Origin of the sequence: Paenibacillus aceris, from assembly GCF_017874035.1 — a bacterium.
Lineage (GTDB): Bacteria > Bacillota > Bacilli > Paenibacillales > NBRC-103111 > Paenibacillus_E > Paenibacillus_E aceris.
In genome coordinates this window covers 167,998-225,289 of record NZ_JAGGKV010000010.1, presented here as the reverse complement: position 1 = coordinate 225,289, position 57,292 = coordinate 167,998, and the positions used below count along the sequence as shown (strand labels likewise).

The 57,292-nt window shown below is 48.6% G+C and carries 56 protein-coding genes, 1 other RNA gene, 1 pseudogene and 1 riboswitch (2 of these 59 running past the window's edge); of the genes and pseudogenes, 34 read left to right on the top strand and 24 right to left on the bottom strand.

The annotated features are described in order from the left end of the window. The 8 genes from rnr to J2Z65_RS36145 all read left to right on the top strand — a co-directional run. Positions 1-2,444 carry the 3' portion of a ribonuclease R gene (rnr, locus tag J2Z65_RS19700; protein WP_167053094.1) on the top strand. 472 nt of this gene lie to the left of the window's left edge, so only the last 2,444 of its 2,916 coding nucleotides appear in the window; the start codon falls outside the window, past its left edge; the stop codon is at positions 2,442-2,444. Between the two features lie 100 nt (positions 2,445-2,544). Then, the gene (gene smpB, locus J2Z65_RS19695) at positions 2,545-3,027 is read left to right on the top strand and encodes an SsrA-binding protein SmpB (protein ID WP_167053092.1); all 483 of its coding nucleotides are present in this window, start codon (positions 2,545-2,547) and stop codon (positions 3,025-3,027) included. 175 nt (positions 3,028-3,202) lie between these two features. Beyond that, positions 3,203-3,567: a transfer-messenger RNA gene (gene ssrA, locus J2Z65_RS19690) on the top strand. A 367-nt stretch (positions 3,568-3,934) separates the two neighbouring features. Beyond that, a complete protein-coding gene (locus tag J2Z65_RS35715) occupies positions 3,935-4,069 on the top strand; it encodes a hypothetical protein (RefSeq protein WP_275690995.1) in 135 nt (44 codons plus the stop codon). A gap of 121 nt (positions 4,070-4,190) precedes the next feature. Next, positions 4,191-5,276 carry a GerAB/ArcD/ProY family transporter gene (locus J2Z65_RS19685; protein WP_167053090.1) on the top strand — a complete coding sequence of 362 codons (1,086 nt, stop codon included), beginning with the start codon at positions 4,191-4,193 and terminating at the stop codon, positions 5,274-5,276. A gap of 5 nt (positions 5,277-5,281) precedes the next feature. Then, positions 5,282-6,766, top strand: coding sequence for a spore germination protein (locus J2Z65_RS19680; protein ID WP_167053088.1), 1,485 nt, complete (start codon positions 5,282-5,284; stop codon positions 6,764-6,766). Beyond that, on the top strand, positions 6,763-7,914 hold the full coding sequence (locus tag J2Z65_RS19675) for a Ger(x)C family spore germination protein (protein ID WP_167053086.1): 1,152 nt from the start codon (positions 6,763-6,765) through the stop codon (positions 7,912-7,914). Before J2Z65_RS19680 ends, J2Z65_RS19675 begins: the two co-directional genes overlap by 4 nt. A gap of 533 nt (positions 7,915-8,447) precedes the next feature. Beyond that, positions 8,448-8,591, top strand: coding sequence for an HD-GYP domain-containing protein (locus tag J2Z65_RS36145; protein WP_193580768.1), 144 nt, complete (start codon positions 8,448-8,450; stop codon positions 8,589-8,591). A 348-nt stretch (positions 8,592-8,939) separates the two neighbouring features. On the opposite strand, the gene J2Z65_RS19665 is transcribed toward J2Z65_RS36145, so the two are convergent. Beyond that, positions 8,940-10,208, bottom strand: coding sequence for an MDR family MFS transporter (locus J2Z65_RS19665; protein WP_167053084.1), 1,269 nt, complete (start codon positions 10,206-10,208; stop codon positions 8,940-8,942). Between the two features lie 229 nt (positions 10,209-10,437). Between J2Z65_RS19665 and J2Z65_RS19660 the strand changes: the two genes are divergently transcribed. Beyond that, entirely contained in the window at positions 10,438-10,929 is a 492-nt protein-coding gene (locus J2Z65_RS19660; protein ID WP_167053082.1) for a CcdC protein domain-containing protein, read from the top strand. 24 nt (positions 10,930-10,953) lie between these two features. Further along, positions 10,954-11,445, top strand: coding sequence for a CocE/NonD family hydrolase (locus tag J2Z65_RS19655; protein WP_167053192.1), 492 nt, complete (start codon positions 10,954-10,956; stop codon positions 11,443-11,445). Between the two features lie 299 nt (positions 11,446-11,744). Here J2Z65_RS19655 and J2Z65_RS19650 read toward each other — a convergent pair whose 3' ends face one another. Continuing rightward, the gene (locus tag J2Z65_RS19650; protein WP_167053080.1) at positions 11,745-12,554 is read right to left on the bottom strand and encodes an MBL fold metallo-hydrolase; all 810 of its coding nucleotides are present in this window, start codon (positions 12,552-12,554) and stop codon (positions 11,745-11,747) included. A 214-nt stretch (positions 12,555-12,768) separates the two neighbouring features. On the opposite strand from J2Z65_RS19650, the gene J2Z65_RS19645 reads away from it, so the two are divergent. Beyond that, on the top strand, positions 12,769-14,067 hold the full coding sequence (locus J2Z65_RS19645; RefSeq protein ID WP_167053078.1) for an NCS2 family permease: 1,299 nt from the start codon (positions 12,769-12,771) through the stop codon (positions 14,065-14,067). Between the two features lie 194 nt (positions 14,068-14,261). Here J2Z65_RS19645 and J2Z65_RS19640 read toward each other — a convergent pair whose 3' ends face one another. Beyond that, the gene (locus J2Z65_RS19640) at positions 14,262-15,056 is read right to left on the bottom strand and encodes a hypothetical protein (RefSeq protein ID WP_167053076.1); all 795 of its coding nucleotides are present in this window, start codon (positions 15,054-15,056) and stop codon (positions 14,262-14,264) included. Positions 15,057-15,285: 229 nt separating this feature from the next. Between J2Z65_RS19640 and J2Z65_RS19635 the strand changes: the two genes are divergently transcribed. From J2Z65_RS19635 to J2Z65_RS19620, 4 genes are all read left to right on the top strand, one after another. Next, positions 15,286-16,050, top strand: coding sequence for a GTP pyrophosphokinase (locus tag J2Z65_RS19635; RefSeq protein WP_420850762.1), 765 nt, complete (start codon positions 15,286-15,288; stop codon positions 16,048-16,050). 84 nt (positions 16,051-16,134) lie between these two features. Further along, positions 16,135-16,362 (top strand): DNA-binding protein, encoded by a 228-nt coding sequence (locus tag J2Z65_RS19630; RefSeq protein ID WP_167053074.1) that lies wholly within the window; start codon positions 16,135-16,137, stop codon positions 16,360-16,362. Next, on the top strand, positions 16,359-16,799 hold the full coding sequence (locus J2Z65_RS19625) for a DUF6526 family protein (RefSeq protein ID WP_167053072.1): 441 nt from the start codon (positions 16,359-16,361) through the stop codon (positions 16,797-16,799). The genes J2Z65_RS19630 and J2Z65_RS19625 overlap by 4 nt, the downstream gene beginning before the upstream one ends. Positions 16,800-16,842: 43 nt before the next feature. Further along, positions 16,843-17,295, top strand: a complete 453-nt coding sequence (locus J2Z65_RS19620) for a Crp/Fnr family transcriptional regulator (protein WP_167053070.1) — start codon at positions 16,843-16,845, stop codon at positions 17,293-17,295. 309 nt (positions 17,296-17,604) lie between these two features. On the opposite strand, the gene J2Z65_RS19615 is transcribed toward J2Z65_RS19620, so the two are convergent. The 6 genes from J2Z65_RS19615 to J2Z65_RS19590 all read right to left on the bottom strand — a co-directional run bounded on the left by J2Z65_RS19615 (position 17,605) and on the right by J2Z65_RS19590 (position 23,037). Next, positions 17,605-18,543 (bottom strand): FecCD family ABC transporter permease, encoded by a 939-nt coding sequence (locus J2Z65_RS19615; RefSeq protein WP_167053188.1) that lies wholly within the window; start codon positions 18,541-18,543, stop codon positions 17,605-17,607. A gap of 50 nt (positions 18,544-18,593) precedes the next feature. Then, on the bottom strand, positions 18,594-19,607 hold the full coding sequence (locus J2Z65_RS19610) for a FecCD family ABC transporter permease (RefSeq protein WP_167053068.1): 1,014 nt from the start codon (positions 19,605-19,607) through the stop codon (positions 18,594-18,596). A gap of 4 nt (positions 19,608-19,611) precedes the next feature. Continuing rightward, the gene (locus J2Z65_RS19605; RefSeq protein WP_167053066.1) at positions 19,612-20,586 is read right to left on the bottom strand and encodes an ABC transporter substrate-binding protein; all 975 of its coding nucleotides are present in this window, start codon (positions 20,584-20,586) and stop codon (positions 19,612-19,614) included. A gap of 109 nt (positions 20,587-20,695) precedes the next feature. Then, positions 20,696-21,493, bottom strand: coding sequence for an AraC family transcriptional regulator (locus tag J2Z65_RS19600; RefSeq protein ID WP_167053064.1), 798 nt, complete (start codon positions 21,491-21,493; stop codon positions 20,696-20,698). A 144-nt stretch (positions 21,494-21,637) separates the two neighbouring features. Continuing rightward, entirely contained in the window at positions 21,638-21,919 is a 282-nt protein-coding gene (locus J2Z65_RS19595) for a hypothetical protein (protein WP_167053062.1), read from the bottom strand. Positions 21,920-22,395: 476 nt separating this feature from the next. Next, positions 22,396-23,037 carry a response regulator gene (locus tag J2Z65_RS19590; protein ID WP_167053060.1) on the bottom strand — a complete coding sequence of 214 codons (642 nt, stop codon included), beginning with the start codon at positions 23,035-23,037 and terminating at the stop codon, positions 22,396-22,398. Between the two features lie 158 nt (positions 23,038-23,195). On the opposite strand from J2Z65_RS19590, the gene J2Z65_RS19585 reads away from it, so the two are divergent. From J2Z65_RS19585 to pdaA, 4 genes are all read left to right on the top strand, one after another. Next, positions 23,196-24,065: a hypothetical protein gene (locus J2Z65_RS19585; RefSeq protein WP_167053058.1), complete on the top strand. Its 870-nt coding sequence runs from the start codon at positions 23,196-23,198 to the stop codon at positions 24,063-24,065. Then, positions 23,993-24,748 carry a sensor histidine kinase gene (locus tag J2Z65_RS19580; RefSeq protein WP_167053056.1) on the top strand — a complete coding sequence of 252 codons (756 nt, stop codon included), beginning with the start codon at positions 23,993-23,995 and terminating at the stop codon, positions 24,746-24,748. The genes J2Z65_RS19585 and J2Z65_RS19580 overlap by 73 nt, the downstream gene beginning before the upstream one ends. A gap of 169 nt (positions 24,749-24,917) precedes the next feature. After that, entirely contained in the window at positions 24,918-25,490 is a 573-nt protein-coding gene (locus J2Z65_RS19575; protein WP_167053054.1) for an HD-GYP domain-containing protein, read from the top strand. Between the two features lie 46 nt (positions 25,491-25,536). After that, complete coding sequence (gene pdaA / locus J2Z65_RS19570) at positions 25,537-26,271, top strand: delta-lactam-biosynthetic de-N-acetylase (protein WP_167053185.1); 735 nt, start codon at positions 25,537-25,539, stop codon at positions 26,269-26,271. Positions 26,272-26,589: 318 nt separating this feature from the next. On the opposite strand, the gene J2Z65_RS19565 is transcribed toward pdaA, so the two are convergent. Further along, the gene (locus tag J2Z65_RS19565) at positions 26,590-27,504 is read right to left on the bottom strand and encodes a peptidyl-prolyl cis-trans isomerase (RefSeq protein ID WP_167053052.1); all 915 of its coding nucleotides are present in this window, start codon (positions 27,502-27,504) and stop codon (positions 26,590-26,592) included. A gap of 287 nt (positions 27,505-27,791) precedes the next feature. On the opposite strand from J2Z65_RS19565, the gene trxB reads away from it, so the two are divergent. The 3 genes from trxB to tpx all read left to right on the top strand — a co-directional run bounded on the left by trxB (position 27,792) and on the right by tpx (position 29,677). After that, positions 27,792-28,721 carry a thioredoxin-disulfide reductase gene (gene trxB / locus J2Z65_RS19560; protein ID WP_167053050.1) on the top strand — a complete coding sequence of 310 codons (930 nt, stop codon included), beginning with the start codon at positions 27,792-27,794 and terminating at the stop codon, positions 28,719-28,721. 41 nt (positions 28,722-28,762) lie between these two features. Further along, on the top strand, positions 28,763-29,074 hold the full coding sequence (gene trxA / locus J2Z65_RS19555; protein WP_167053048.1) for a thioredoxin: 312 nt from the start codon (positions 28,763-28,765) through the stop codon (positions 29,072-29,074). A 78-nt stretch (positions 29,075-29,152) separates the two neighbouring features. Further along, entirely contained in the window at positions 29,153-29,677 is a 525-nt protein-coding gene (gene tpx, locus J2Z65_RS19550) for a thiol peroxidase (RefSeq protein WP_167053046.1), read from the top strand. Between the two features lie 36 nt (positions 29,678-29,713). On the opposite strand, the gene J2Z65_RS19545 is transcribed toward tpx, so the two are convergent. After that, positions 29,714-30,616 (bottom strand): manganese catalase family protein, encoded by a 903-nt coding sequence (locus tag J2Z65_RS19545; RefSeq protein WP_167053044.1) that lies wholly within the window; start codon positions 30,614-30,616, stop codon positions 29,714-29,716. A gap of 74 nt (positions 30,617-30,690) precedes the next feature. Then, entirely contained in the window at positions 30,691-33,003 is a 2,313-nt protein-coding gene (locus J2Z65_RS19540) for a UvrD-helicase domain-containing protein (RefSeq protein ID WP_167053042.1), read from the bottom strand. Positions 33,004-33,111: 108 nt separating this feature from the next. On the opposite strand from J2Z65_RS19540, the gene J2Z65_RS19535 reads away from it, so the two are divergent. Further along, positions 33,112-33,969 carry a YihY/virulence factor BrkB family protein gene (locus tag J2Z65_RS19535; protein ID WP_167053040.1) on the top strand — a complete coding sequence of 286 codons (858 nt, stop codon included), beginning with the start codon at positions 33,112-33,114 and terminating at the stop codon, positions 33,967-33,969. A 347-nt stretch (positions 33,970-34,316) separates the two neighbouring features. On the opposite strand, the gene uvsE is transcribed toward J2Z65_RS19535, so the two are convergent. Both uvsE and pyk read right to left on the bottom strand, forming a co-directional pair. Then, the gene (uvsE, locus tag J2Z65_RS19530; RefSeq protein ID WP_167053038.1) at positions 34,317-35,273 is read right to left on the bottom strand and encodes a UV DNA damage repair endonuclease UvsE; all 957 of its coding nucleotides are present in this window, start codon (positions 35,271-35,273) and stop codon (positions 34,317-34,319) included. Between the two features lie 217 nt (positions 35,274-35,490). After that, a complete protein-coding gene (gene pyk, locus J2Z65_RS19525; protein ID WP_167053036.1) occupies positions 35,491-36,903 on the bottom strand; it encodes a pyruvate kinase in 1,413 nt (470 codons plus the stop codon). Positions 36,904-37,022: 119 nt separating this feature from the next. On the opposite strand from pyk, the gene J2Z65_RS19520 reads away from it, so the two are divergent. Beyond that, positions 37,023-37,805 (top strand): AraC family transcriptional regulator, encoded by a 783-nt coding sequence (locus tag J2Z65_RS19520; protein ID WP_167053034.1) that lies wholly within the window; start codon positions 37,023-37,025, stop codon positions 37,803-37,805. Between the two features lie 31 nt (positions 37,806-37,836). Here J2Z65_RS19520 and J2Z65_RS19515 read toward each other — a convergent pair whose 3' ends face one another. Further along, positions 37,837-38,568, bottom strand: coding sequence for a DUF3105 domain-containing protein (locus J2Z65_RS19515; protein WP_167053032.1), 732 nt, complete (start codon positions 38,566-38,568; stop codon positions 37,837-37,839). 146 nt (positions 38,569-38,714) lie between these two features. After that, a riboswitch (TPP riboswitch) is annotated at positions 38,715-38,825 on the top strand. Positions 38,826-38,923: 98 nt separating this feature from the next. Between J2Z65_RS19515 and J2Z65_RS19510 the strand changes: the two genes are divergently transcribed. From J2Z65_RS19510 to J2Z65_RS19500, 3 genes are read left to right on the top strand one after another with little or no spacing between them, the layout of a single operon-like run. After that, positions 38,924-39,520, top strand: a complete 597-nt coding sequence (locus J2Z65_RS19510; protein ID WP_167053030.1) for an ECF transporter S component — start codon at positions 38,924-38,926, stop codon at positions 39,518-39,520. Between the two features lie 5 nt (positions 39,521-39,525). Further along, complete coding sequence (locus J2Z65_RS19505; RefSeq protein ID WP_167053028.1) at positions 39,526-41,004, top strand: ABC transporter ATP-binding protein; 1,479 nt, start codon at positions 39,526-39,528, stop codon at positions 41,002-41,004. A gap of 6 nt (positions 41,005-41,010) precedes the next feature. After that, positions 41,011-41,805 carry an energy-coupling factor transporter transmembrane component T family protein gene (locus tag J2Z65_RS19500; RefSeq protein WP_167053026.1) on the top strand — a complete coding sequence of 265 codons (795 nt, stop codon included), beginning with the start codon at positions 41,011-41,013 and terminating at the stop codon, positions 41,803-41,805. A gap of 29 nt (positions 41,806-41,834) precedes the next feature. On the opposite strand, the gene J2Z65_RS19495 is transcribed toward J2Z65_RS19500, so the two are convergent. Together J2Z65_RS19495 and J2Z65_RS19490 are read right to left on the bottom strand one after the other, a co-directional pair. After that, complete coding sequence (locus tag J2Z65_RS19495) at positions 41,835-42,278, bottom strand: YuzC family spore coat inner layer protein (RefSeq protein ID WP_167053024.1); 444 nt, start codon at positions 42,276-42,278, stop codon at positions 41,835-41,837. A gap of 175 nt (positions 42,279-42,453) precedes the next feature. Further along, positions 42,454-44,055: an S-layer homology domain-containing protein gene (locus J2Z65_RS19490; protein ID WP_167053022.1), complete on the bottom strand. Its 1,602-nt coding sequence runs from the start codon at positions 44,053-44,055 to the stop codon at positions 42,454-42,456. Between the two features lie 698 nt (positions 44,056-44,753). Between J2Z65_RS19490 and J2Z65_RS19485 the strand changes: the two genes are divergently transcribed. Next, positions 44,754-45,329 (top strand): nitroreductase family protein, encoded by a 576-nt coding sequence (locus tag J2Z65_RS19485; RefSeq protein ID WP_167053183.1) that lies wholly within the window; start codon positions 44,754-44,756, stop codon positions 45,327-45,329. Between the two features lie 162 nt (positions 45,330-45,491). On the opposite strand, the gene J2Z65_RS19480 is transcribed toward J2Z65_RS19485, so the two are convergent. From J2Z65_RS19480 to J2Z65_RS19455, 6 genes are all read right to left on the bottom strand, one after another. After that, positions 45,492-46,403: a pseudouridine-5'-phosphate glycosidase gene (locus J2Z65_RS19480; RefSeq protein WP_167053020.1), complete on the bottom strand. Its 912-nt coding sequence runs from the start codon at positions 46,401-46,403 to the stop codon at positions 45,492-45,494. Continuing rightward, positions 46,400-47,512 carry a carbohydrate kinase gene (locus J2Z65_RS19475; protein WP_167053017.1) on the bottom strand — a complete coding sequence of 371 codons (1,113 nt, stop codon included), beginning with the start codon at positions 47,510-47,512 and terminating at the stop codon, positions 46,400-46,402. The genes J2Z65_RS19480 and J2Z65_RS19475 overlap by 4 nt, the downstream gene beginning before the upstream one ends. A 145-nt stretch (positions 47,513-47,657) precedes the next feature. After that, a complete protein-coding gene (locus J2Z65_RS19470; RefSeq protein ID WP_167053015.1) occupies positions 47,658-48,047 on the bottom strand; it encodes a hypothetical protein in 390 nt (129 codons plus the stop codon). 100 nt (positions 48,048-48,147) lie between these two features. Continuing rightward, complete coding sequence (locus J2Z65_RS19465; protein WP_167053013.1) at positions 48,148-48,765, bottom strand: PH domain-containing protein; 618 nt, start codon at positions 48,763-48,765, stop codon at positions 48,148-48,150. 131 nt (positions 48,766-48,896) lie between these two features. Further along, on the bottom strand, positions 48,897-51,488 hold the full coding sequence (locus J2Z65_RS19460) for an Ig-like domain-containing protein (protein ID WP_167053011.1): 2,592 nt from the start codon (positions 51,486-51,488) through the stop codon (positions 48,897-48,899). 533 nt (positions 51,489-52,021) lie between these two features. After that, positions 52,022-53,311 (bottom strand): glycoside hydrolase family 18 protein, encoded by a 1,290-nt coding sequence (locus J2Z65_RS19455; protein WP_167053008.1) that lies wholly within the window; start codon positions 53,309-53,311, stop codon positions 52,022-52,024. A 193-nt stretch (positions 53,312-53,504) separates the two neighbouring features. Here J2Z65_RS19455 and J2Z65_RS19450 point away from each other — a divergent pair, with 193 nt between their 5' ends. The 6 genes and pseudogenes from J2Z65_RS19450 to J2Z65_RS19430 all read left to right on the top strand — a co-directional run bounded on the left by J2Z65_RS19450 (position 53,505) and on the right by J2Z65_RS19430 (position 56,436). Then, positions 53,505-54,278 carry a hypothetical protein gene (locus tag J2Z65_RS19450; protein WP_240159491.1) on the top strand — a complete coding sequence of 258 codons (774 nt, stop codon included), beginning with the start codon at positions 53,505-53,507 and terminating at the stop codon, positions 54,276-54,278. Between the two features lie 10 nt (positions 54,279-54,288). Then, positions 54,289-54,744, top strand: coding sequence for a hypothetical protein (locus J2Z65_RS19445; protein WP_205300887.1), 456 nt, complete (start codon positions 54,289-54,291; stop codon positions 54,742-54,744). 168 nt (positions 54,745-54,912) lie between these two features. Then, positions 54,913-55,119 (top strand): annotated as a pseudogene (locus J2Z65_RS35710) (YiaA/YiaB family inner membrane protein); the annotation flags it as partial. Between the two features lie 42 nt (positions 55,120-55,161). Further along, entirely contained in the window at positions 55,162-55,365 is a 204-nt protein-coding gene (locus tag J2Z65_RS35350; protein WP_275690997.1) for a YiaA/YiaB family inner membrane protein, read from the top strand. Positions 55,366-55,457: 92 nt separating this feature from the next. Beyond that, entirely contained in the window at positions 55,458-55,937 is a 480-nt protein-coding gene (locus J2Z65_RS19435; RefSeq protein ID WP_167053004.1) for a CBO0543 family protein, read from the top strand. A 10-nt stretch (positions 55,938-55,947) separates the two neighbouring features. Beyond that, positions 55,948-56,436, top strand: a complete 489-nt coding sequence (locus J2Z65_RS19430) for a CBO0543 family protein (protein WP_167053002.1) — start codon at positions 55,948-55,950, stop codon at positions 56,434-56,436. A 149-nt stretch (positions 56,437-56,585) separates the two neighbouring features. On the opposite strand, the gene xylA is transcribed toward J2Z65_RS19430, so the two are convergent. Beyond that, a protein-coding gene (gene xylA / locus J2Z65_RS19425; RefSeq protein ID WP_167053000.1) for a xylose isomerase crosses the window boundary here: on the bottom strand, positions 56,586-57,292 show its 3' portion. The gene runs 613 nt beyond the window's last position; only the last 707 of its 1,320 coding nucleotides appear in the window; its start codon lies off the right edge, out of view; its stop codon occupies positions 56,586-56,588.

Sequence of the window (57,292 nt, the reverse complement as noted above, 5' to 3'; positions counted from 1 at the left end):
TGACACGGGATATTTTCATTCCTCAGCATGCCTTCAATGGAGCTGTCACAGGGCAGAAGGTCGTCGTTAAGATTGTTAACTACCCAGAGGGGCGTTCTGCGGCTGAAGGGGAAGTTATTGAGATTCTTGGGCACAAGGATGATCCGGGCGTTGATATTCTGGCAATAGTACGCAAATTTCAGCTGCCGGAAGCTTTCCAAGAGGGAGTGCTGGAAGAAGCGGATGCCGCACCGGATTCGATTACGGAAGATGAGATTGTCAGCCAGGGGCGCCGTGATCTTCGTTCCAAGCGGATTGTTACGATTGACGGTGAAGACGCTAAGGATTTGGATGATGCCGTTAACGTGGAGCTCTTGGAAAACGGTAATTATAAATTAGGCGTCCACATCGCCGATGTAAGTTATTATGTACGGGAAGGCACAGCGCTGGATATTGAGGCATATAACCGCGGTTGCTCCGTTTATTTAACCGATCGTGTGATTCCGATGCTGCCGCACCGGCTATCGAATGGAATTTGTTCGCTTAACCCGCAAGTAGACCGTTTGACGATGTCTTGTGAAATGGAGTTCGACGAGAACCTAAAAGTCGTGAATCACGAGATTTTCACAAGTGTAATTAAGACTAGCGAGCGTATGACCTATACGAATGTGCGTAAGCTGCTGATGGGTGAGGCAGAGCCAGAGCTTGTGGAGCGATACGCGTATTTGATGGAAGATTTTAAAAGGATGGAAGAGCTGGCTGCTAGACTGCGTTCCAGACGGATGAAGCGTGGGGCAATTGATTTTGACTTTGAAGAGTCCAAAATTATTGTGGATCCTGACGGCAAACCGATCGATATCGTGAAGAGAGAGCGTTCTGTCGCAGAAATGATGATTGAAGAGTTCATGCTGGCTGCGAATGAAACAGTGGCTGAGCATTTTTCGTGGATGAAAGTGCCTTTCTTATACCGTATCCACGAGGATCCGGATGCCGAAAAGCTGATGAATTTCATGGAGTTCGTAACGAACTTCGGGTATTCAGTCAAAGGAAAAGGCAATTCCGTACATCCGCGTGCTTTGCAGACGTTATTGGAAGACATTAAGGGAACGCCAGAGGAGACGGTCGTTAGTAAAGTGATGCTCCGCTCGATGAAGCAGGCGCGTTATGATGCACAAAGCTTGGGGCATTTCGGTTTGGCGGCAGAATTTTATTCGCACTTTACCTCTCCGATTCGCCGTTACCCCGATCTTATCATTCACAGAGTGATTCGTGAGGTTCTGGAAAGCGGGACTTTATCCGATACCCGTCATGAATACCTCGCATCGCGAATGAGCGATATTGCTCAGCAATCTTCGGAACGTGAGCGTGTGGCTGTAGATGCAGAGCGTGAAACAGAGGCACTGAAGAAAGCTCAGTACATGCTGGATAAAGTCGGAGAGGAATTCGAAGGCATTATTTCTAGTGTGACTGGCTTCGGGATGTTCGTGGAATTGGATAATACGGTAGAGGGATTGATCCGGTTAAGTGATCTGACCGACGATTACTACAACTTCCATGAGAGACAATTTGCTCTCGTTGGGGAGCGTACATCCAAGATCTATCGGATTGGGGATGAAATTAAAGTCCGTGTAGCTCGCGTGAATATGGAGGAGCATACGATTGATTTTGAATTGCTGGACATGAAGCCTCGCAAAGAGGGCGGTTTTAGCCGCGGCGGTGGAGGTGGCGGCAAGCCGTTCAAAGGAGCAGCCGGATTCAAGGGCTTCCGCGGGGGCAAAGGCCAGCCGGAGAAAGGCAAGGGTGGCTATACCAAAGGGAAAGGCGGCTTTGCGAAGTCTCAAGGCGGCGGAGAAGGAACAAGGGCAGGTCAAGGTCGTGGCGAAGGCGGGGCAGAAGGTGCTGTACGTGCCGGGCGCAGACGTGGTGAAGGAGCTGGCCAGCCTAACCTTGTGAGCGGAACTGACGCGCGGCAAGGTCAAGGACGTGGCCAAGGCGGAGCAGAAGGCACTGGGCGTACAAGAGCAGGGCGTCGAGCGGAAGGTCAAGAAGGAAGAGGACCTCGTGGAGACCGTGCGGGCGGTACGGAAGGAGCAGGCCAAGGGCGCGGCGAAGGAGCAGGCCAAGGCAAATCGCGCCGAGGTAAGGGCGGAAGCACGCCGTGGAGCGAGAACCGCGGGAAGGCCGGCGGCGGTCGCGGGAAGGCGCGCGGTCCTAAGCTGAGCGAAGGCGGCAGCTTGAGCGCAAGGCTTGAATCTGTCGGCGCAGGGCGGACAGATAGCGGCGCTGCCCGCGGCGAAGGCAAGCGCGGGCGCGGTGGTATTGCGCTTGGGGGCGAAGCCCAAGCGGGCGGTGGTTCGCCTGCCGTGGAGCGCAGCGGCGGCAGTGATTGGGCGAGCGGCGTGAACGCGCTCGCCAAGGGTGGCCGTCGCCGGAGTGACGGCGATGGTAGCAAGAAGCGGCGGTGATAACGCCGCTTCTTGCATTTCGGGCTTGATCTTGCTACAATAGGATGCACATTGTAGCATTATTTACCTGCGGCATCAGTGTGCGGGAGGAGGATCTCACGTGGCAACGAAAAAGGCAGATGGCAAGGTGCTTGCCCAGAATAAAAAAGCTTCGCACGATTATTTTATAGAAGAAACGTATGAAGCCGGTCTTGTTCTAACCGGCACGGAGATCAAATCCCTACGGGCGGGTAAAGCAAACATTGGCGATAGCTTTTCGACCATTCGCAATGGGGAAGCTTTTGTTCACAACATGCACATTAGTCCTTTTGAGCAAGGTAACCGAAGCAATCCGGAAGATCCAACCCGGACTCGGAAGCTGCTCCTGAAAAAGGTACAGATCGCTAAGATGCTGGGACAGGCGAAGCAGGAAGGTTATACACTTGTTCCGTTGAAGGTGTATATTCGGAATGGATACGCTAAGCTTCTGGTCGGGATCGGTAAAGGGAAGAAGCAATACGACAAACGTGAATCGGCAGCGAAAAAGGATGCACAACGCGACATTCAGCGTGCGCTGCGCGAGAAACAGAAGATTGCTAGATAGGACCGTTGGGGATATTGGAAACCAGCACCTTGGCTTCCACAAACCTGAGCGTTCATTTTTACACAGCATGTGTTATACTAGGTTTACAGCAAGTGATTGAAGCTTTTGAAGCAATTTCGCTCCAACAGCTCGTCTTTTACCTTCTCCGCTCTATCAGCGGAAATGAAGGCAATCCGGGGGTGTTCTTGGATTCGACGGGGATAGTTCGAGCGCGGGTTGCGGGTAGTGGGGACGCGTCCGCTTTAACAACGCTAAAGCCTATTAAATGGCAAACAAAACAACAACTTAGCTTTCGCAGCTTAATAACCTGTGAGCTAGCTCCTCCCTCGCATCGCCCATGTGCTAGGATAGGGGCCCAACCTTAGTGGGATACGACGTTTGGTCTCCGCCTGGGGTCGAGCGTAGGAAGACAATCAGGCTGACCCAACGCAGAGCGGGTTACGGCGCGCTGCTCGGGTGACATCAAAACTGTGACTACACCCGTAGATGCCTGTGTGGCGATATTTTCGGACAGGGGTTCGACTCCCCTCACCTCCATACAGAAACAAAAGACACCCGAGAGGGTGTCTTTTGTTTTGTATTTGGAGGTATGGGGGGAGAACCCCTAAGGTTCGCCCGCCCGGATTGAAGCATCAGCGTAAGGAGCACGGCATTGAAATGTACCGCTAGGGTAGTCATCGTTGAGTGTGCTTCGGAGCAAGTTAGATGGACATTTCAATACTCCCCTCACCACCATACAGAAAGAAGAAGCACCCATTGAGGGTGCTTTTATAAAATCAGGCATAATTTCACCGCTTAGGCAAGCATATGCATGCACTATTCAATCAATGTGATAGGTTCAAAAGCCTTACATCATGCCACCATGATTCAACGCTGAGTACGTAACCTAAACTATGAGGAATGGCAGGTGATTACCGTCATTCGGGAATTTCTTGATCGGAATCTCGGCCAATTCCGGCTGTATTTATCTAAAGCGATTGATCTGGCCGAGCCTAGGGATCCGATTTATATGTTAACGGAATCAGGCCGGAGGAAACTATGAAAGTAGGCCGTAAACCTAGTGGATCAGAAAGGCCGCGAATAAAAAATGCCCCAATAGGATAAAATTACAAAATGTTCTTCGTAATAACTGGCTATTCATGGCTGTAAGTGAGGAAAACGATATGGAAGGAACACAAGGGAAAATCGGTATTGTTTCCATCATTATGGTCATGATGCTGTTCAATGGTTTGACTAGTCATGTTATTGTAAATCCGCTGGTTTTGGATACATCGGGTAGAGATGCTTGGATATCTGTTCTAATGACGGCTATTCTCTACCTACCTTGGTGCGCTCTTCTTGTTTATATTATGAGAAAATCAGGTCAACAGGAGCTGCGGGCATGGTTGTCGAAGCAAACAAGCCCTTTTATTGCTTGGATCATTATAGCCCCGATTTGTGTCGAATTATTTTTGATCGGTAGCATGACGGTTATCCAGACGGAGATATGGACCGTCACCAACTATTTGCCAGCAACGCCTCAATATATATTGATAATTGCGTTAGTTTCGGTTTGTTATTACTCGGCCTATAATGGCATTCGCACGATCGCGATAGTAGCGGGTATCCTGCTTCCTACTGTCGTTTGCCTCGGATACTTCGTTTCCATTGCGAATATGCCGGAGAAAGATTACGCGCTTCTCAAGCCTTTTCTTGAACATGGTTGGCAGCCAGCTTTGAACGGTATGGTTTATACGGGAGGAGCATTAGTAGAGATCATGCTGCTGCTATTGTTCCAGCACCGTCTTAAATCGAAAATGCGGGTTTGGCAGATGCTGCTGCTCGGCGCGATTCTGGTATATATTACATTAGGTCCTTTGGTAGGAGCGATCACGGAATTCGGTCCTCAAGAAGCTGCCAAGCAGATGGTATCACCGTATGAGCAATGGCGCCTTGTCAAAATCGGTTCGTATATCGAACATGTCGATTTCTTGTCTGTGTATCAATGGTTGGCTGGAGCAACTATACGAATTAGTCTCTCTCTTTTTTTATTAGCGGAAATAATCCCATATAAAAAGGCAGAAATGCGGCGTTGGTTCATTCTGTTTTTAACGCTTTGCATCATTATATTTTCAATGATTGTAACGCACCAAAATTCGTTCTATTTATGGATGTACAAAATTTATTTTCCTGTAACTCTGATTTTCACTCTAGTCATAACAATTGTTTTAGCCGTCATTGCATGGATGGCCAAACCCACCAAGGAGTGAGCAACATGAGCGTTAGCAATACTCAATCTGGCGATGTAACGAAAGAGCAGATGCTTCGGCAATTATTCGCAAACTGTTCTGACGTGCAAATACAGACTTACTTATTTGGTGAGGATGACCCGTCATCCACGATTATGATGATCTATGCAGAGGGTTTATGTGATGCCGTTCAACTAGGGAGAAGTGTTCTGCCGGAGTTGAATAACGTTTATAAAGAAAATGGCTTTGAATATTTGCAAAACGGATATGTGCTTGGCTCTTTACCGCTCATTTCCTTTGAGGGAGAAGCTACTGAGCAAGAAATAACAGATTGCGTCTTTCAAGGGGATCTTCTTCTCGTCCTCTTAGCATCGGATGCGATGTATAAGCTTAACATTTGCAACCGTCCTCAGCGCACACCTGATGAATCGAGTGTCGAGATTTCTATCAAAGGGCCGAAAGATGGATTTGTGGAAGAGTTTTCGACGAATATTGCCCTGATTCGCAAACGGATTCGAAGCAATTCCTTATGCTGTGAAACGTTCATTCTCGGAAGAAGAACGAGAACGAAGATCGGACTTATGTATATTAAGGACATTTTGGCTCCCAATATTTTAGAGGAAGCTCGTTCTCGCTTAAATAAAGTCGATGTCGATGGCATTTATAGTATCAGTCAGGTGGAAGAAGCACTTACCGATAAGAAATTTGCGCTATTTCCTATAACGGACTTCACGGGGAGGCCCGATTATGCAGTCAACTGCTTGTTGGCCGGACGATTTATTATTATTGTGGACGGCAACCCTTTGATCTTAATTGCACCAGGGACCTTTTCATTGATAATGAAATCCCCGGAGGATATTCATTTCAGTTTTCAATACGTGACTTTTGCTCGCTTGATCCGTTTTTTAAGTTTCTGGATTTCGATTCTCTTGCCTGGTTTCTGGGTGGCCCTTACTGCATTTCACCAAGATCAAATTCCATTTCGGCTCATGGCGACAATATCGGTAGCAAGAAGCGGTTTACCTCTATCAGCACAAATGGAAATGTTTACTCTGCTGTTTCTCCTGGAGGTTTTTCGAGAGGCCGGAGTTCGATTGCCCAGTTCCATTGGACAAACACTAACGGTCATCGGTGGGTTAGTCATTGGTGATGCCTCCATACGCGCAGGTTTGGTCTCACCTTCGGTGGTGGTGGTTGGGGCGATTACTGCAATCATGGGAGCTACGCTTGTTAATCAGACCCTGGGCACAGTCGTAAGTGTGATCAGGTTGATTATTTTTCTAGCATCAGCAGTCATTGGGATGTACGGACTCATTTTGGGCTTAATTTTGTTGGTGATTCACATGTCTAGAATCAAATCATTCGGGATTCCCTTCTTAGCCCCGTTGTCACCACCCAATTACAAAGACATATTTAAGAGCTTTCTAAGGTTCCCATGGGGTAAAATGCGATTTCGTCCGCAAGAGCTGCACACAATTGATTCAGACCATAAAGGGAAAGATATCGAATGAAGAAACTCTGTCTCTTTCTTATGGTCCTTACGTTTCTATTTCTACAAACGGGTTGTTGGAATTCCAAAGATATTCAAACCATGGCCTATGTAACAGCGATCGGAATGGATTACGAAGATGGAAAATATATCACCTATGTACAGGTACTCAATTTTGCCAATGTGTCTAAAACCGAGTCAACACAGCTAGGGAAAAATATCCCCGTATGGATTGGAAGAGGAGAAGGGGCAACGGTTACTGAAACGTTTAATGCGATTTATGCGACTTCCCAACTGAGAGTGTATTGGGGGCATGTGAAATCAATTGTGTGCACGGACAGGTTTTTAAAGAACGGTAAAAGAGTTAAAGAGGCTTACGATATGGTAAACCGCTATCGGGAAATCCGTTATAACGTTCTGTTGTATGGAACAAAAGAGTTGTTAAGCGATATATTTCAGCAGAAGTCGATTCTGAATCTATCCCCGACAGATTCCTTACTGGACAATCCGTCACAAATCTATTCTCAGCGCTCGTATATTACGCCGCATTACGGTTTCAAGATTATTTCAGAGATAAATGAACCAGGGCAATCGGCCATGCTTCCTTCGATCGCTCTTGACAAGGGAGAATGGACCGAAGATAAACAGCCCAAATCGATGTTTAGAATCGATGGGGCATTTTATTTAAAAGGAAGCCAGTCCCTAGGATGGATGTCCGAAAAAGAGTTAGAAGGATTTCGATGGCTTCAAGAAAAACTGTCGCGCTCCCCGATTAACATTCCGGATACAAAGAAGCCTGTCGCGGCAATTGTTATGATTGAGCCAAAATCGAAGATTCTGCCTACTATTCGAAATGGTAAGGTGTACTATACGATTAAATTAAAAATGGACGCCTATGTAGATGAAATGGTTGAGGATCTTTCTACACAAGACATGCAGAAACTCGCGGAGCAAGTGATTGAGGATCAGCTCAGAAAAACCTATGAGATAGGGCTTAGCAAAAAAATAGACGTGCTGCAATTGGGCGAGCGGCTTTACAGGAATTACCCCAAAAAATGGCATGAACTTAACCAGGACAACGACTTCAATTTGGATGCCACTTCCCTCGATAAAGTAGAGGTCAAGGTTAAATTGCAACACACAGGCAAGTATAAAGCAAGATCAAATTAACGTTAAACCTTTTCTGTTGATACAGAAGAGGTTTTTTTCTGTAGGTTCAGGAGAAGACCCCTGCACAAATTCCTGCATTTTGGTGTCGAAAATTAGCGATAGGCTTTACATTTTGGAAAAACTTATCTGTACAAATTGTTGTAGCAGGCGTTTTGATATGAATCAGCGATCATTATGCCCCATACGGACATCCGCTTAGCTCACATGTGATTGTATCTCAGTGGTTGACCTACACATTAGCCATATTGTCTGTATCCACTTCGATAAGGCTGTATATTCGGGAGAAAAAGAATACATTGAATCTAACCTTTGCACTAGCGAAATCGTTGGATTCCAGAGATCCGCATACCGCCTTTCATTCGGAGAATGTAGCAAAGTACGCTTTTTTAATAGCCACAGAAATGAAGCTATCCAATCGGCAATGCGATATGATTTACCTCTAACAGAGGAAGTATATGATGCTATTAAACAGCATGCTACCATTGGTTATAACAAGGTTAAGCATTTCCCCTCGTTCGAAATAAAGCGTTATTTTGGATATCATTCTATATCATCATGAAAGGTATGACGGGACCGGATATCCCGAAAGGTTAAAAGGGGAGCAAATTCCCCGATTAGCCCGTAACTTGTCTATAGCGGATTCTTTTGATCCGAAAAAATCGAGGGACTCAATTTGACCCGAAATTACCGGCGTGTTCCTAAAGATGACTGGAGAAAAAAGGACAGGACATTTTCTTGCATATAGAAGGCATCAGAAATGTCCCGTATTAGGAATCTTATACACAGAATTGTCCACAATACACACAGGCAATAAAGCCTTGATGTGTATAACTCCCAGTTGAGATATAAACATATCCACAGATTGAGATATGCACAAGAAAGCTATGCACATTCCAACCATTTCTTTCTGCATGACGCGGTACGCAGCGGGTGCAAGCCTTAAGGGAGAGAGAAAGGTCTGATGTGAGGAAATGTAAAAAGAAGTACCCCAGCGGGTACTTCTTTTTGCATTCCTATATTATTTATTAAGCCGCCGTTTGACGCTCATACCGATTGAACATCATATTGTACAAGACGGCAGACACTACGGCGACTCCCGCAAGCAGGATGAACGTCCACGAGAAACCGATCCACGAGGAGATCGGGATTGACAGCGGCGCTAAGGTACGCCCAAGGGTATACCGCAAGCTGCCTGCGGCAAAATATTGGCCGCGCATATGTTCAGGAGCCAGCCGGGAGACGAAGGCTTGCTGCGGGCCTGCCGACATGAGCTCAGCCAACGTGAAAACGGCAATGGCGAGCGTGAAGCCCCAGAATGTGGACATGTGGCCGAACATAGCGATGCCCAGCGCATAGAATAACGCGCCGCCGATGAATACATAGCGATCTCTGTAAGCAAGCATCCATTTGGTAACTACGACAGTAAAGAGAGCTACGAACAGGCCGTTCTCGGATACGATCAGTCCGAACAGCTGCTTGCCCGACAGTTGCAGATTCCAGTCTCCGTAGGAGAAGATCGTCGTTAATTTCACAGTTTCCTCCATAAAGACGGGAAACAGCAGATCTAACTGCATGAAAGTCTGAGACAACAGCACGCCTGCTAGAATAAACAGCAGGAAGACACGGTCGGCTGCAATGACCTTATAATCGCGCAGCTGGGCAGCCAAGAAGCGGTACCAAGGCTCGCCAGCCGTGGAGCGGTGGCGATCGGCGAGTTGCTCAGGCAGCGTTTCGTGCAAGGTGCGGCTCATCGTCATAGAGAGGAAGAGGCAGAACACGGATGCTGCGGTAAGTACGATGTACGGATTATCCTTGTACGTGATGGATCCGAGCAGCGGACCGACAACGACAGACATGTTCGCGGCCGTATAGAAGATGGCAAAGACGCTGGAGCGGTGCTCTTCCTTCACTACGTCGGCGACCATTGCCTGACTCGCTGGCCAGTATAAGGAGCCGGCCATGCTGGCGAAGCTGAATCCGACGAAGCCGAGAATGGGCATCGCCAGGAGCGGCGAAGCGGCAAGGGCGAAGATGCCGTAGCCGATGCTTTGCCCGAAGGCCGCAATAACCATCATCCGTTTGCGTCCAAACCGGTCTGCGCAGTAGCCACCCATCAAATTGGCGAAAACAGACAGCGTCTGCGATAAGATCAGCAGAATGCCTGTCCAGCTTTTGCCGAAGGAATTCGCAAAATAGATCGACAGAAATGGAAAAAACGTCCAAAAAATGACGTTAAAAGCGGTCTCTCCGCCGAGGCGGATTTTTAAATTGATATCCCAATCTTTCATTCTCATCTGCTATTACCTCTAGTTGAAAGTCTTTATGTATCATACTACCACTGTTCCTAGAGAAACAAAACGAAGGAAGAACATACGGATAATCGGAATATTGGCGTATAAGGCAGACCTGTCTTGCCAGCGTATCGGTCTAGAGACGGAGCTAGAATGTGACCCGCGTCTGAATGAATACCTTCATGAGTCGTGTATACTTATATAAAATGCATCAACAGGAGGAAAAACTATCATGAATGCTCAAACGTTGATCGGGTATGGCGTTGGTGCTCTGATCATCATACTGGTGTTATGGTTCAGAACCCGGGGCAAAAAACGTCCGATCAGAAACAAAGGCATAGGAATGTTAATTCCCGTTATTTTGCTTCCTGTCGTTTTTGGATTTTCCATTTATTCGTTGACCAAGATTCCTGATCATCCTTTTCATTTACCCGTGATTTGGGAGATGTTGTGCGCCGTCCTGCTGGGAATTGGGCTTGGCAGCATTATGCTGTATCATACCGGCTATGAGAAGCGGGAAGACGGGTATGTCTACTCGAAGCCGAACAAAAACTTCAAGTATGTCATCATCGCCGTGCTGGCCATTCGCATCGCGCTTTCGCAATATTTTAAAGGACTGGATTATACAGAATTTACAGTTCTTACGATGTTGATGGCTTATTTATACATTTGTGTATGGCGCGTCGGAAGCTTCGTGAAGTACCGCAAAGCCAGTGTTAACTGAATAGTGGAGTAGAGCACCAATGGCATTGATCAGGAGCCTAGAGCGACGTATTACGTTGTTGGGAGTAACGAGTGGCGGACGTCGGAAGATTGGACACCTGCCGAGGCGAAGGTTAGCAATTTGTATTTGGGCAGCAATGGGCGGGCCAATTCTAGCCATGGAGACGGGGTGCTGAAGTTAGAGACTCCTCCTCGTCGTAGTCCTGCGGATACGTATATCTATAACCCGGAGGACCCGGTTGCCGACAGCGGTGAAAGAGAGCCGGAGAACATGCGAAAGCATGAGCTTCGCTGCGATATTCTCGTATATACGAGCGATGTGCTGGAGAGCGATTTGACTGTGGCGGGCGAGCTGTCGTGTGAGCTGTTTGCGGCTAGCACCGGGGTTGATACGGACTGGGTGGTTACTTTGAGCGATGTCGATGATCTAGGCAATTCCATTAAGCTTTCCAATTACATCGTACGGGCGAAGTACCGCAATGGATTGGATTCGCCAGAGCTGCCGATTCTTTCGTGAGGATATGAGAATTGAGAAGGCACCCTTTGGGGGTGTCTTTTTGATTTTGAATGGTTTTTCAATGGCTGCGGGGAGAGGCGCGAGCGGTTGAAAAAGGCCCTCTCAGGAGGAGAGGGGGCGTGAAGTGGCAGTGAGACGGCCGATAGGGCCGACTCGACAACCAGAGCCAGAGCCTCTTACTCCCACCCCAAAATCCTGCCGTAACGCTGTTTCCAAAGTTAACGGATGCCAAACGCTCATGCTGTCCAAGTTAACGCTGTAGAACAAGCTAAACTCTAATGCTCGGGCCAGCCACGAGCTTATAGCTCCACAATCAACCCATCATACGCAACCACAATCCCATGCGGCTGAAAAATTTCAATCAAATCCTCATGCAACAACCCTGCATTATGGGAAAAATGCGTAACGAAAACTTGCGCGCCCGGCTTTAAGACACCGACCTCGTCCATCCACGTTTTTGTTTCGAGTACAGCATCCACGTTCATATGATTGTTTCTGTGTCCGACTCGGCCCGTAGTGCATTCGAGAATGACCATGTCGAATTGTTTATCCTTCAGCCAAGCCCAGGTTTCGTCCGGAAACCAACCGCTGTCGTTGCCGTACAAAATGGTTTTGCCGTCTTTTTCGATGGAATAAAGCAGGCATGTTTCGAGCGGGTCATGATCCGCCAGCAGCGGAACGATTGTGGCCGTCTGCGTTTGGACAGGCTGAAACGGAATTACCCGGTGAAACTTATAGTTGTGTTTCAGCCCATTAAGCGCTTGAAAGCATAGACGGAAAGGAATGTCATGTCCATAGACATGCATGGTTTCGTCGCCTGATTGGGCATAGCCTTCGGCGCGAATGGCCATATCCTCGGCATACAGATGGTCAGAATGCGAATGGGTGATAAGCAAGTCTTTCACGCTGTTCATGTCCACCCCGTATTGGAGCGAATGCATGAAGGTATCGGGCGGGAAATCTACCTTCAGGTCGTGATCAATCATCACCGAGGTGCGGGTGCGAATATTGTGCCCTCCGCGTTCACGGGCTTGTTTGCAGGTGAGACAGTGGCAGAATAGCGATGGAATTCCCTCAAAAGCCGCTGTACCCAGGAAATGGACCTTCATAAATACACCCTCCTTGACGTCGTAGAGCATCATGAAAATCAAACAAAGAATGTTGTTTCATGAATATTTAGTGTTGTTTATTGTTGTGATCTTGTTGTTTATTGCCAATTGTATCGTCGCCTGGCAGCGCTGTCAATGCAGAAAAATGATTACTAAGGTTCCAAACAAAGGGAAGAATAGAAAAACAAATCCCGTTTATTGGAGGTAATCAGCAATGAACACGCTTTTTAAGTTGAAAGAACGAGGCACGACCGTTCCAACGGAGCTCATGGCGGGGGTTACGACGTTTTTGACTATGGTTTATATTGTGATCGTGAATCCGGGGGTTCTGAGTAAAGCGGGCATGGATTTCCACGGAGTGTTTATTGCAACGGTACTGGCGAGTATTGTGGCCACGCTGATAATGGGGCTTTTTGCGAACTACCCGATTGTGATTGCGCCGGGCATGGGGCTGAATGCTTATTTCGCCTTTAGCGTTGTGGGAGGAAGCGGTGTGAGTTGGCAGGTTGCCTTAGGCGCAGTTTTTGTCGCAGGGGCTTTGTTCATTGTGTTATCGCTGACAACTTTCCGATATATGCTGCTGGATGCTATTCCTGCGAGCTTGAAGCACGCCATAACAGCGGGTATCGGCTTATTCATCACATTTATCGGCCTGCAAAATGCCAAAATCATTGTAGCATCTCCGGCGACGCTGCTAACGCTGGGCAATCTCAGAGAACCCATGACATCGCTCACGATCATTGGTCTGATAGCTTCACTCATTCTGATGGCTTATCAGGTGCAGGGCTTTTTGTTCTTCGGCATGCTGATTACCGCTATACTGGCATGGATAACAGGTCTGCTGACGATGCCGGAGACATTCGTTTCAGCGCCTTCCGGACTCTCCGCCACAGCATTTCAGCTGGATATCAACGGCGTGTTTTCCGGGGGAATGTATGCCGTCATTTTTACGTTTTTGTTGATAACACTTTTTGATACAACAGGGACGATGCTCGGGGTTGCCGAGCAAGCGGGACTTCTCAAAGACAATAAATTTCCGCGTTCACGGGGCGCGCTGCTGGCCGATGCGATCGGAACCTCGACAGGGGCCCTGCTTGGTACGAGTCCCACCTCGGCTTATATTGAGTCCAGTTCCGGTGTCGCAGTTGGAGGGAGGACAGGGCTCACGGCGGTTACGGTGTGCGTTTTGCTCGCATTGACATTATTTTTCTCACCGATCATCGCGGTGCTTGCCAGCATCCCGGCTATTACAGCTCCTGCGCTAATCATCGTTGGTTTCCTAATGATGAACGTGCTGCGCAAAATCGAGTGGCAGGATCTGGAGGAAGCCTTTCCGGCCTTTCTGATCGTGGTGCTGATGCCTTTAACCTATAGTATCGCCACTGGGATCGGTATCGGGTTTATCGTCTATCCGGTGTTAAAGCTGCTCCGCGGGAAACGCAACGATGTTCATCCGATTTTTTATCTGTTTGCGGTGCTGTTTTTTATTCAGATTGTGTTCTTCACCCATTGAAGCTGAAATATCTTTAACGGGCAGCAGCCTCATAGATTAGGCTCAAAGGCGGCAGTGGCGCAGCAAGTGTCAGCGAAGCTGGCATCCGCACAAGAAGTGACTTCTTCCTCGCAAAAGTTAGCAAGCATTGCTCAGGATTTACAGGACATTATCAAGACTTACAAAATGAATTAAAGGAACCGGAAGACACCTGATCAGGTGTCTTTTTTAATGGCAGCAAGCTTATCACGGACGTTGGTCTCGAGCTTGAAGATTCGCTGCTTCTCCTCGTTGATTTGGCGCAGAAGGGAAACCATGGAGCTGAGGGTGCTTTGGACCCCAATCGCATCCCCTTGTTTGGCGCTTTTTTTAAAGCCGCTCCATAACGGGGATAAGCTTTTCCGGGATGACTTCACGGCACTTTGCTTAGCTTTAATTTGCGCGTTCACCGGATCCAGATCGTCGAGGAGACTTCGGACTTTTTTCGCAGCTTTGGAGGATTGCTCCTTGGCTGCTTGCCGGACTTTCTCTTTTGCCTGTATGTCTGCACGAGCCAGCTGCACAGGAATTTTCAAGGCAGCGGCTTGAAGCCGGAGCAGGGTATTTAAGCTTTTGTTTTTGAGCGGGCGCACGGTTTCAATCTGTTTATTTAATGCCGTGTAACGGGATAATAATGGTTTGTACCGTTCTCTCGTTTGCAGGACATCCTCCTCCAGCTTGGCTAATTGGGGTTTATCGATCTCTTTGGCTTGTTGGCTTAGCGCTGCTTGGGCTTCTTTATTTTGATTATGCTGCAAAGCAATCGTAGTGTCCCAATCTTGTTCTTGTTTCTGAAGGGTGAGCAGCTCGTCCTGCAAGGAATGGATGCGATTGGCCTGAGTCTGGGTAGCGGAGGCCATGGTTTTCTCGAGGAGTGCGGCTGTGATTTCAATAGGTGCTGCTGCAGCCGCCTCCACCGAAATGACTGAGAGTAGAACGAAAGCGGCGAGAAGTGAAATGAAATTCTTCAAATAGAAGCCTCCTTTAATTTCGGGAAATACAAAAAAGCACCTGCAAGAAAGGCAAAAGCCTTATCCTACGGGTGCTTCCAACGTAAGTATTTACTCGAAATATGATAGATGTACTATACCAAGCGACCCTGCAAAGTGTCAATACGAACGCCAAATTTGCTCCGAGCGCATTCGTACTTTACACTAGATAAGACTGGTAAAATAACCACGAACAAAGGATGGAACTGCTATGATGAATCAACTTTCTATGAATGATTTGAAACGGTTTAAGCACGATATAACCAGATTTATGATGACTTACAAATTCGCTTTGGACGCCATGGAGACCCGCGTAGAAATACTAGTGCAGGAATTCGAGTTGCTGCATGAATATAATCCGATCGAGCATACCAAGTCCCGCTTGAAATCGCCGGAAAGCATTTTTCATAAGCTAAGTAGAAAAGGCGGAGAAATGTCTTTTGACGGGATAAAAGCATGCATTAAAGATATTGCAGGCATGCGGATTACGTGCTCATTCGTGTCCGATATTTATGTCATCTCCAATATGCTCAAGAACCAAAGCGACTTAAAGGTGCTGGGAGAGAAGGATTACATCAAGCATCCGAAGCCGAATGGCTATCAAAGTCTTCATTTGTTAATCGAGGTTCCGGTACATTTGACGGATCGTCAAGAAAGTGTGTGCATCGAAATTCAAATCCGTACGATCGCTATGGACTTTTGGGCTAGCTTGGAACATAAAATATTTTATAAGTTCAATGAAGGCAATCAAACAGTGCCGGTGCGTTTGCTGGAGGAGCTCAAACAAGCGGCCGTCGCGGCGTCTGCACTCGATCTGCAAATGGAACGCCTGCATGCCGAAATTGAAGAGATTAAAGAAGAGCAGACTTCCGAGGTTGTGGCAAGCGATAAGCTGAATAAGATCGTCATTAACAATCAGCAATTTGCGCTGCCGCAGGCTCTGCTGGGACTTTTAAATGAGGAGGAGGCCAAGTAAGTACATATCCTAGAAATGGATGATGTCTCTTTTCACTTCTGTGGTATAATGGAAGGATTGGAACAGAAGGGTGTTGCTTCGGACATGCAGACATTTGAGGATTGGAATCAAAAGGTGAAAACAACGTTTAATGCTACAAGTAACGAAGTGGTATTAACGGTGATGGAAGCTGGAAAATCATTAGGTTTAACGAAGGATCAGATGAAGCAGTATGTTGACAAACACAATTTAACCAAGGTGCCTATTATGAGAAGTGTTCACCGTTACTTGCTATTGAAAAGCGAGATCGATGAGATTGTGGGGAAATCATGAGTAATGGCAATCAAACCTATGCGAATCACCGTAGAATGCATCCGTTGTTTCACTTTGTATTCTCTTTGCTGGCATTAGTTTTACTTATTTTGTCGATCATCGAACTGGTTAGATCCTTGCAATCGGGGAATGGAGTGCTTCCCTCGTTTCTATTTCTGATCATTTCTATTATCGTGATCGTCGTCTTCTTGCTGATTCGTACCTATCCTATGAAAGCACAGGATCGCGCGATACGTGCAGAAGAGAATCTTAGGCACTATGTTTTGACCCAGAAGCTGCTGGATTCAAGGCTAGCAATTGGCCAAATTGCTGCTTTGCGCTTTGCTTCCGACGCGGAATTCCCGGCTCTATCCGAGAAGGCGGCTGCTGAGCAGTTGTCACCTGATGCGATTAAGAAGTCTATTAAGAGCTGGAGAGGCGACGATTACCGCATATAGTATTTAAAAGAAAGAGACATGTCCCAGGAGGATGTGTCTTTTTTTGTTGAAAAATGTTCGTTTAATCGAGGTGGCGTTGCTCAGTCAGGGACCGCGGACCGCAACGATTATTCGGGCAGAGGAGGATGTCCTTCTGTGGCGGCTGGATTCAACAGTTTTCTACGATATGATCTTCGACCAAACGAGCATTGCAGTGGAAATGATGAAGCAGCTTTCCCGCAGTCTGCGATCCGAACTAGCGAAAGGGCCAGCAGCTGCAGAGGATTCAGCGGAATCCGGGCTTATGTCCACGCTCGGCAGATTGCACGGCGCAGGAAACTGCCCTGTTGCTGCAGCTTCATCGGGATCAGGTGATGACCTTCTACTTCCAGAACATCGACGTTCTGCGCAGTATGATGCATGTGATCGCGGAGCGGCTGTGAGGCATGAACTAAAAGTAAAGGGCTTCTTTGAAAGGTCTTGTCTGACCTTCAAGGAAGCCCTTTTTATTTCGTAATGTGGCGTGGCCATTGGCAAATTGGTATGGAAGTCCAAGGGCTTTTAGGGAAGTATAGGGCGCTATTTGCCCCAAATAGCCCTTTGGGCGGGGGAAAGGGAACCAGCGGTCCGCTATTTCGCTGTACTGGACACATATTTGGATGATTGAGGTGAGATAAGACCCTGCAGTTCCCCACGAACCCCCGTCATACTTCATTTCGCATAAATAGGGGAATGAAGTTCCCTAAATAAAAGCGAATTTACAAGCCGAGCTTCCCCCAAGCCTACTTGCCAGTTGCAGGTACGGGGGGCGGGATCCTAACCATGTTTATCGGCGCAGACGTTCCTTGCGCAGCAAATAAATAAAATACGGCGCGCCAATGACGGCGGTCATAATCCCTACCGGCACCTCGCGCGGGAGGATAATGATGCGGCCGAGCAAGTCGCCGAGCAGCATCAGATCCGCGCCGATGACAGCGGCCAGCGGGATCAGCCATTGATGCCGGCTGCCGACGATGCTGCGCGCGATGTGCGGTGCGATGAGGCCGATGAAGCCGATCGCGCCCACGGCCGACACGGAGATGCCGGCCAAAGCAACGGCGAGCAGCAGCAGCAGGAAGCGCTGCCTCACGATGTTAAGCCCAAGCGAGGCGGTAATGTCATCGCCAAGCAGAAAAATGTTCAGCTTCGCAAAGTTCGCCCACACGATGGGCAAGAGCACTGCGATCCACGGCAGCAGTGTATAAACATCGTGCCAATTGCGGCTCCACAAGCTGCCGGATAGCCAGAGCAGCGCCATGTTGATGTCGCTGGGGTGTCGAATGATCAAGTACTGTGTGCCGGCTTGGAACACAGTACCAATGGCGACGCCTACCAAGGCTAGCGAGGCGGGCGTGAGTGTTAAGCGCCGGCTGAGCAGCAGCAGGAGCAAGAAGGCTAGGAAGGCGCCGACGAAGGCGGCAATCGGCAAGACGTAGCTTGGCGACTTGGGGAATAGAAAGAGCACTGCGGCCGCCATGAAGCCGGCTCCTTTCGTAATCCCCACCACGTCCGGGCTGGCCAGAGGATTCCTTACCAAGCCTTGCAGAATAACACCGCCGACGGCTAAGCCGAAGCCCGCTAATATCGCAACGAAGACGCGCGGTAAGCGGACTTGATGCACGATGAAGTAAGTTGAGCTTTTCGCATCCGTTAAGCCGGCCCATACCTCTTTAAGTGGAATCCGCACGGCACCCACATGAACATATAGGGTGGCTAGGACGAGCATGACCGCAAGGGCGACTATCAAAGAGAGGGAAGATGTATGTGTAAATCTTCTCACTTCGCACCTCCTTGCTTGCGAGCCAAGTAAATGAAATAAGGCGCGCCGATGACAGCGGTCACGATGCCAACCGGTGATTCGAACGGAAAAGCGATGAAACGGCTGAGAAAGTCGGCATATACGAGCAATATTCCTCCAAGCAGAGCCGTCATCGGACCCAGAATGTTTAAGTTAGGTCCGATCATCGCACGGGCGATATGCGGAACAAGCAAGCAGATGAAACCGATCGGACCGCATAAGGCTACGGCAGAGCCGGCGAGCACGATGACAAGCACGATGCTGATACCGCGTACGATATTCACGCGTTGGCCCAGGCCAGAGGCGATGTCGTCATCGAGCAGCAGCAGTTTGAACGCCGGGAGCATAAGGCTGAATAAGACCATTCCGCCAATGAAAAAAGGCAAAATGATCCGTACATCCGACCATCCTGCTTGGTTCAGGGAGCCAACCAGCCAGAAAATCATACTATCCGTCGCGTGCTGATTCATGATAATGAGGCCTTCCGTCAATGAAGACATGAGGAAGTGGATCGTGATTCCCGCAAGGGCTAGACGCACATACTGCCCGCGTCCCGCGCCCGCAAGCGACCAGATTAGCAGCGCGCTTAAGGCGGCCCCGACGAAGGCGAAACCGATGAGCCCGAAGTTACCGAAATGGGGCAAAAAAGCTAGCCCGATTACAACAGCTAACGAAGCCCCGGCGTTAATTCCGAATATATGCGGAGATGCCAGCGGATTCTTGGTTGTTAATTGGGTAAGCATGCCGGCCAAAGCGAGCTGCATCCCTACGATACACGCCATGATGGCGCGCGGCAAACGGAGTGTTTGTATGTAAAGATGGGCTTTGTCGCTGCCCTGATAAGTCACCGCTTCGAATAAAGTGCGCCAAGAAACAGGGGCTTGGCCCCACTTCAAACTGCTGATCACACCGATCAGCATCACGAGAGCAGCAGCAGAAAATAGGAAGAGCAGAGGCCATTTCTGGCTCTGCTTCTCAGTTATAGGCTTCATCGGACTATTGCCCCAAATTCTTCACGATGTCATCAAGAATTTTCTCGGATCCGAGGAATCCGCGCGATAGAGACCAGTCACGACGCTCTACAGTAAATACTTTCTTGTTAGCTACAGCATCAATTTTCTGCCATAGAGGGTTTGTTTCCCATTGCTTAACAATCGTTTCTTTCTCAGTTGGCATCAGGAACAGAACTTGCGGGTTTGCTTCAACGAGCTGTTCAAGCGTAATTTGCGGATAGGCTGCGGTATTTTTTACTGGATCCGTATAACCAAGCATTGCTAGGTAAGAACCGCTGTAAGCGTGATCCGAATGTGCGAAGAATCCTTTGGGATTCACAACAGCTGGAAGTACGCGAAGGTTTGTTGCGCCTAGTTTCTTTTTCATCGCTTCTACCTTAGCTTGGTGCTCAGCCAGACGTTTCTTGCCTTCCTCTTCCTTACCGACTGCTTTCGCGATGATGCCGACATTTTTCAGCATTTGATTGTAGTCAGCTTGGAAATCGTCCAATACGAGAACCGGTGCAATGCCTTTTAGCTGCGCAATCGCATTTTTATGCTTGTTGATGTCCGCTATGATCAAATCAGGCTTCAGTGAGGAAATCAGCTCAATGTTAGGCTCGTAGCGGGAACCTACGGATTTGTAGGATTTTAGTTGAGCTTTTACAGAATCCATCAGAAGATCCGGGCTGTCGTCGTCGGCAACGCCTACAGGTTGTACACCTAAGGTGACAAGGATGTCTGTAAAGCCGAACTCCATGGCAACGATGCGCTCCGGTTTCTTAGGCAGTTCGAGTGTCCCTGTAGCATCCTGCACGGTAATTTTACCGTCCGTTTGAGCGGTAGGCTTCTGGCTGGCTGCAGCCGGAGTGGTTGTTGCTGCCGTTTCGGTATTCGTCGATTTGCCGCAAGCTGCAAGGCTTAACGCAAATACGGTGATCAGTGCGATCAGGCTAAAACGAGTAAAATAGTGTTTCATTTGTGCATTCCCCCGTGACAATGATTATTATTCTCATTTGAAATAATACTCAATATTTCACAGTTAGGACATGTCTAATATGCATAATGAACATGTCCCATTATTAGATTTAATGCTGGTTAGCCAGAAATTCCGAGGGTGAAGTTCCGGTCTTTTTTTTGAATACTTTGCTGAAATGGAAATAATCCACGAATCCGACGCGTCCGGCGACTTCTTTGGCGAGTAAATCGGTATGAAGAAACATTTGCTTCGCTTTCTCAATACGCAGGGTGTACAAATAATTCATCATCGTCATCCCGGTCTGCTTTTTGAATAAAACCGTTAAATAACCGACACTCATGCCTGCTCGTCTAGCCAACATCGGAAGCGACAGCTCCAACATGTAGTGTTCGTTCATATAGGAAAGGATCTCCTCGATCGATTCCGTTGAGGACTTTTTGTCCTGCGTCAGATGAGATTCATATAAGTAAATGAACAGAATGCGCTCCAGCATCATGCGCTTTCGAAATGTGTGAGCGGCTATTTCTTCATCCGTCAGCGGATGAAGGTCCTCCGTCGTTCGAAGCAGCTCGTCCAACATGTAGTGAATTTTTATCTCACTTAAGGTTGTGAGAGGGCCGTGCTGGGACCAGATGCTCCCTTCCGGTAACATCCTGTAGGCAATGATGACGTATTCGACGGTTTTGGTTTTGGGAACCTGAATAGCGTAAGGGCCATGATCGGGATGGCACGCATAGGCTTGTGAACAGACCGTCGGTTCCTGGTCGTGTCTATGTATGGTAATATGGCCGCGCCGCACAATAATAAGCCGGTGCATTCCGGTCGGACATTCTATGTTTATCGGGGCACTGCAGGTCTCGATCTGCTCAATGAGCGGGACGAGGGGAATAAGCTGTTGAAAATTCATAAGCAAGATCCTTTCCTAACCTCGTAATGATTCTCATTTGATAGTGACACAGTTAGAGGTTTGCAACAAGGGTGAAAACATGGAAAAGCGCCCCAAGTGGGCGCTTTTTGGTAGTGCGAAGCCTGCGAATAGGATAGGGATCTGTTATAGTGCGTAGACGCTTCTCATAATGATCTCAGGCAGCTCAGCTTGCTGGGCGTAATATTGCTCAAGCGTGATGCTGCCGCTCGACAAGCGCTCGTCGAGCTGTTCGGTTAGCTCCGCGAGTTGCAGATCGATTACTTTTTGGACATCGACCTTATTGGCTTCGGCGATATCGGCCAGCGACTGTCCGTTATATTGGGCATTGTAAATATCTTCCTCGGAAGCTAGACCGAGAACGTGGAGCAGGTCATATTTTGCAGCCATAATTCGTTTTGTCATCATAGATTACCACCGTACATCGTTATGTGCCTGCAGTCTGATCGGCTGAAGGGTTGTGTGTCCCCAAGGGTCTTGCTCCAGTATATGCAAGAGCTCGCGAAATGGCTTGGGGACTTACCTTATTACACAGGATGGGCGTGTTTGAATCAGGGGTCCGTACATATCGGTCTGGTACGAAAGTATACCTTTAATACCTCCAAGGTAGTAGGGACAAATTACACTTGCGAGTGAAGTCTCAAAACGTATGCATAGCTACAATAAATTTGTAAGCAAGTGCAGAGCAAGAAGGAGGCAGGGCAGCGCGATGATTCGTTTGAAACGCAAAGTGGTGATCGTATCATTGAGCTTCTCAACTCTCCTCATCATGAGTACGGCGTATGCCTTGCTGCCAATGCACCAAATTGCAGCACCTCTTGACCTGTAAAGCAGAAAGAACCGACGGGTTATCCCGGCGGATCTTTCTTTTGTACCTATGCGATCTAATGCTGCAACTCGAATTGAACCAGCCCTTTGGATAAAGCATATAAAGCGGCTTGCGTCCGATCCGCCAGTTCTAATTTGGCTAGAACCTGACTTACGTGATTTTTAACGGTGAACTCTGTGATGTACAGAGCGCTTGCGATTTCTTTGTTGGAACGGCCCTTGCCGAGCGACATCAGCACTTCAAGTTCTTTGGGAGTCAGTTCAGACAGCTCCTGCTTTTCTCTGCCTGCTCTATGCGTCATCATGGAGCCCATTAACACAGGGTCGTAGTACTTACGACCGCGAGCCACAACTTCAATCGCATACAACAAGTCTTCGGGAAACGCTTCCTTTAAGCAGATGCCTTCAATCTCCATGGATTGTGCGAGCTGAAGCTCACTTTGCGTGATCGATGAGGTTAAAATCATATATTTACAAGCATGTCCCGCCCTTCGGGCCATTTGTATAAAATCTAATCCATTCTCATTCCCCAAGTTCAAGTCTACAAGGACAAGATCGGGGTGTGTCTGATCCAGAAGCAGCAGTGCTTCCTTCGAATTCGCAGCTTCCCCAACAATATTCATGGATTGACCGGATGAAACAATCGTGCAAATGCCTTTGCGGACAAGCGGGTGATCATCAAGGATAATCATATTCATCAATCGGGTTCCCTCCAAAATGATGCGATCTATGATATACTAATTTTGGGTATAAATACCTAGTTCTTTCTACCTACGAATTGAATCGACTGATTCATTGTATAACAAAAATAGTCGAAAAACCATTAAGAATTCATAAAGTTTAGGAGTAGATCAGCATGAATGTCTCCAACAAATCGGGCTTATATTTATTTTTTTGGTGCAGATGGGTGCTCCTGTTGATGGGGCTCTTGATTTATACCAAATCGGGGAACGTAACGCCGGGACTGCTGTTAGCCGCTGTTCTTTTTCACACTGTCTACAGCCTGTTATATGTATTTAAAATGGATCGAATCACGGCCATTGCAGCGTCTGCCTTTGATATTGGCTTTGGGATCTATCTGCTCTGGTTAACAGGGGGGCTGTCCTCTCCATTTTTAATATACTGTTTTACTGGACTTTTGATGGTTAAGCGGTTTGTGACATGGCGAAAGTATTATCCAATCTGTCTCAGCTACACGCTCCTCCTCCCGATTATCTTTGCACTGATTTCTGAGGGACCTGTGTATATGTATCTTCTGAACCATTTTGATTATAGTTTTGTCGTGTTGGCCTACTTCAGCAGTGTGAGTTTTGTGCACTATACCTTGCAAGGCGTACGTAAACAATACCGCAAGCTTGTGATGATTTATTCGACTCGCTTTATGGCGCGGCAGCCATTAAGGCAAGGAGCCGTTCTATACATAGAAGGGATGCTTAAGAAGATTTTGGATGAGCGTGAAGTGATGCTTTGCATGGCAAGCGCAAGGCAGAGTGAGAAAGTACAGAGCTGGAAGCATACTTATTTTACGAACTATTTGAAGCATAATTCACCCCTGCACAGTCAGAGAATGTACGCCCAGCTGCCTTCTCCGACAGGTGAATTGGAGGCTCTGTATATCCAGACGCTGCTGGACCGCAACGGGAAATTCTATGGATGGCTGCTAGTGAAGCGGAAAAGAACGAACTGTCCGTTCTGCACAAAATGTATATCCAATTCATTCTCATGAGGCTGGAAGCTTTTCATTTCAGTGATGAGCAACTGCTGGACGCAGAAGAAACAGCGGTCGCTATGGAGCGCAATACGATTGCCCAAAACATACATGATGGCATCACGCAGGAGTTGTTCTTCATTTCGATTCAACTGTTTCAGTTGAAAAATGCGCTTCCCGCACATGCGCGTGACGAATTGCTCCCTTATGTGGCCGAGATCGAGAAAAAGGTGAAAGAAAGCCACCGGGACATGCGGCAATTCATAATTGAGCTGAAGAATGAAAAGAGAAAATTCAATCTCCACCATGCCATTGAGAAACTGCTGCAGCGTATTACGGAAAACACAGACGTGCGGCCGGTCTTCGAACATATCGGTTGGGTTTCGCAGGAACAGGCGGATATTGAAGGCGAGATCTATCACTTGGTGGAAGAAGCGGCCAAGAACGTCATTAAGCACGCGAAAGCGAAGCATCTTCACGTGGCGATAGAAGTTACGAGTTTCCAATTGATGGTAACTATTATGGATGATGGAATCGGAATGAAGAAAGTGGGTGTGCATCAAGAGGGAAAGTTCGGACTAGGTGGCATGGAGAGCCGGATCAGAGCCTTGAACGGCACAATCCTCTTCGAAACGGAGGAGGCGGTGGGAACAACAGTTACTGCATTTATTCCACGTGAAAGGAATATTGCTTATGTATAAAGTCGTCATTGCGGATGACCGTTCCATTGTCAGAGAAGGTCTTCATATTCTGCCTTGATGAAAGTGAGGATATTTATCGGGCTTTTCAAGCTGGTGTGGATGGTTACTTAATGAAAGATACGAGTCCCGAGGTCATACTTTCCACCGTTGATGAAGTGATGAGAGGGTTATGGTTGGAGACGTTTCGCCGATTATTGCGGCAACAACCAAAGGAGTGTATACATTAGGCAGCACGATTTTGGCGGTGTTATCCTTATTGCGCGTACAGGAGTGGGAAATTGATCTGTTGTCTCTTCTGCATTTCGTAAGCAGGATCAAGCTCCCCGATTATATGTTCGAAAAGGAAGGAAAGCTGTCCGAGTTCGAATTCGTCCAAGAGCACTGCTACATGGCAAAGGAATTATGTGAAGGAATCCCTGATTTTCAAGAAGTGGAGAAATCTTTCCTGTACCACCATGAAAAAGTGGACGGCACCGGCTACCCGTATTGCCTAGGTGGAAGTATTCCTTGCGCTAACGACGCCGCGGTCCTACAGGCAGGAGATGTCCCAGCGCGAAGCCTATGCAGAAATTCAGAAGCTGGCGGGACATTCCTTCCGCGCGGATATCGCAGAGATCTCCGGAAAAGTGATCGATTAGCATCCAATATTACCCTGCCAAAAGCACGCCTACTCTTGTCTTCTCTGAGGCATATTAGTAAAAGTCTATGTAGGCTTTACCAAACCACAGAAGGCAAGGAGTGAATCTGCACCCGTGAATTACATCCGTATCCTTACCGTCGTGCTGGCGATGCTGCTCGGACAGGCCACGCTCGTATCCGCTGACGGGTCTTATCATTTCGGCTTCAAAAAAAGCGTCAATGGACAGCGCCCGTCCATTGATGAGGAAGGCTTCAAGAGTCTGTTGAAGCAGCATGGGGCTATTTTTACAGGTGATCTTGCTATGAAGGAACTGTACCTGACGTTCGATAATGGGTACGAGCAGGGCTATACCGGTAAAATTCTGGATGTGTTAAAAGAAAAGCAAGTGCCTGCCATCTTCTTTGTGACCGGGCATTACATCAAAACCGAGCCTGAACTGCTGAAGCGCATGGCGGCGGAGGGCCACTTGATCGGCAACCACTCCTGGAGCCATCCGGATATGAGCCAAATCTCGGCGGACCGCATCAAGAAAGAGCTCGACCAAGTCAGAGACGGTGTTAGCGCTGTTACAGGGCAGAAGGAGATGCATTATTTGCGCACGCCGCGGGGCATCTTCAACGGGCGATCCTTGGCCGTCAGCCAGCAGCTTGGCTATACGAACGTATTCTGGTCCGTTGCGTACCGTGACTGGGAACCTAAGCAGCAAAAGGGCTGGGACTATGCTTACAAAAATGTGATGGCGCAGCTGCACCCAGGAGCGGTGATTTTGCTGCATTCCGTATCCAAAGACAATACGGAGGCACTTGGCAAAATTATTGACGATGCCAGAAGTCAGGGGTATGTGTTCAAGAGTCTGGACGAGATGAAGATGCGTACACCATAAGGAGTAAAAGGGCTCTAGCAGGTGCCATCCGGCTTAACTTAATAAAGAACTCACAAAGGGCCGCCCTCAAAGTAGATTTTCTACTTGAGGGCGGCCCTTTCGATAAAGGGAACTAGAATCCTCTATTTGTTCAAAATCGGCTGCATTCGGAGCTTTAGTGGAACTACAAGTTCCTATTTAACCCCCAAGTGGTCCATTTTGTTCAAATTTGTGAAAATAATGGAATGTAGTTCTCGCTCATCGCCTGAATGGCTGCTTTCGGAGTAAATAAAGGATCGTAGTGTCCTTATCTTCAGGGTATCACGAAACTGTACATGATTAGGCTTTGCTTAAATAATTTTCAACGGTTGATTGTGACTTTTTATCCTGCAGCCATGTGGTCGAGAGAGAGGCTAATTGCTGAGTGGTGATCGCTGTTTTAATGTCCTCTTTTTTCTCCTCCATGGTAGGGGTATAAGCTGCTTTTCGGTCCGTTACTTTAATGATGTCGTAACCTGTGCTTGTCTTAACGGCACTGCTGGTTTCGCCTGCTTTTAAAGCAAAGGCCGCGGTATCGAACGCTTCGTCCATGTTGCCGCTGGAAATGTAGCCAAGAGATCCGCCGTTGTCCTTGGTCGCGGTGTCTAACGATTTACTTTTGGCAAGTGTGGCAAAGTCTCCGCCGTTTTTCAGTTCAGCCAGAATGGCATCCGCTTCTTCTTTCGTTGCAACGGAGATGTGGGAAGCCTGAATTTGCTCCGGCACCTTCAAAGTTTCGAGATTCTCATCGTAGTATTTTTTGATATCATCATCGGTGATCTTAACTTGAGGCGCTAGAATCTTTTTCAAGAGTACTTGCGACTTCATGCTTTTCTTTAAATCGTCTATTGTCATGCCATAGGAAGTTAGGGCCTGCTGAAACTCAGCATCTGAACCATAAGAGCCTTTAACGGAAGCGACTTCTTTGTCAATATCCTCATCGGTAACTTGAACTCCAGCTTTTTGCCCTTCCTGGTTAATAAGTTCTTCAGAAATCAAGGAATCAAGCGTCTGCGCGCCCCCGCTGGCCAGCATAGCTTGATACAACTGGTCAGAGTTGATGGTAACCCCATTAACTTTAGCTACAGGCTCTGCTGCACTCTGAGCTGTTTTCTTCATCGGAGGGTAGAAGGCGATATAAGCGATAAAGCTGAGCACCAGTATAGCCGACACCCATTTCCACGTGCGATTAGATGATCTATGTGTATTTGTCATAATTGCTCCCTTCAGTTTGTGTCTCTTGGATGACATGCTGCTATTATCTCAATGGAATCTGAAGCCCACATGAAGGCTAACTGAAAGTTTAATGAATGAGCAGGGGAGTGCTGGAAGTTCGGTGAAAAGAGTTGATGCCCCAAATTACATTGTACACAATATAATTGTTGACAATATTGATTAAACTTGATATGATTTGTTCATAAGGTTCGCATCAAATTTATTTGCTTACAAAGTATATTGAAACATAACGAATAAATAGCACAGTTTCTAAAGGAGGCAGTCCTATGCACTACAAAGCGATCGTTATCGGTACGGGACCAGCAGGATTAACTGCTGCCATATATCTCGCAAGAGCAAATATTGCGCCGCTTGTCATCGAAGGCATTCAGCCGGGAGGTCAGTTAACGACAACAACCGAAGTGGATAACTTCCCAGGGTTTCCCGATGGCATTATGGGGCCAGAGCTTATGGACAACATGCGGAGGCAGGCGTTACGCTTCGGTGCGACGATCCAGTCGGGTCGGGTTACGGAAGTCGACATGTCGAAACGGCCGTTTACTTTATTTTTAGAGGATGGAGGCCAATTGTCGGCTGATTCGCTAATTATTTCTACGGGAGCCTCGGCCAAAAAGTTGGGTATCCCCGGTGAGTCGGAGAATATCGGAAGAGGCGTCAGCACCTGTGCGACTTGCGACGGATTTTTCTTCAGGAATAAGAAAATCATCGTGATTGGCGGTGGGGATACCGCGATGGAGGAAGCGCAATTCTTGACCAGATTTGCATCTGAAGTGCGCGTTGTGCACCGCCGTGATGAGCTAAAGGCATCGAAAATCATGCAGGATCACGCCCGCGGCAATGAGAAGATTGCCTGGAGTCTAAACCGCACGCCGCTTGAAGTGGCAGCAGGACCTATGGGGGTAAGCGGATTGAAGGTGCTCAACAACGAGACTGGCGAGGAGGAGCTGCTTGAGGCTGACGGTATTTTTCTGGCCATCGGGCATACACCGAATACCGGCTTCTTGGGCGGTCAACTGCCAACCGATGAGCTCGGCTACCTGCAGGTCATTCCGGGAACGTCCCAAACTACTGTGCCTGGTGTATTCGCCTGTGGCGATGTACAGGACCGCATCTATCGCCAAGCCATCACATCGGCAGGCAGCGGTTGTATGGCGGCACTTGATGCAGAGCGATTTATTTCCGAACAGCATGCGTGAGGCATTATCAAATAACAATCATTTACTAGGAGGAATCAGCCATGTCAGTTAACCAAATTTCCGATGCAACGTTTCAAAATGAGACCGGTGCGGGCACCGTACTCGTCGATTTCTGGGCACCTTGGTGCGGACCTTGTAAAATGATCGCTCCGATTTTGGATGAACTCTCAACCGAGATTGGGGCAAAGGCGAAGATCGTAAAAATCAATGTGGACGATAACCCGGAGTCAGCTGCCAAATATAACGTGATGAGTATCCCGACCTTGCTTGTTTTCAAAGACGGTCAAGTCGTTAACCAGCTTGTCGGCGTGCAGTCCAAAGAAAAGCTTAAAGCCGTTATCGATCAAGCTTAATCGAGCCAGATCCAATTAACCTTTAACATTTAAAGGAATTGAGCATACAAAACAAAAAATTATTCAGGAGGCATTACGATGACACAATTACAAGAGCGCACAGGAGTAGCTACAGTTGGAGGAAATCCGGTAACACTGCTAGGTCCAGAGATTAAAGTTGGCGATCAAGCGCCTGATTTCAAGGTGAATAAGGATCTCATGACAGAAGTTAGCTTGTCGGATTTCGAAGGTAAAGTGAAGCTGATCTCCGTTGTTCCTTCGGTAGACACAGGGACTTGCGATGCTCAGACACGCCGTTTTAACGTGGAAGCTGACAAGCTTGGAGATGACGTGGTCATCCTGACGATTTCGGTCGATCTTCCTTTTGCACAAAGCCGGTTCTGCGGAGCTGCCGGAATTGATAAAGTCATTACCCTTTCCGATTACAAAAATCGTGCCTTCGGTCAAGCGTACGGGGTATTGATTAAAGAGATTCAGCTTGATCAACGGGCCGTTTTCATTCTAGATACCAATAATACCGTTCGCTATGTAGAGTATTTAACAGAAATGAAAGAGCATCCGAATTATGACGCGGCGCTTCAAGCGTTGAAAGAGCTTGTGTAATATGCAAAAAGGACGAAGCCGTCGGCTTCGTCCTTTTTATATTTTAATCCCGGCGGATTGCTGCAGCCTAGCGGCAATTTTCATGAAATCCTCCGTGAATATGCCTGGAGCAAATTCTTCCGGTGTATCGGCATACTCAGGAATCGGGCCCCCTTCGGGAATGCCTTCTTTGACGACCAAATCGCCACCATCCTCGGGATGGGCACCTTTCCAGATTTGTTCCAGATCCTTATAGTCCTCATCACTAAAGCGATAGAGCACACGGTGGACCCCTTTTTCTTCATACTTGCGGGTCTCGTTGAACGCTTTGTTGTCCAAGCTCGGAATCGGTATCAACTTGGTCACTTCTGCGCCGGTAGCCATTTCAAGCGCCTTGGCATAAGCCACAACATGCACGCCTCCACGAACCAGCAAATAGCCGATCATAGCGCGGGCGACGGGGTGGCTTGTCATTTCGTAGACGCGCATCTTATGCGTGCGTGCACCGCACTCCAAAAAGAAGTTATGCAGCAAATCGAGGATAAGATTGCCACTGTTAAATACATTCTCCCCGGTCCACGCCTTGCCCATGGAATCCACGGGTAGAGCATTCTGCCCTGCAAAGATGAAATGCTGCGTATTGCGAACATCCTTGGCTGCCGCCAGCGGCGTAGAATCGGGATCGCCGGGTTTCGTTGAACCGGCCAAGCACAGATTAATCGTGTGCGTCACCAGCTCGACATGACCGAACTCTTCGGCCGTAATGCTCGAAACGAGATCGTAAAAAGGTTTCAACTTCGTCTTATTCTTGAAATTAAACGACTGAAACATGTAATTGTTCAGTGTGGACATTTCCCCGAATTTGCCGCCGAGTAATTCTTGGACAGCGGCAGCTGCATTCGGATCGGCGGTTGTCGGCTGCGGCAGTTCAATGGCTAAGCGATTGAAACGTTTGATCAAAATGATCCCTCCAACTGGTCAGATACGGGTGTATTCTAACCAAGCCGGCGGCAAATCATGCAAGCCGCCGCGTGCTATCGGGCAGGAGGAACGAGCCTGCTGCCCTTGACCATAGCCCCGCCGCACAAGGGACAGGGCTTCGCCGTTCGCCGCGATTCCTGCGGCGAAGAAATGCGCGACCAGGCCTTGCAGCCGGCCTGGTTGCAGACCCACGCCGCGACGAGCTCCGTCGCGGCGGGCTTCGCAGCGGCAGCCGCCCGCGGAGCGGCTGCCTTCACGCTCACAGCCGCCGCAGGCTTGCGGCTGCCAGACCCGTCCGCGTCAGGGAACGCGGACAGCAGGAAGCGGGAAGGCTCCGCCTTCTTCCCGCGATAATACGCCGGCGAGCTGATCAGCAGCTCGGCCTTGGCGCGCGTGACGGCGACGTAGGCGAGTCGCCGTTCTTCCTCCAGCGCGGCGGCAGTCTTGTCGCGCGCCGTAACACCTGCCAGCTGAACATCGTTCAGCTGGTTCGCTTCCAGTGCCGAGCTGTGCGGCATGTTGCCCTCAATCGCACAGAGCAAGTAGACCACATTGAACTCGAGGCCCTTTGATTTGTGGATCGTCATGAGCGAAATTTTGTTCGCGGCATGGTCTTTTTGCAGGGCGCTCATCTCCGTGCGTTTTTCTGCGACTTCATGGATAAAATAAAGAAACTGCTCCACCGAATCGAAACGCTTGGCAGAGGACTCCAGCTCGTCCAGTGTTTCCTTCAGCATTTCCCGGTGATGCGTAAGCTTGCTGCGTTTGTTCGTCTCCAGGAAAGCGTCGTAGAAGTCCTTGCGGATCGCTTGAATGGCTTCCAGCGGCTTCATCTCGGCAAGCGTTTTGATGAGACGGATGCGGCTTTTCAACTTTTCCTTTTGAAAATCTTTCAGCTGCGGCAAGCCCAGCAGGTGGATGAGCGGCCACTTTTTGGCCTGAATCGCTTCCTGTTCTTGAATAATCCGCATGCCTTGGTCACGACCTATATATAATGAGGGTAGGACACCCTCTATGGCTTCGAAATTCCGTCGTTCGTGAGCAATCCGAAGATGGTCGATAATCGGCTTCACCATCCACTGCTCATAGAAGGAATCGCTGCTGCCATAATCGACAAAAGGTAAATTATGCAGAATTAACTGCTCAATAATGGCCCTGCTGTTGCTTTGCGTCCGGTACAGAATAGCAAAATCCCCAAACGAACAATTACCCTCAGCGACTTTGACCCGGATATCGTTGATTAACCAATCGGCCTCATCATCGCTGCTGGCAGGCTTTACATACAGAGGTTTCGTTTCACTTTGCTTGGTGGCAAGCAGCGTTTTGCTCTTGCGCTGCACATTATGCTTAATGATGGCATTCCCTAACCCGACAATGCTCGAAGTGGAGCGATAATTGATATCGAGTGTAACTGTTTTTGCTGTTGGATACTGCTCATGGAATTGTAAAATAAATTCATTCCGGGCGCCGTTAAACGAATAAATGGTCTGGTCATCATCGCCGACAACCATCAAATTTTGATGATTGTGTGCAATCATTTTAATAATCTCATACTGTACCGTGTTCGTATCCTGAAACTCATCGACGCTGATATAAGTGAACTTTCGCTCCAGCGAGCGCAGAATATCCGCGTTTTGCTTCAACAGTTGGTGAGCAAGGATTAAAATATCATCGAAATCGATCTTCCTCTGTTCCATTTTCCACTGCTCATACTGGAGAAAAATTCGTTTCATCTCCTTATCTTCATCCGTCTCCTCGGGAAGGTCGCTGACATCGATCAACTGCATTTTATAGGAGGAAAGGAGAGAAATGAGAACTTCGGGCTGATAAGTATCTTGAAGTCCCATCCCCAGCATAATGCGTTTGAACACGATTTGTTGATAGCGGCCGTCGCTCAAAATTTCCTGAGCGAATCCGTTCATCCGCAGCAATCGCAGACAAAAGGCATGAAAAGTTCGGACTTGCATCGAATGGGTTATACTTGCGTCAAGACCTGGCAGGGAAGCGAGGCGTTCCCGCATTTCTTCGGCGGCTTTTTTCGAAAAAGTAATCAGCAGCACGTTCGACGGATGAACCCTGTGAACACGCAGCAAATAAGCGACTCGGCATACCAGCACCGTTGTTTTCCCTGAGCCAGCACCCGCTAATGTGAGGAGAGGGCCCTTGAAATGGCGAACGGCTTGTACCTGCGCTTCATTCAGTAAAATTCGGTGGCGTTCCAAATCGCGAAAAAAATAAGCATCCCGGTCGTCGTCGGGAACAAAATCCGTGCTATTCGTTAATCGTGCCAGCTGCGCATGCGGAACCTTGTGCTCAGTGGCAGGTTTAGAGCCTGATGGAGTAGGGTAAATAGATAGAGAGTTCATTGGTTATCACCTGTTCCTTGCTGTTTCCTTGCTTTTTTCTTGCATTGCCTGAGGACTGAACTACCTATTTTATCACAATTCTTGAGCATTGAAAGGATAACTCTCTGTATGGTTATATCTAACTTGAAATTGCTCTGGCAGCAATTCCAAAAGCACGATGCCACGGGGCTGGCTGCGCAGTGCGCGTACTATTTCCTGCTGTCGCTGTTTCCGTTTCTGCTCTTTATATTGAGCCTGCTCGGGTATCTGCCTTTCTCTTCGGACGATGTCGTGGCGTTGATCAAAGACTATATACCCGGGGCCGTATCCGGCTGGCTTGAGGAAACCTTGACCAATCTGCTCGATGTAAAAAGGGGCGGAACGCTGTCCTTCGGGTTAATCCTCGCCTTGGTCAGCGCTAGCGCCGCGATGAATGCGATCGTGATCGCCGTGAACAAAGCTTACGGCCTGCCGGAGCGCAAAAGCTTCATTCATTCGCGATTTCTGGCTGTCATGCTGACCTTAGGCATGCTTATCGTCATTGCCTCCGCGCTGCTGCTGAGCGTGTTCGGGCATTGGATTGGGGACTGGGTGCAAGCGCATATCCATATGGCGACTACGACTGTCAACATTTGGAACAATCTTCGCTGGATCGCGAACTTTATCATTCTGTTCATTGTTTTTACAGGCATTTATTACATAGCTCCTAATACCTGCTTAACGTGTAAAAGTGTGCTTCCCGGCGCCTTCTTCGCCTCCCTAGGCTGGCAGGGGACAGGGCTGGGCTTCTCCTTCTATGTAAATAATTTTACGAATTACAGCGCCACTTATGGGAGTGTAGGGGGAATTATCGTACTTATGACGTGGTTCTATATTTCTGCCCTGCTCATCATTATCGGAGGGGAAATCAATGCCTTGAAGCATGTGAAGAGCCAGGAGCATATGCATACGGTCCCGCTGGACAACAAGGATAAGACGATTCGTTGATAGTGGCGACTGGCGGCACGGTTACTTAGCTGAATTTGCTATCGGCAACGGATGGGGGAGAACCGCTAGGAACTTAGAAGGAACTATGATCCTCTATTCTTCCCGAAAGCGATAACCTCGCCATTTGAAGAGAACGACAGTCCTCTATTTTGCCAAATCCAAATCAGCCTAAATATAGGCATTCATTGGGCAAATAGAGCCATCTAGTTCCCTCAATCACCAGGAATCGTCAATTTTGCTCAAATAGCGCCCTGTGGTTCCTCTAAGATTCATCTCCCGCCATCTCCGTCAAAAAAAGACCGTAAACCCAAGCAAGATTCGCTTAGTTCTACGGTTGTTTGGTTGCCTTACCATTCCAAAACACCACCATCGATGCGCTTGATGCCGCGAATCTTGCCGAGCTGTTCAGCGAGCCGGAACAAGGAGAGATCCTTCATCTTCGCCTCGATCATGACGTCCACGCGGTCAAGACCGGCTTCCTTGCAGCTTTTCAGAAAAGCGACGAGCTGATCCGGCTCAATGTAGTCGGCATGGGAGCGGAACTCCTTCGTATCCCTTGGGGATTTCGGAGAGGAGACGTGGATTTTCATTGGGATATCTCCCCATGTCTTCGCAATCTCCGGCAGCAGCTCCTGAGGCGTGGCTTTCGAGGGATTGCACCAATCATGGTGCAAGTCCAGCATGCAGGGGCGCTGCAGCTTTTGACTCACGGCTAGGGTTTCCTCCAGCGTGTAGGTTTTGTCGTCATTCTCGAAGGTGAGCCGCCGCATAATATGTTCTGGCACCTCAGGGATCTTTGCATACAGTCGCTCTGTCGCGGCTGCTTTGTCTCCGTACACGCCACCTACGTGAATGTTGATGATCGCGGATTCATCCAACCCCATTCCGTCGAGAATCGCTCCGTGATAGCGCAGATCCTGAATCGCTGCCGCCACGACCGAGTCACTCCCATTAAGCAGTGTGAACTGGTTTGGATGCATGCTCAGGCGAATGTCCTGAGCCTTTGCGAAGTCGCCGAGCTTCTTGAGCTCGTCCTTATATTCGTTGGTCACGTCAATCTGCACATCGGGGTGCGTCGCCAGTGGAATGAGCGACGAGGAGAGGCGAAACAAACGAATGCCATGAGCGGCATTGTAATAGAGGATGCGCTGCGTCGCTTCGAGGTTTTTACGTCCGATGTCGATCGCCCGCTGGAGGGCTTCCTCATACGGGCGCTGAGAAAAAAGCTTGTAGGTAAATGTCGAGCTGGGGGTATTATTGAAAATCGCGATTGCGATCGATACGAATCCTAGTCGGATAATCATGAGGTCCTCCCGTTACATGTGCGAAGTAAGAAGAAAGGAAAGACGAACAGTCTAGTTAGTCTGCCCAGAAAAAACAGCAGTCTACCTAGCCGCCGTACAGCATTTACTGTAAAGCATACAGGCGATTTTGACTGCTAGCGGTGGTTTCAGGCGATAAAATAGAGAAAAAGACACCAAGAAGGTGTCTTTTTCTCTATACAGTCTATATAAAACCGTCCTAAACCCGCTCAACCTTCAACAGGTTCGTCGTACCGGATTTCCCAACCGGAACCCCGGCGGAAACGACAGTAAGGTCGCCTTTTTTCACATAGCCAAGTGTTTCCGCATGTCCGATAGCCGAGCGAATCATCGCATCGGTCGACTCACAGAACTCGCCATGGATCGGGATCACGCCCTGAACCATGCTAAGCAGGTTGATCGCGTACTCATTGGAAGTTACCGCGATAATCGGCGCCTCCGGACGATACTTAGCGATCATACGAGCTGTAAAGCCGCTTTCCGTCGGCGTCAGGATCGCCGCAGCTTTCAGTTTGTTTGCGGAGGATACAACCGCTTGGCACAGTACTTCCGTCACTTCGTTGTTCGACTGCAGCTGTGCGTCGATCAAGGAGCTGCGCTCCATCGTTTGCTCGACACGTTCGGCAATCGTCGCCATCATCGTCACAGACTCGACGGGATACTTGCCTGCGGCAGTTTCGCCGGACAGCATGACCATGTCGCTGCCGTCAAGCACGGCGTTCGCAACGTCGCTCACTTCAGCACGCGTCGGACGCGGATTCCGCTGCATCGAATCTAGCATTTGCGTCGCTGTAATTACCGGTTTGCCGGCTAAATTACAGGCGCGGATCATATCTTTTTGCGCTATAGGAACTTCCTCCGTCGGAATTTCCACCCCAAGATCGCCACGCGCAACCATGATGCCGTCGGAAGCTTCAAGAATTGCAGCGAAGTTCGTCATGCCTTCTTCGTTCTCAATTTTTGAAACAATCGGCGTATTGCCTGCGCCATGCTGCTCTAGAATACCGCGAACTTCCTGAACATCGTTCCCGTTACGGACGAAGGACATCGCGATAATGGAGATGTTCTCTTCGACACCGAATTTAATGTGCATCACGTCACGCTCAGTTACACCCGGCAGAGATGTGCGTACACCCGGCAAGTTAACGCCTTTGCGCTGTTTCAGAACGCTTTGATTCAAGACGCTGCAAATGACTTCCGTTCCATCAATCGCTTCAACGCGAAGCTCAATAGACCCGTCATCAATGAGGACAAGATTGCCAGGCTGTACATCCTGCGGGAGGCCGGGATAATTGACGGAAACGCGGTTGCCATCGCCGATGATTTGTTCTGTCGTCAGGACGATGCGATCGCCGCTTTTCAAATCATAAGAAGCATCTTTGAGTTGGCCGATGCGGATTTCCGGTCCTTTGATATCCATCAGGATCGGAACGACAACACCAAGCTCCTTAGCCGCTTGACGTACGCGTTGAATGCGGCCGCGATGCTCATCCAAATCGCCATGCGCCATATTTAACCGGGCAACACTCATGCCGGAGCGAATTAATTCCTTTAAAGTCGGGACGGAATCGCAAGCAGGTCCCATTGTGCAAATGATTTTCGTTTTACGCATTGTTCAGGACTTCCTTTCGTTTAGGACGAATCAATTTTGGCTTCATTATATGCCTTATTTCGACAAAGTTCCATGAAATATAGTATGCTATATGTACTATGGTATACAGGTGATGGAAGATGAAGGTAACGAGCTATGCCTATGATAAAAGCAGCAATTGGTACGGAGAAGCACAGCAGGGGTGCCCCGATTGGACGCTCGTACTTGTGACTTACGGCCGCTGTGTCTATTGGATAAATGATAAGAAGCAAGTGTTGGAGAAAGGGCAGTGGCTGCTTATTCCGAGTAATATTCCCTTTTACGGAAGAAGTGTTCCAACGATGCTGCACGAAAAATATGTCGTACAGTTTGTGCCTGGTGAAACCCAAGAGTCATTCCCACTGCTAAGGCTGTCCAACGCAGCAAGCCGGATCACAAACAAATATGAACTTATTGTTGACCGGCTGCGCCACATCCATCAGCAATGGCAAGACAAACAGCCCTATTATCAAACGCTGTGTGAAGCGCTGCTAACAGAGCTGTTCGTTTATCTGCATCGAGAGTGGGATCATGAAGCTGCAACTAGTGCCACTCTTTTGTTAGTTGAGAGCATGAAGGGGTATATCCAGAACCACTACCGGGAGCATGTCACCAAGGATGAGCTGGGAGCCTGCATTAACAGATCGCCGAATTATGCAGCAACCTTATTTCGTAAAGTGACCGGCCAGACGATCAGTGAATTCGTACACGCTGCCAGGATCAAAACAGCCGTTTACATGCTCAAGCATTCCGCCTTGACGGTTACGGAAATATCCGATTTTATCGGGTACAATGATCCGTCCTATTTCTATCGTGTTTTCAGACGGCTGACCGGCCTAGTACCGACAGATTTGGTGTCCGACCGTGAAACCGTACGCAAGTAACGGGAATGTGTCTTAAAATGATCTCCGACGCTTACATCGTGCCGCCGCCGCGACGCACTTCGGACGGAATTTGCTCAGGTCCTTTATCGATGTTCTGATAGATGAAGGTACCTACGCTGGCTTCGTCAAACTTCGGAAGCTGCATCGTTTTGGTCCAAGCGGTTACGACCACTTCCATATCGCTGGGCACATCGGGATTTGCCACAGCCAATACACCGGCTCCCGCTTTTTTGAAATGGCTCAGATAGTCGAGTCGATCCAGCAGCTCTTTAGGCGCATCGGGGTGGTAATAGATGATTATATCGCCGTGCTCTAAATTATGGACAAGCATGGCATAAGTCGGTCTTTCTTTGTAAAAGCCGAACTTCAAGTCATGCGGACTGTGCGTCCCTGAGGTAGGGATTTTCATCTCGTACGTCAGCATGCCTTCGTCATGGCCGCGCCCGTAATCCTTATCCGTCGTGACCTGAATAGGGGCATTATAATTAAGCTTTTCTACGCTGTATTTGTTGGAAGAAGATTGGATCAGGGAAGTTCCCAAAGAGCAAACCGCCAAAATTACAAGCGTATGAGAGAGAATCAGCCACGTTTTCTGCTTTTGCTGCAGGGCCTGCTTCTCGGCCTTTTTCAGCTTGCTTGTGTTCGCTTTTTTCGCCTTCGCGGCGAGTACGTAGCCAATAATGGCCAAAATGAAAAGGGCTAGCCCTATATAAAGCAAAATAGCAACAACATTCGATCCGTTTTGCAGCGTGGAATGGTCCATTTGGTATAAGCTCCTTTATTATTAAAATCTTTTCGTACACTACATATTGTAGTTTCGTTATGGACAATAAGTCAAATCCTATGTAAAGATTCTCTGTAAAAAAGCATTGCCAAATACCGGTGAATCCGCTACAGTTAAGCCAAATGAATAAGCAACACGGGTGCTTGATGAAGTCAGGCTGAGATAGTGGCCCTATGCCGCTGACCGTTAATCTGATCTGGGTAATGCCAGCGTAGAGAATTTGAGTGCCTTTCTGCACTAATTTTATGCCTGCCGCATCCCGGTGGGCTTTTTTTGTCGTGTTCGCCTATCTCATTTTACAAATTTGTATTAAGAAAAGGAGTTGGAGGAACAGATGGCACAGAAACAAACAGGGACAAAAGGTTTAAAACTGACCGATATCTTGGTCACGATCGTGATCGCGGCGGTATTTGGGGTGATTTATCGCATATGGGGCCCGATGTACGATATTTTAAAACCTCTGGGTCTACACGCGGAGCAGTTAAGTTACGGCATGTGGTTCATGGCGGCTACGTTTGCCTTCCTTGTCATTCGCAAGCCCGGGGTCGCCTTGTTGGCGGAAGTAGCGGCTGCGACGATTGAGGCGCTTTTCGGAGGATCATGGGGTGTGTCGACGCTGGTTTACGGTATTCTTCAGGGGCTTGGTGCAGAGCTGATTTTTGCGTTATTTCTATATCGTCGTGCGAATGTGGGCGTAACGGTTCTTGCATCTTTCGCTTCTGCAGTGCTTTCACTATTCGTAGATAAATACTATGGCTATATTGATCAGCTAACGTTCTGGAACTACTGCCTGTTTATTGGACTCCGCCTTGCGGGCTCTGCGATTATTGCAGGTGTTTTTGCCTATTACTTGGCTGGAGCACTGGCTCGCACCGGAGTCCTTAGTCTGGTTCGTCCCGTCTCGAAGAAAGATTACGACGTGTTGGGGTAATGGGAATGAGCGAGAAAATCAGCGTTACCAATCTGAGGTTAAAATATCCCGGAGATGAGGCCCCCCTGTTATTTCAGGGGGTTTCCTTTTCGGTGAAGCCAGGGGAGAAGGTTCTGTTGCTCGGCCCAAGCGGTTGCGGCAAATCTACTCTGCTTCAAGTATTGAGCGGGATTGTGCCCGATATAATTGAGATCCCTCTTAAGGCAGATAGCATTGTCACACCCAGCCGGTGGGGTTATGTGTTTCAAGATCCTGACGCACAGTTCTGCATGCCGTATGTGGATGAAGAAATTGCTTTTGTCTTGGAAAATAGGCAGGTTCCCCGCGAGGAAATGCCGGCGCGAATTGCCCATTATTTACATTTGGTGGGGCTGCGGCTTGATGATACCCATACGCCAATCGGTCAGTTGTCGCAAGGCATGAAGCAGCGTCTGGCGATTGCGAGTGTTCTGGCATTAGAGCCGGAAGTGCTGTTTCTGGATGAGCCTACGGCGCTGTTGGATGAAGAGGGCACAGGGCTTGTCTGGGAGACCATCCGGTCCATTGGCGCTGACAAGACTTTGGTCATTGTAGAGCATAAAATTAGCGGCATTCTCGACCTCATCGACCGCCTGATTGTCATCTCCGCAGACGGGGAAATGCTCGCCGATGGATCGCCTCGATCTGTGTTTGAAACGTATAAAAAGCAGCTTGCCGACTACGGCATTTGGTATCCCGGCGTTTGGGAAGACTGTCACACTCGGCGCGAAGCGGAAAGTGCTGCTGCTAGTGCGATGCTTACTGGAAGGCAGCCGGTAATGTCTTTTCGCGATTTTGCCGGTATTCGCGGCGGACAGATCAAGACCTCTGTGGATAACTTAAGCGTCTATCCCGGCGATTGGATTACCGTCACCGGCGCTAACGGTGCTGGCAAAAGCTCGCTCCTGCTGGCCATCATGCGGCTCATTCCGACGCAGGGCAGCTGCTGGATCGAGGGTGTGAAGGGCAGCAAAATCGAGCAGCTTGCGGAGCAAGTCGGCTTCGTGTTTCAAAACCCTGAATTCCAATTCGTGACGAATTCGGTGGAGGAAGAACTGCTCTACTCCTTGCCGGAGGTGGAGGCGAAGGAAAGAGGCGCGCAGCAGGCCGCGATGGAGGAGCTGCTGCGGCAGTACGACCTGCTTGAGCTGCGCAAGCAGCATCCGTTCCAGCTCTCGATGGGCCAGAAGCGGCGCTTAAGCGTGGCCACCGCGTTGGTGCGCGGGCCGCGCATCCTGCTGCTGGATGAGCCCACATTCGGGCTCGACGCGCGCGGCACGATGCGCATGCTAGAGCAGCTGGAACGGCTGCGCACAGGCGGGACGGTTATCGTGATGGTGACTCACGATGAGGAAATCGTCAAACGCTGCGCTACGCGCGTTTGGCATGTTGAAAACGGCTGCGTGAAAGAGCTGCCGACAGAGATGTCTTCGCCTCTTGTCGCACTCGCCAGAGAAGGGGGATAAGTTGGTATGCAAATAACGTTCACATATCGTGAAACTTGGTTGCATCGGGTGAATCCGGGTGTGAAGCTTGTCCTGTCTTTGCTTCTGTTTGTTCTTGTCGTATTCACGCATAATCTGAATACAATGATGTATCTAACAGCCGGTACGCTGGTGCCGCTGTTCCTGTTTTCCGGCCAGCCGGTTAGGCGTCTGCTGCTGTATGCTTCGCCGTTCCTGCTCATTTTCCTCTCTTCAGCGGCGGGGATGATGATGTTCGGCAGCGGTGAAACGCTGTGGTTTCGGCTGGGTTTCGTTCGAATTACAGAGGAGAGCTTCTACCGTGGCCTACATCTCGGTTTTCGCGGCCTACAGGTCGCGGCGGTGGGGCTTCTGTTCAGCTTAACCACTCGTCCGGTTGCTCTTTTTTATGCGATGATGCAGCAGTGGAAGGTGGCGCCGAAGTACGCCTACAGCTTCCTAGCTGCCCTCCGCATGCTGCCCCTTGTCGTAGAGGAATTCCAAACACTGCGCTATGCGCTTAAGGTACGGGGCAAGAAGCGGCGCAATTGGCTAACGGGCTGGTATACGACGCTGCGCATGTATGCCATCCCTCTGCTTGCCCAAAGCATACGCCGCGCCCACCGAACGGCTGTGGCAATGGAAGCGAAGCGTTTTTCAACACACACAAAGCGGACCTACTACTATCTTTCAACTTACTCTAGCGTAGATATTTATTATATCGTTTACTGGCTGCTTCTTGTCGTTATAGCACAATGGATCGGAACGGTGTGGCCGATTTGGGATGCTCTCGACGTACGATAAGGACATTTTTTGGTGGGGATTAATTGTCCTTATTGCCCCCATTTCAGCATTAAGGTAACTTCACAGCATGGCATACCATCCGTATGGGGATCAATTGCAAACTTGACGGCGCTTGGCGAATAACTGGTCACAATTAATGATTTGGAGCCGAAGGAGTGGATGATGCGATCCACTTCTTTTTGATTGCCCTGTTGGGCGTACTTCATTAATTCGTGGGAGATGGCAGGATCAGCCAACTTTTGAATGACGAGTGAAGCGTCCTTGAGCAAATGCTGCGAGGCCGTCAGTGATTGAGAAAGTATTTTCGAATCGATAGCCGGATAATCACGATGCTCGTATGGGTTATGACCCATTGCAGTAGTGCGGTCCCAGCTTTCGTAGGGGGAGTAATAAGGTTGATAATTGAGGTATGCAGTTGGGGGATGCGGATATACCGGCTGTTGACGGTAGTAGTAAGCGGGATAGTCGTACATCGAAAAGCCCCTTTTCTTGGGAAATTGAGTGCGCAATAGCAATATATGTGAGATAGGCACAATGGTGCATGTTGCCTTTATCTGCGCAAATGCACGATATAAAGCATGAAAAAAGGCTACCCCTAAAGTAGATTAACTACTCTAGAGATAGCCTTCTTGGTCTGCATTTTACAGATTAGCGAGTCAGAGTCACATAGCTTGTAGCTTTTTGACCGGATGGGGCAACAGCTGTCAATTCGAAGGACGTCACGTTGCCTACCGCATGAACTTGGCCATCTTCGTCAACCGTTACGGTTCCAACTTGGGAAGCCGGATCTCCTTCAATATGATTGATGGAGAAAACTGTGCCCAAGGCAAAATTGTAATCGCCAATGTCTGTTTCCTTATATTCGATACCAGAGGCGTCGGTTAGAAGCAGATCCATCTCAGTGTATGCGTTGAAGTCAGCTTCGTACGTGCTGCCGACAACCGACATTTTTTGTGTAATTGAGGTTTCTTTTGCTTTGATCTCTTTGGTTATAACGGCGTCATTCGTGACAGTCACAGTAACGTGCAATTGCTTCGCTTCGCCGCTTCCAATCTGAACCGTTACAGTAACATCTGCTGTTCCAGCCTTGTTACCAATCACATAGGCACGGTGGTCTGAAGATACACCAACTTTAGCAACACCGGAATTGGAAGAGAACACGGATTGAACAATTCCAGGAGTTGCAACAACGTCTCCATTTGCCGCGGTCACTTTAATTTCGATTTCCTTAGCCAATTTACTTTTGGTCGGATCTTCTGCGATTGCTTTGGTGATCGAACCCGTTGCTGAGGACGTTATGCCACTGTCAATAACAGCAGGTAGCGTGTAGTTACCAGGAATTGTAACATTTCCTGTGTTCGTTGCAGCTACGCTGAAGCTTCCTGTAGCTGTTTGGATAGTAGAAGCATCTAGGCCACCAAGCGTTACAGTGTAATCACCCGCGGCAAGTGCAGCATCGATAGTCAGCGTTGCTGTGAGGCCATCCGTAGACCATGAAGTTGTGGCAGGAACCGTAGTAGTACCATTTTTTAGCGTTAAGGTTGCTTTCGCAGTGTCTACTTTTTTATTTAGAGAAACTTGAACCTGTTTATTATCGGATGAAGCCTGAACTTTCGTGACAGAAATGAGCGTTTGATTGTCGAAAGCTTGCTGAGCTGTATAGGAGCTTTGAACAAGGTCAGCGCGGTTGGCTAGTTGATCGCCGGATTTGCCAGCAGGATGAATGCCAAGCTCAGTTGCTTGTTTCACGGCATCGGAGTACCAAGGTGAACCCGTTACACTGACTTTTTTGCCAAGGCCTTTAAGAAGCAAAGTGTCGAGTTGACCCGCCGTTACGGAGTCGCCAGGAACGAAAGTCGTATCGGTCACACCGTCGATAAGACCCGCTTTTTTCGCAGCTTCGATGTAAGGAATGGCCCAACCGTTCGCAGCATCGTCCGCATGAACGTCAGTGAAGCTGGACACCTTAACAGTAGAATCGACTGGAATGTCGTAAATGAGAGTTGCCACTTTTGCAAACTGTGCGCGCGTCATATTTTCTGTGATGCCGAATGTGTCTTCGGACACGCCTTCGAAGATATTGGCTGCGAGCATGGCATCAATTTTGGCTTTCAAAGAAGCATCGATTCCGCTTAGATCCGTAAAATCTGTGCTGGTCTTGCCCGCCGCGGAAGCAGGATGAGTAAGTGCTGCAGAAGTGAACAAAGAAAAAGCCATAGCAGCTGTGGCGATCATTGTAAGTTTTTTCATTCGGTTAGTACCTCCTAGGGATGAAAAGTTTTATAAGAAATTAGAAATTTAATTGATCTAGTAGGATCCTAGCAATCTAGTATGCGTCGTTCTGTTGCTATAACTATATCTTGCCTGATAGAAAGTGTCATTGTCAAATTCTTGGCAGTCTAGGCAATAGAGTGCTAAAACGCGCGGCAATGCCTAATAACAGCTGACATGTGAAAGGACAAATAAAATTTCATACCTATATGATAGACTCAAAAGACTCCGCGAAAGTTGCAGTCGTTAAGAATTTTTTATCATTATAGAATCTCTATGTTATTGGGGAACTACAGGCCGCTATATTCCCCAAAAGATCCTTGAGGGAGAAGGAACTAGGATCCGCTATTTCCCCATTTGACATATATTTGGACGATGTGAGGTGGAATAAGAGCCTATAGTTCTCTCAAACCTTCCAAATACCGCTTTTCGCTTAAATAAGGGAATGGAGTTCCCCATATTGGGTTTAGACAAGGACCTAGCCGCAGGCTAGGTTTTTATTATTTTAAAGAGATCTGTATGTTTGTGGTTGCATCATCACTCATGTCACAATAGACTTAGAGTAGGAAGAAAAGTAGTTGAGTGGACTTGCACATGAGAGAAACAATCTGTGGAAGAAGAAGCGAAAAAAGGCTAGGGAAGTCAAAATAGAATTTAATGAGTGGAGTGGCAAAAGCATGGACGTAAAAGAAGCGATTCGCAGTCGGCGCAGTATTGGCAAGGTCAAGCAAGATCCCGTCGATAAAGCGCTGATTGAAGAGATTTTGGAAGCGGGTACGTGGGCGCCGAACCATTGTCATACCGAGCCGTGGCGGTTTTGGGTCATGACGGGAGAAGGTCGCGGACTGCTGGGGAAAGGTTATGCCGAAGTGGCGGCGGCAGAAGCAGATCCCGCTCTGTCCAAGGAAGAGCTGGCTAAGCTGAAAAGCGCTCAGGAGAAAAAAGCGTTTCGCGCGCCGGTAGTTATCGCCGTGGCGGTAACCCCAACGGCACACGCGATCGTGCCTGAGGTGGAGGAGTACGCTGCTGCGCACTCAGCGGTACAGAATATGATGCTGACCGCGCACTCGCTGGGTCTGGGTACGATCTGGCGGACAGGCGCGCCAACCTATCATCCGAAAATGCGCGAAGCTTTCGGCCTCGCCGCGAAGGAGGAGCTAGTCGGCTTCGTCTACATCGGCTACCCGGACATGGCTCCTCCTAGAGCGGAGCGCACCCCGTTTGCGCAGAAAACGCTCTGGGTCAGCGAGTAGAGCCCACTGAATATATAACGGCAAAAAGTGCAGCAAATTCCCCGTGAGTAAATGACGATCGCGGGCAATTTTGCTGCACTTTTTGCATGTGCGCGAGCAGCGATTTTAAAAACCCTCCATTTCCACAATAACCGTGGAAATGGAGGGTTGGGGTATACAGATTTAGTTCTTCAGCGCAACCGCGATCCTCGCGGCGGTTTCCGCATTGTGGTACACGAGCGCGATGTTTGTCTCCAAGCTGCGGCCTTCGGTCAGCTGTTTGATGCGCGCTAGCAGGAATGGCGTGACCTTTTTACCGGTCACGTTCTGCTCTTTGGCTTCAGACAGCGCCTGCTGGATGAAGCCTTCGATCTCGACATGGTCCATGGCGGATTCCGCAGGGACCGGATTGGCGATGATGGCGCCGCCGGCAAGGCCCAGCTCCCACTTCGTGCGGAGCATAGCCGCAACCTCGGCAGCCTCATCGAGGCGGAAGTCCACGCCGTAGCCGCTTTCGCGGGCGTAGAAGGACGGGAACTCGCTCGTTTTGTAACCAACCACGGGAACGCCGTGGGTTTCCAAGTACTCGAGCGTGCGGCCGATATCGAGAATCGACTTCACGCCTGCGCAGACAACGGCAACGTTCGTTTGTGCCAGTTCGGTCAAATCGGCGGAGACGTCCATGGTCACTTCGCCTTCGCGATGAACGCCGCCGATGCCGCCGGTTGCGAATACTTCGATGCCCGCCAGCGCAGCGCCGATCATTGTGGCAGCAACCGTCGTCGCGCCGATTTGGCCTGACGAGAGGATGTACGGGAAGTCGCGGCGGCTGACTTTTTCTACATGAGGGTTCGTCGCAAATGCTTCGAGCTCCTGCTCGTTTAAGCCGATCTTGATTTTGCCGTCCATAATCCCAATCGTTGCAGGAACCGCACCGTTATCGCGGATGATCTGTTCGACTTTTTTGGCCATTTCTATGTTTTGCGGGTAAGGCATTCCGTGGGAGATGATGGTGGTCTCCAGCGCAACGACAGGTTTATTGTTTGCCAAAGCCTCTTTAACTTCATCGGTAAACGTTAAGTAAGTTGTATTCATGATAGCGATTCGTCTCCTTTTGTCAGGTGAAGTAGTGTTTGTTGCAGCCGGTCTTCCGTCAGCTCGCTCGCGACAGATTGATCGGTTTGGAGCGTAATATGGGAAGCAGCGAGTCCATAGTTGCAGGAGTCCATATAGGTGGATTGCCTCATGACACCGTAAGCAATACCGGCGACAAAAGCATCGCCTGCGCCTGTGACCTCCACGACTTTGGTGGGAATAGGTTTGAAGAGCCGCTCGCCTTCCTCGCCGGCGTACATGACGCCTTGACTGCCAAGCGTAATAAAAACGTGACGGACGCCTCGTTCGCGGATCGCGCCTGCAATCATGCTGTAATCGTTGCTGCTGCCGGGGGTGATCCCGGCGAGCTGGCAAGCTTCTTCGAGATTGGGGAAAATCGCCGTCACACCGCGCAGTTCTTGCGGAAGCTTTTTGGCTTTTTCCGAAGACACAGGATCGATGAATAATGGAAGGCTTTCTTCCCTGCACCGATCAATCAATTCTCCGAGCGTCTCAGCGGGTAGATTCGTGTCGGCAATGACGAGCTTGGCTGAGGCGACATGCGGCCATTTGTCCCGAAGCAGGGCCGGTGTGCATTTATCGTAAATGTCCATGTTCGCAAAAGCGAGGAACATTTCGCCCGTCGCATCGAGCAGCGCCGTATACGTCCCGGTGTTCTCGCCTTGGAGAACAATAGCTTGACTGACGTCAACGCCGCGTTTTCGCGTTTCCTCCAGCACCCACTGGCCTGCCTTATCGTCGCCTACAACGGTGAGCAGTGCGGTCTGGCATGCCAGTCCAGCCAGCGTCTCCGCGATGTTACGGGCAACTCCGCCGCAAGATTCCGTCACTCTGACCGGATTCGAAGAGGCGAGCCGAATGGCCTGCTTGCTGGTGGCTTTACTGTCCAGATTCGCACCGCCGATACACATGACCGTATTCTCATCGGATGTCACATAAGCCCGTCCGCGGATCGTCCCTTTTTTGGTCAGGGCAGCGATGTAGCCGGCTACGGCGGATCGGGAGATGCCGATGATGCTGGCCATTTCATGTTGAGAAATGAATGGATTTTGACGAATGAGCGCTAAAATTTGCTGTTCACGATCCATGAAGTGGCTCCTTTCGATCGTTGACTATCTCTAGTTTATCGTAATGACAAACAAATGTCCAATGACAAAACTTTTGTTTGAGAGGTGATATAAATGAAAAGGAGCCGGCTTCCCAAGATAAGGGGAACCATGCTCCTTTAATAGCTTATTCCGAGTAAGAAGACTCCGATCGGCCTCTGATTCCAAGCAGGCCAAGCAGTCCCAGAAGCCCGATGTAATTCCATCCGGTCCAGCCCTTATCTGCTTTCTCCTGTGTATGGACCATTAAGGCCTTCATGGATGTCGGCGGTGTAAGTCCATATGCCGCGGCATGTTGATTCATATCCGTAGTCATCTGCAGCCTTGCGTCTGCACCCGGCATGCCGAAAGGATTCGTGTGAAAAAAAGTGGGTGAGCCTTGCTTGGCCGCTTCCCAGCTTTCAGCTCTCGTAATCGTTTGTTGGTTATGCGGATGCATGCGATAATGATGAGCCCCGAGCAGGGCGGTTATGCACAGAAATGAAATCAAAGCCAACTTCATAAAACGGGGTAACATGTTCCATACCTCCAAGCACTTGTGCAATAGTTGTCTGTAAATGCAGGTATGGATATATTCCCCTATGTACGAAAACTTATGTATACACCGTTAGGGTATTTTATTGATTAATGAATTTCTCAAAGACAAAGCCGAAATCCTTCACCTTGTACGTCTTATGTGTGCTTACGAGCCAGTCGAAAGCTCCTTGATTTACTTGCTTGAATTCCTCCGATAAATGCTGCGCCTCCGACTTTGTCGTACGGTTTAATGTGGAAGCAGCAAGCTCGATGCTTTGCTTCGCATAATCAAGGAAGTGTTCATTTTCCTGTGTAATTTCGGAGATTTTAAACAGTGCCTTATACAGGTCTTTCAGCTCTTCAATATGCTTTTTGTGCACATCAATCGAGAAATTGACGGGGCCGAGCGCGAATTTAATTTCCACATCGAGATCCACAGTGCCTGCCGTTTCCAAAGATACCTGTGAAATGGCATACTTGCTGTAAGGGTAGCGGTGCAGCACTCGTTTCTTGCTTACGGCGCTTGTGCCGTCAAGATGAATCAACGCTTGGTTCGTGAAGCAGTACTCATCCGATTTGGACTTAATCAAAAAGAAAATCTTCTCGTTATCCTCATGCAGGACATAATCATCGGCATCGACCTTGTCGTAATTTTCAGGCTTGATTACCGAACCTACGTCACTTAACCCCAGAATGTCTGCTGCTACTCTTCCGAACATCTCATCAATCCTCTCCTAAGCAAATAATTACCTTTTTAGTATAGTACAAAACATGGAAAGCAGGCGAGTGTTATGCATTAAAAAGAGGCTATCCGCAAGCAGATCCTTCTACTTTTGGAATAGCCTATGATTTATTTGGTCACCGTCACTTGAACGGTTGTTTTCATATTGGAGTACGTAACTGTAATTCTTGCAGTCCCTTTGCCGGTTGCTTTGATGATACCGTCTTTCACATCTGCGATCATAATATTCGACGAGGTCCATAAGGCTGGCTTCGTGACATCTTCTTCCGATCCGTCCGTGTAAGTAGCGAGAGCTTCAACCTTGGCCGTGCTGCCTTCTTTTAACTCGATTTTGACGACATCGGTTTTCAAATATTTCAGTGAATCGATTTCCACCGGAATCGCGACCATTTTGCCGCCGAAGGATCCGGTAATCGTTGTTTTCCCTGAACCTGTAGCCGTGAAAAGTCCATTCGTTACGGTACCCAGCTTATAGGCGCTCACTTTCCATGTGGCATCTCCGGTGACATCTTTGGTTGTGCCGTTAGAAAGTGTCGCCGTTAATTTCACCTGGACTTGGTCGCCGCTTTTTGTCACGATGAAAGACTTATCTGCCACGAGTCCCGCAACAACACCGATCTCAACCGGGATGGATACACTTTTACCGCCGTAGGTAGCCGTGATTGTAGCTTTTCCTCGGGATACCGGGGTAACGACCCCTTTGGACACTAAGACAATGGCGCTATTGCTTGTTTTCCACTCGGCATCAGCCGTGACATTGCGAGCTGCGCCTGAGGAATCGGTCGCGGTAAGAACGATAGAACGTGTTTCATTCATGTCAAAAACCAGATTAGGCACACTGGCCGTCAGGTCGCTTGCCATATCGACCTGAACGGCAACCGTTACTGTTTTGTTATCCAGCTGAGCAGTCAGCGTCGTTTCCCCGGAAGCAATAGCTTTCACTTTTCCGCTGTCAACCGTGGCTGCTTTTGCATTACTGCTGGTCCAAATTACGTCGGAGGTAACATCTTTCTTCGTATCATCCGTATAAAGGGCTTCGACGTTCAACGCAACCGTATCGCCTTTTTTCATAATCAGTTTCTCTTGGCTGACCGTTAAGCTCTTCAAGACGCCTACCGATACTTGAATGACTGCCGTGCGTGTGCCATATTTCGCGGTAATGGTCGCTGCACCGGTTGCAAGACCTGAGATGTCGCCGCTACGTGCCTCGGCAATATCTTTGGAGCTGGTTGTCCACTCGGCCTTGTTCGTGACATCGATTTCTCTTCCGTCCTTGAAAGAGGCCATTAGCGTAACTTTGTCGGAGCCGCCAATTTGTAAATTCACGATTTTTTTGCTTGGTTTGATCACTGTTGGGACATCGACTTCAACTTTGGTTGTCGTTGTTTTGCCGCCGTACTTCGCAGTTACCGTGGCGGTACCGGCTTTGTATGTTGTGATTTTTCCTTTAATGACAAAAGCAACATTCTCATCATCCACGCTCCAATCAGCACTGTCCGTTACGACTGCGCTTGTGCCGTCGGCATAGGTAGCGCGCAGAACCAGAAGCTGCTCCTGACCCGTTTGTAAGGAAACAAGATCGGTATCTACAACCAATCGGCGCGGAATTTCCACGTCCACGTCCGCCGTGACTGTTTTTTCACCGTATTTCGCATAGATTGTCGCCTCTCCAATGGCTAAAGCAGAGAGCTTACCTTTCGAAACCTGGACGATATTCTCGTCACTGGACGCCCATTCAGCGCGATCTGTAATATCTTCTATTTTTCCATCGGCATACGTCGCGGTCAGCTTCAGTGCGCCGGTCGCATTTTTCTTCAAAAGGATGTTTTGTTTATCCAATTCGAGCTTGAGCGTGCTATCCACGTCAACGGTAATCGTTGTAGATTTGGTGCCGTATGTTGCTGTCAGGTTGGCCGTTCCCACACTGTAGCCCGTAACCTTGCCCTTGATGGCATCGGCGACTTTGGCTTTATCAGTTGTCCAGACAACTTTTTCGGATACGTCGGCAATGTCGCCGTTCGGATAAGTTGCCATAATTTTAATATCTTCCGTGCCATTCAGCAGTAAGGATACGCTTGCTTTCTCAGCGTCAATACGACGGACAACCTCAACATCGACATCGAGGGTCAGAGATTGATTCATGTATTTGATGGTTACGGTTGTACTGCCGGGATTTTGTCCCTTCACCAAACCATTTGTCACAGTTGCGATCGAACTTGTATCTACGGTATAGTCCGCTCTACTCGTCACATCCTCGGATGTGCCATCATCGTAATAAGCGTTGATTGCAAGCTGTTCTGTTGCATTAAGACGCAGCTCGAGAGACCGCTTGTTTGTGGTTAACGATTTTACTTTTTTGCTTACGGTGACATTCACGATTTCGGTTTTGCCCATATAGGTAGCGGTAATGACGGCTTTCCCTTCTTTTTTGGCCGTTACTACACCTGCATAGACGGAAGCAACATCTGTCGTGCCGGAATTCCAATCCGTTTTGACTGTTGCATTCTCTGTAGAGCCGCTTACGAAAATGGCGGTTGCCGTCAGATTCGCGGTATCTCCAACTTGCAGAGCAAGCTCATTCTTGTTCAGGACAAGTTTGGAAATCTCCTCGGCGGCAAAGGCGTTTCCAACGACTAATGATTGACTGGCTAAAATGAAGATGAATACCAAGGTTAACCACTTGCTGTGTCTTAACTTCACGATCTAATCCCTCCGATATCGTTCCGTAATAAGTTGTGAATAAAAAATAGGGAACTTATTTAATATCGGTATTGAAAGATACGAAATGAATAGCTGTCACAATATGTACCCAAATTCAACCTTGGGATGATAAATGATGCTTCACTTTTTAATGTACGCAAGCGATTATTTGCCGACAACTTGGATCAACGAAGTAGGGAGCAACGTCCATACCATGAACGATCGGCTTTTAGAACATATTTTAACACCGGACAGCCAATTACGGATTCTGCGAATATAGGAGCGTCAGCGAGCCAGGATTCAGCGGCCGCCAATGAGGAACAACTCGCCATGATGGAGGAGATTTCAGTCTCTTCCAGAACCTTGTCCGATATGGCAGGGCAGCTTCAACAGGCGGTTGACCGTTTCCGTGTGTAAACAAGCGGCAAAAAAGGATAGAGTCGTCATAGCCACTGACACTCTATCCTTTTTATGTTTCGTGCATGGGAACTACAAGGTGTTAGTTCACCGAACTGCACCAACTGCACCACCGCTTAAGCACGTTTGACGACTTTGAAATTTTCTTCAAGCAGCAGCCAGTTCTGAGGAAATTTGAGCCCCAGCTTCCAGTAACTGATGCCCCGTAAGCCAAGTTCCTTCAATAGACGGAACTTCGCCTGAATGGAGCGGGCATCCTCGAACCAGACGGTATGCTCCTTGCCGGCATCATCCCAATAGTTGAAGTGCGGAGCCTGTGCTGTGTAATCGTATAAGATTTGGGCATTGTACTTACGCGCCAAATCAATCGCAGCTTGCGGGGAGACGGCTTTGGCGAAGGGGCCGCCTTTGACAAAGGGCAGCGTCCAGTCATAGCCGTACAAATTTTGACCCATCATCACTTTGGAAGCCGGCATTTCGCTAACCGCATACTCCAGTACTTTGCGTACGGGACCGATGGGGGAGACCGCCATGGGAGGACCCCCGCTGTAGCCCCATTCGTACGTCATAATGACGACGAAGTCAGCAATTTGACCATGCGCTTTGTAATCGTGAGCGGAGTACCATTCACCGGCTTGGGCTGCGCTTGTTTTGGGCGCGAGCGCCGTTGACATCAGGTAACCTTGCTGATGAATCTGATCAGCCGCTTTCCGCAGGAAGCGGGTGTACGCATCGCGATCACTCGGATATAAATGCTCGATGTCGAAGTGAATATCCTTGAAGCCAAGCTCCTTAGCTGTCGTTAGAATGGTTTGGAGCAGGCGGTTCTGCACGGTTTCATCTGTGAGAATAATATGCCCGAGCTCCGCGCTGAACTGATCCTTCTCGAGGTTGGTTACAACCATCATCAAGGTGGTACCATGCTGCGAGGCGATTCCTCGGAGATCATCGAGCGGCGGGTGCTGTAAAGTGCCGTCCCGTTTAATGCGGAAGGAGAAGGGAGCTAAATAGGTGAGATGTGGGGCCGCTTCTCTAGAGGCTTGAATTAAAGCGGGCGACACTTCGCTCCCCCGTGGTTCCAAGTAGGCATTTACTTCTGCCTGCGTACGGGGAGTTGGCGGGAGATAGAGACGAAATCCAACGGGCAGTGGGTGATACAACGTGAGTCCATTCGTAGTTGCAAGCACGTGGAGGTCAAGGCCCAGCTTATGAGCGATCGAATAGAGGCTTTCTCCGGGTTGCACCCAATAGTACGAGCCTACAATTGGAATAACCAATGCCTGTCCGATCACCAGTGATTGGCTGGGCGTCATTTCGTTGGCTGCTGCAATTGTATCCACAGATACACCATATGTTTGCGAAATGCGATATAACGTCTGTCCTCTCTGGACAACGTGGATTTGCATGGGGATTCCTCACTTTCTTTCGTAAGCAAGGAACCGGATCCGAGCCTACTTTAACTTTTTCTTTACCATATTCCAAGCAAACCAGATAGGTGTATGTCTATGCGCAAACAATTGTCGCAAAGGAATGCATATCTTACTCACCAGCGAAGATAATAGAATAACTGGAAACTTATTCTTCATAAGGATGCTGCACATGCTACAGAAACCACGTCGTCAAATTGCTTTCGTAAGTTTATTAGGCATTACTCAGCTCCATTTGCGGAATCCATACATCATTGCTTGGTGGTCTGCGGCTTTTCCGGGTTTTGGCCATTTGCTGCTATCCAAGTACTTTCGCGGCTTTATGCTCATTGGTTGGGAGATGCTGATTAACAGCCAAATGCATTTAAATGAAGCTATCGTGTACACCTTTACCGCTCAATTCGACAAAGCCAATGAAGTGCTCAACATCCGCTGGATGTCTCTCTACGCTCCTGTTTATTTATTTTCTATCTATGATAGCTATCGCACCTCTGTGGATTTGAACCATCAATATTTACTTGCCAGGCGGGAAAACGCACCGGTCGAATCATTCAAAATGTCCGGCATGGAGATTAACTACCTGGATAAACGCTCCCCTTGGCTGGCGGTCGTCTGGTCCCTGCTGATGCCGGGGATGGGGCAGTTGTATACGCATCGAATCATTAATGCTTTCTTCGTCCTGGTGAACTGGATTGTTGTTTCCTATTTATCGCATTTACTTGAGGGAATCCATTATCTCCTATACTGGGACTTATCCAGAGCCGCTAGCGTTCTAGATATGCATTGGATTCTTTTTCTGCCTTCCATATATGGGTTTGCCGTTTATGATGCTTATGTCAATACAGTCGAGTATAACAAGTTGTTTGATCACGAACAGGCTGTAATGTTGAAAAGAAGCTATCAGCCCCCACAATTTCCGTTTCCTAAATCATTGCTTCGAAAATGAGGAGGTTACCATGCATGTCATAGCGTCATTTGAACACTCAATTTATTTGGAGCTGGCAATTACGGCTATTGAAGAAGCGGGTATTCTCAAGGAAAATATTTATGCGGTTCCGTTAATTGAGCGACCTAGCAAACCTACGATGTTCGACAGTATCCACGGGGCGGATGGCATTAGTTTATTTGATGCCGGGACTGCTTTGGCGACAGCCTTCACGGTCATTGGCTCTACTTATGGCTTTGTATTAAAAGGCGGGGCTATCCTGTGGGGGCTCATTGGCGCAGCTGTGGGGTTTATGCTCGGGGTCCTTATTGATATTTTGCATAAAAAGAAGAAAGGCGAGAAACCGGCAGCCCCAGGCAAGAGAACGGAAGTGGTCGTCCTCGTCAATTGCACGAAGGAGGAGGCCAAGCACATTCAAACGGCTTTCTGGAATCATATGGCGTTAGGTGTGGCCATTTGCGATTGAGGTTCCCATCACCATTTCGACGCTCTTACGGCTTGCTTCCTTCCGTAGGCAGATCGATGGGTACTATTGGTAAATAGTACTATTTAGAATGATTTACGTCTCCTATAATAAGTATCAAGAGCTAGATACTACACGGTTGCAGCAGCAGCCACAGGAGGATTATCAGAGATGATACTCAATAATCGGAGACGGAATACCGCGGCATTTACTTTTATGGCATGGGCATCTTTTCTCGGCGCTTTCCTGGCCATGTTCATAGGTATATACACATTAGAAGAATCGCTGAGTGTAAAAGGTTATTTTGCAGTGTGTGCTTTATTCCTAACGATGTCGGCATTTGTCTTGCAAAAGGTCATTCGCGATAATTTAGAGGACGGCTACGATTCTCGCAAACGAAATACATCGGCCTTTACCTTCTTGGCCTGGAGTTCTTTCGCGCTTGCGCTGCTAGGTATGTTCATCGGCATTATTAATTTAGAACAGCTGCTTTCCGTAAAAGGGTATTACGCCGTAACCGCCTTATTTCTCACCATGTCTTCTTTTGTGCTCCAAAAAACCGTTCGTGACAATAACGACGATGCACCGCTGCATCCTGCGGAAAAAAATGTTGAAGAGCTGTAAGTTGAGGCTCTTCTTTTCTTATTTCAGGGATAAATGGAAGCAATTCGGGCATATTGGGAATTAGGACATTTTTTGTAGAAAGGCTGAGAACTATGACAGTGGAACGAGTTATTTTGATCGTGATTTGGGTTGTTTGTATCGTTCTCATACCGGTCATGATACCGAAGCATCGAACTCGGGAAGCTGTGCTATTATTCCTATTCACCCAAATGATCACCTGGATCATGAGTTTGCTGTTGGTCGAGTGGAAGGCCATTGAAAATCCGATCCGCGAATTTCCTTCGGCCTCCGGAAGCAACTTCACCAATAACTATATCTTTTTTCCGTTGATCTCAACGTTGTTCGCTCTATACTATCCAGGTCAGAAGTCTGTTGCGATCAGGACTTTTTATCAAGTTCGGATCGTCTTACTGGCAGGGATCTATTTGATATTGATTTCTAGATACACGCAAATCCTGCATTATATTCATTTCAATATATTCTTACACATGATTCTCTTATGGATTGTCTTAAATGTGGTAAGGACATATGCGTCATGGTTTTTTCAAAGGAAGATACAGAAGGAAGGGTAGAACGACGGTTATGAATGTCAAGGTAGACCATATGATTATCTTAGCCGTGTGGGCGATTTCCGTCATTGGAATGCTCCTTGTGCCCAAACGCAACCGTCGTAAAGCGCAGGTTGCTTTTCTATTTCAACAGTTTTTGAGCTGGATCCTGGGACTTATCGTTGTGCAAAACAACTGGCTGGAATATCCGGTAAGAGAGCTTCGTTACAATTATTCCAGCCTGACGTTTGAATTTATCGGCTACCCGATTATTGCCGTTTATTTGAATATTTACTATCCGAAGGTGAAAAAAGGGTGGACCCGCTTTCTCTTTGTGCTGTCGTTTCCCGCAGCGATTACTCTGATTGAAATTTTGCTCGAAACGCGCACCCAACTGATTAAATATCATACTTGGAGCTGGTATTGGACGTTTATCAGCATATTCACGACTTTGCTGCTTTCACTTTTGTTTAATCGTTGGTTTTTTCGGAGCGGCGCTGAGGGCTCCCAGCAGGAAGTTTAGCTAGTGCGGTAATGCTCGATCGCGCCGCCGCGCCCCCTGTCCCATTCGCTCCATCTGCGAGCAGACAAAAAAGACTGTCCAGCAGGTCATTGCTGACCTTCTAGACAGTCTCATTTTATGTCCCGTTAGCGGGGAGGGCATGCAAACAATTAAGAGTTAATCAGGTACTGATTAACCGTAGCCTTAATCAATTCCAAACGGCCGGATTGGTTCACGATATTGTGGCTGTTTTCAAGCGCATAAGCTTCAAGTGTTTTGAAGTTTGCTTTGCCGGACACGATATCCGCGCCGATGCCGGATTTGAAGGAAGCGTAGCGTGTATCGAGAATGTTGTCGAATACACGGTCTTCGATCATTTTGGCAGCGACTTGCAAGCCGCGTGCAAAGGAGTCCATCCCAGCGATGTGGGCGTACACCACGTCAATTGGCTCGAAGGACGTGCGGCGAACTTTGGCGTCAAAGTTCACGCCGCCGCTGCCGATCCCGCCTTCGTTAAGCAGAATTTCGTACATCGCGAGTGTCGTCGAGTACAGGTCTGTAGGGAACTCGTCGGTATCCCAGCCGAGCAGCAGGTCACCTTGGTTCGCATCGATCGAACCAAGAACACCGTTGATGCGGGCAACACGAAGCTCGTGCTCGAACGTGTGACCAGCAAGCGTAGCATGGTTAGCTTCCAGGTTTAATTTGAAATACGGAAGCAGGTCGTATTTTTGCAAGAAAGAAAGCGTTGTTGCCGCATCGAAGTCGTATTGGTGCTTGGAAGGCTCTTTCGGCTTAGGCTCGATCAGGAATTGACCTGTGTAGCCAATTTCTTTGGCATAATCTACCGCCATGTGCAGGAAGCGGGCAAGGTTGT

Bases quoted from the DNA above. Each gene is read 5' to 3' on its own strand.
- J2Z65_RS19565 (WP_167053052.1), bottom strand. From the start codon at position 27,504: ATGACAAATACACATAGATCATCTAATCGCACGTGGAAATGGGTGTCG.
- J2Z65_RS19450 (WP_240159491.1), top strand. From the start codon at position 53,505: ATGCTACAGAAACCACGTCGTCAAATTGCTTTCGTAAGTTTATTAGGC.
- pdaA (WP_167053185.1), top strand. From the start codon at position 25,537: ATGCTGCTCGGACAGGCCACGCTCGTATCCGCTGACGGGTCTTATCAT.
- J2Z65_RS19625 (WP_167053072.1), top strand. From the start codon at position 16,359: ATGAGTAATGGCAATCAAACCTATGCGAATCACCGTAGAATGCATCCG.
- J2Z65_RS19480 (WP_167053020.1), bottom strand. From the start codon at position 46,403: ATGAATACAACTTACTTAACGTTTACCGATGAAGTTAAAGAGGCTTTG.
- J2Z65_RS19630 (WP_167053074.1), top strand. From the start codon at position 16,135: ATGCAGACATTTGAGGATTGGAATCAAAAGGTGAAAACAACGTTTAAT.
- J2Z65_RS19500 (WP_167053026.1), top strand. From the start codon at position 41,011: ATGCAAATAACGTTCACATATCGTGAAACTTGGTTGCATCGGGTGAAT.
- J2Z65_RS19455 (WP_167053008.1), bottom strand. From the start codon at position 53,311: ATGCAAATCCACGTTGTCCAGAGAGGACAGACGTTATATCGCATTTCG.
- J2Z65_RS19685 (WP_167053090.1), top strand. From the start codon at position 4,191: ATGGAAGGAACACAAGGGAAAATCGGTATTGTTTCCATCATTATGGTC.
- J2Z65_RS19645 (WP_167053078.1), top strand. From the start codon at position 12,769: ATGAACACGCTTTTTAAGTTGAAAGAACGAGGCACGACCGTTCCAACG.
- tpx (WP_167053046.1), top strand. From the start codon at position 29,153: ATGACACAATTACAAGAGCGCACAGGAGTAGCTACAGTTGGAGGAAAT.
- J2Z65_RS19540 (WP_167053042.1), bottom strand. From the start codon at position 33,003: ATGAACTCTCTATCTATTTACCCTACTCCATCAGGCTCTAAACCTGCC.
- J2Z65_RS19430 (WP_167053002.1), top strand. From the start codon at position 55,948: ATGAATGTCAAGGTAGACCATATGATTATCTTAGCCGTGTGGGCGATT.
- J2Z65_RS19490 (WP_167053022.1), bottom strand. From the start codon at position 44,055: ATGAAAAAACTTACAATGATCGCCACAGCTGCTATGGCTTTTTCTTTG.
- pyk (WP_167053036.1), bottom strand. From the start codon at position 36,903: ATGCGTAAAACGAAAATCATTTGCACAATGGGACCTGCTTGCGATTCC.
- J2Z65_RS19510 (WP_167053030.1), top strand. From the start codon at position 38,924: ATGGCACAGAAACAAACAGGGACAAAAGGTTTAAAACTGACCGATATC.
- J2Z65_RS19595 (WP_167053062.1), bottom strand. From the start codon at position 21,919: ATGATGACAAAACGAATTATGGCTGCAAAATATGACCTGCTCCACGTT.
- J2Z65_RS19610 (WP_167053068.1), bottom strand. From the start codon at position 19,607: ATGAAGCCTATAACTGAGAAGCAGAGCCAGAAATGGCCTCTGCTCTTC.
- J2Z65_RS19505 (WP_167053028.1), top strand. From the start codon at position 39,526: ATGAGCGAGAAAATCAGCGTTACCAATCTGAGGTTAAAATATCCCGGA.
- J2Z65_RS19495 (WP_167053024.1), bottom strand. From the start codon at position 42,278: ATGTACGACTATCCCGCTTACTACTACCGTCAACAGCCGGTATATCCG.
- J2Z65_RS19590 (WP_167053060.1), bottom strand. From the start codon at position 23,037: ATGAATATGATTATCCTTGATGATCACCCGCTTGTCCGCAAAGGCATT.
- J2Z65_RS19535 (WP_167053040.1), top strand. From the start codon at position 33,112: ATGGTTATATCTAACTTGAAATTGCTCTGGCAGCAATTCCAAAAGCAC.
- J2Z65_RS19660 (WP_167053082.1), top strand. From the start codon at position 10,438: ATGAATGCTCAAACGTTGATCGGGTATGGCGTTGGTGCTCTGATCATC.
- J2Z65_RS19445 (WP_205300887.1), top strand. From the start codon at position 54,289: ATGCATGTCATAGCGTCATTTGAACACTCAATTTATTTGGAGCTGGCA.
- J2Z65_RS19435 (WP_167053004.1), top strand. From the start codon at position 55,458: ATGACAGTGGAACGAGTTATTTTGATCGTGATTTGGGTTGTTTGTATC.
- J2Z65_RS19515 (WP_167053032.1), bottom strand. From the start codon at position 38,568: ATGGACCATTCCACGCTGCAAAACGGATCGAATGTTGTTGCTATTTTG.
- trxB (WP_167053050.1), top strand. From the start codon at position 27,792: ATGCACTACAAAGCGATCGTTATCGGTACGGGACCAGCAGGATTAACT.
- J2Z65_RS19680 (WP_167053088.1), top strand. From the start codon at position 5,282: ATGAGCGTTAGCAATACTCAATCTGGCGATGTAACGAAAGAGCAGATG.
- J2Z65_RS19665 (WP_167053084.1), bottom strand. From the start codon at position 10,208: ATGAGAATGAAAGATTGGGATATCAATTTAAAAATCCGCCTCGGCGGA.
- J2Z65_RS19650 (WP_167053080.1), bottom strand. From the start codon at position 12,554: ATGAAGGTCCATTTCCTGGGTACAGCGGCTTTTGAGGGAATTCCATCG.
- J2Z65_RS19580 (WP_167053056.1), top strand. From the start codon at position 23,993: ATGGCTGCTAGTGAAGCGGAAAAGAACGAACTGTCCGTTCTGCACAAA.
- J2Z65_RS19575 (WP_167053054.1), top strand. From the start codon at position 24,918: ATGGTTGGAGACGTTTCGCCGATTATTGCGGCAACAACCAAAGGAGTG.
- J2Z65_RS19470 (WP_167053015.1), bottom strand. From the start codon at position 48,047: ATGTTACCCCGTTTTATGAAGTTGGCTTTGATTTCATTTCTGTGCATA.
- J2Z65_RS19520 (WP_167053034.1), top strand. From the start codon at position 37,023: ATGAAGGTAACGAGCTATGCCTATGATAAAAGCAGCAATTGGTACGGA.
- J2Z65_RS19615 (WP_167053188.1), bottom strand. From the start codon at position 18,543: ATGCTCGTCCTAGCCACCCTATATGTTCATGTGGGTGCCGTGCGGATT.
- J2Z65_RS19465 (WP_167053013.1), bottom strand. From the start codon at position 48,765: ATGTTCGGAAGAGTAGCAGCAGACATTCTGGGGTTAAGTGACGTAGGT.
- J2Z65_RS19635 (WP_420850762.1), top strand. From the start codon at position 15,286: ATGATGAATCAACTTTCTATGAATGATTTGAAACGGTTTAAGCACGAT.
- J2Z65_RS19475 (WP_167053017.1), bottom strand. From the start codon at position 47,512: ATGGATCGTGAACAGCAAATTTTAGCGCTCATTCGTCAAAATCCATTC.
- J2Z65_RS19675 (WP_167053086.1), top strand. From the start codon at position 6,763: ATGAAGAAACTCTGTCTCTTTCTTATGGTCCTTACGTTTCTATTTCTA.
- J2Z65_RS19485 (WP_167053183.1), top strand. From the start codon at position 44,754: ATGGACGTAAAAGAAGCGATTCGCAGTCGGCGCAGTATTGGCAAGGTC.
- J2Z65_RS19585 (WP_167053058.1), top strand. From the start codon at position 23,196: ATGAATGTCTCCAACAAATCGGGCTTATATTTATTTTTTTGGTGCAGA.
- uvsE (WP_167053038.1), bottom strand. From the start codon at position 35,273: ATGATTATCCGACTAGGATTCGTATCGATCGCAATCGCGATTTTCAAT.
- trxA (WP_167053048.1), top strand. From the start codon at position 28,763: ATGTCAGTTAACCAAATTTCCGATGCAACGTTTCAAAATGAGACCGGT.
- J2Z65_RS19605 (WP_167053066.1), bottom strand. From the start codon at position 20,586: ATGAAACACTATTTTACTCGTTTTAGCCTGATCGCACTGATCACCGTA.
- J2Z65_RS19600 (WP_167053064.1), bottom strand. From the start codon at position 21,493: ATGAATTTTCAACAGCTTATTCCCCTCGTCCCGCTCATTGAGCAGATC.